At 61.1% G+C, this 55,321-nt stretch carries 56 protein-coding genes (1 of these 56 running past the window's edge); 29 read left to right on the top strand and 27 right to left on the bottom strand.

The window, feature by feature from the left end:
* Window positions 1–14 precede the first annotated feature (14 nt).
* Entirely contained in the window at window positions 15–1,400 is a 1,386-nt protein-coding gene (locus tag AC25BC_RS15985) for an MFS transporter (protein WP_128438238.1), read from the top strand.
* Window positions 1,401–1,527: 127 nt separating this feature from the next.
* On the opposite strand, the gene AC25BC_RS15980 is transcribed toward AC25BC_RS15985, so the two are convergent.
* Window positions 1,528–1,836 (bottom strand): hypothetical protein, encoded by a 309-nt coding sequence (locus AC25BC_RS15980; RefSeq protein WP_113548388.1) that lies wholly within the window; start codon window positions 1,834–1,836, stop codon window positions 1,528–1,530.
* A gap of 320 nt (window positions 1,837–2,156) precedes the next feature.
* On the opposite strand from AC25BC_RS15980, the gene AC25BC_RS15975 reads away from it, so the two are divergent.
* Complete coding sequence (locus tag AC25BC_RS15975) at window positions 2,157–5,552, top strand: response regulator (RefSeq protein ID WP_128438237.1); 3,396 nt, start codon at window positions 2,157–2,159, stop codon at window positions 5,550–5,552.
* Here the strand turns inward: AC25BC_RS15975 and AC25BC_RS15970 are convergent.
* The 3 genes from AC25BC_RS15970 to mnmC2 form a co-directional block, all read right to left on the bottom strand.
* Window positions 5,546–5,854, bottom strand: a complete 309-nt coding sequence (locus AC25BC_RS15970) for a type II toxin-antitoxin system RelE/ParE family toxin (RefSeq protein ID WP_128438236.1) — start codon at window positions 5,852–5,854, stop codon at window positions 5,546–5,548. The genes AC25BC_RS15975 and AC25BC_RS15970 overlap by 7 nt on opposite strands.
* Complete coding sequence (locus tag AC25BC_RS15965; protein ID WP_012758560.1) at window positions 5,851–6,099, bottom strand: type II toxin-antitoxin system ParD family antitoxin; 249 nt, start codon at window positions 6,097–6,099, stop codon at window positions 5,851–5,853. The genes AC25BC_RS15970 and AC25BC_RS15965 overlap by 4 nt, the downstream gene beginning before the upstream one ends.
* An 81-nt stretch (window positions 6,100–6,180) precedes the next feature.
* Window positions 6,181–6,897 (bottom strand): tRNA (5-methylaminomethyl-2-thiouridine)(34)-methyltransferase MnmC2, encoded by a 717-nt coding sequence (gene mnmC2, locus AC25BC_RS15960; RefSeq protein WP_113548390.1) that lies wholly within the window; start codon window positions 6,895–6,897, stop codon window positions 6,181–6,183.
* Here mnmC2 and AC25BC_RS15955 point away from each other — a divergent pair.
* The 8 genes from AC25BC_RS15955 (at window position 6,896) to AC25BC_RS15920 (ending at window position 12,395) form a co-directional block, all read left to right on the top strand.
* Complete coding sequence (locus AC25BC_RS15955; RefSeq protein ID WP_113548391.1) at window positions 6,896–8,074, top strand: NAD(P)/FAD-dependent oxidoreductase; 1,179 nt, start codon at window positions 6,896–6,898, stop codon at window positions 8,072–8,074. The genes mnmC2 and AC25BC_RS15955 overlap by 2 nt on opposite strands.
* A 114-nt stretch (window positions 8,075–8,188) precedes the next feature.
* A complete protein-coding gene (locus AC25BC_RS15950; protein WP_113548392.1) occupies window positions 8,189–8,896 on the top strand; it encodes a DUF1045 domain-containing protein in 708 nt (235 codons plus the stop codon).
* A gap of 115 nt (window positions 8,897–9,011) precedes the next feature.
* A complete protein-coding gene (gene puuE / locus AC25BC_RS15945) occupies window positions 9,012–9,935 on the top strand; it encodes an allantoinase PuuE (RefSeq protein WP_012758556.1) in 924 nt (307 codons plus the stop codon).
* Window positions 9,935–10,435: a 2-oxo-4-hydroxy-4-carboxy-5-ureidoimidazoline decarboxylase gene (uraD, locus tag AC25BC_RS15940; protein ID WP_113548393.1), complete on the top strand. Its 501-nt coding sequence runs from the start codon at window positions 9,935–9,937 to the stop codon at window positions 10,433–10,435. The genes puuE and uraD overlap by 1 nt, the downstream gene beginning before the upstream one ends.
* A complete protein-coding gene (locus AC25BC_RS15935) occupies window positions 10,432–10,794 on the top strand; it encodes a HepT-like ribonuclease domain-containing protein (RefSeq protein WP_113548394.1) in 363 nt (120 codons plus the stop codon). The genes uraD and AC25BC_RS15935 overlap by 4 nt, the downstream gene beginning before the upstream one ends.
* On the top strand, window positions 10,778–11,299 hold the full coding sequence (locus AC25BC_RS15930; protein ID WP_206641086.1) for an ureidoglycolate lyase: 522 nt from the start codon (window positions 10,778–10,780) through the stop codon (window positions 11,297–11,299). The genes AC25BC_RS15935 and AC25BC_RS15930 overlap by 17 nt, the downstream gene beginning before the upstream one ends.
* Window positions 11,296–11,652, top strand: a complete 357-nt coding sequence (gene uraH / locus AC25BC_RS15925) for a hydroxyisourate hydrolase (protein WP_003541961.1) — start codon at window positions 11,296–11,298, stop codon at window positions 11,650–11,652. Before AC25BC_RS15930 ends, uraH begins: the two co-directional genes overlap by 4 nt.
* Window positions 11,653–11,654: 2 nt before the next feature.
* Complete coding sequence (locus AC25BC_RS15920) at window positions 11,655–12,395, top strand: metallophosphoesterase family protein (RefSeq protein ID WP_128438235.1); 741 nt, start codon at window positions 11,655–11,657, stop codon at window positions 12,393–12,395.
* Between the two features lie 134 nt (window positions 12,396–12,529).
* Here the strand turns inward: AC25BC_RS15920 and AC25BC_RS15915 are convergent, their stop codons facing one another.
* The 6 genes from AC25BC_RS15915 to puuD form a co-directional block, all read right to left on the bottom strand.
* On the bottom strand, window positions 12,530–14,287 hold the full coding sequence (locus AC25BC_RS15915; RefSeq protein ID WP_017994884.1) for a flotillin family protein: 1,758 nt from the start codon (window positions 14,285–14,287) through the stop codon (window positions 12,530–12,532).
* Window positions 14,284–14,931, bottom strand: a complete 648-nt coding sequence (locus AC25BC_RS15910; protein WP_012758551.1) for an OB-fold-containig protein — start codon at window positions 14,929–14,931, stop codon at window positions 14,284–14,286. The genes AC25BC_RS15915 and AC25BC_RS15910 overlap by 4 nt, the downstream gene beginning before the upstream one ends.
* 4 nt (window positions 14,932–14,935) lie before the next feature.
* The gene (locus AC25BC_RS15905) at window positions 14,936–16,093 is read right to left on the bottom strand and encodes a PspA/IM30 family protein (protein ID WP_041935564.1); all 1,158 of its coding nucleotides are present in this window, start codon (window positions 16,091–16,093) and stop codon (window positions 14,936–14,938) included.
* Window positions 16,094–16,223: 130 nt separating this feature from the next.
* A complete protein-coding gene (locus AC25BC_RS15900; protein WP_012758549.1) occupies window positions 16,224–17,366 on the bottom strand; it encodes an alpha-hydroxy acid oxidase in 1,143 nt (380 codons plus the stop codon).
* A 121-nt stretch (window positions 17,367–17,487) separates the two neighbouring features.
* Entirely contained in the window at window positions 17,488–18,798 is a 1,311-nt protein-coding gene (guaD, locus tag AC25BC_RS15895; RefSeq protein WP_017994882.1) for a guanine deaminase, read from the bottom strand.
* On the bottom strand, window positions 18,795–20,033 hold the full coding sequence (gene puuD, locus AC25BC_RS15890) for a urate hydroxylase PuuD (RefSeq protein WP_012758547.1): 1,239 nt from the start codon (window positions 20,031–20,033) through the stop codon (window positions 18,795–18,797). Before puuD ends, guaD begins: the two co-directional genes overlap by 4 nt.
* A gap of 115 nt (window positions 20,034–20,148) precedes the next feature.
* Between puuD and AC25BC_RS15885 the strand changes: the two genes are divergently transcribed.
* Both AC25BC_RS15885 and AC25BC_RS15880 read left to right on the top strand, forming a co-directional pair.
* Entirely contained in the window at window positions 20,149–20,835 is a 687-nt protein-coding gene (locus tag AC25BC_RS15885; protein WP_128438234.1) for a Type 1 glutamine amidotransferase-like domain-containing protein, read from the top strand.
* Between the two features lie 163 nt (window positions 20,836–20,998).
* Window positions 20,999–21,331: a hypothetical protein gene (locus AC25BC_RS15880; RefSeq protein ID WP_003565666.1), complete on the top strand. Its 333-nt coding sequence runs from the start codon at window positions 20,999–21,001 to the stop codon at window positions 21,329–21,331.
* An 81-nt stretch (window positions 21,332–21,412) separates the two neighbouring features.
* On the opposite strand, the gene AC25BC_RS15875 is transcribed toward AC25BC_RS15880, so the two are convergent.
* Window positions 21,413–22,309, bottom strand: a complete 897-nt coding sequence (locus AC25BC_RS15875; protein ID WP_128438233.1) for a LysR substrate-binding domain-containing protein — start codon at window positions 22,307–22,309, stop codon at window positions 21,413–21,415.
* 101 nt (window positions 22,310–22,410) lie between these two features.
* On the opposite strand from AC25BC_RS15875, the gene AC25BC_RS15870 reads away from it, so the two are divergent.
* Window positions 22,411–22,602, top strand: coding sequence for a hypothetical protein (locus AC25BC_RS15870; RefSeq protein WP_012758544.1), 192 nt, complete (start codon window positions 22,411–22,413; stop codon window positions 22,600–22,602).
* On the opposite strand, the gene xdhC is transcribed toward AC25BC_RS15870, so the two are convergent.
* The 4 genes from xdhC to AC25BC_RS15850 form a co-directional block, all read right to left on the bottom strand.
* The gene (gene xdhC, locus AC25BC_RS15865) at window positions 22,578–23,393 is read right to left on the bottom strand and encodes a xanthine dehydrogenase accessory protein XdhC (protein ID WP_128438232.1); all 816 of its coding nucleotides are present in this window, start codon (window positions 23,391–23,393) and stop codon (window positions 22,578–22,580) included. The two genes, AC25BC_RS15870 and xdhC, sit on opposite strands and share 25 nt — an antisense overlap.
* Window positions 23,394–23,695: 302 nt before the next feature.
* The gene (gene xdhB, locus AC25BC_RS15860; protein WP_128438231.1) at window positions 23,696–26,035 is read right to left on the bottom strand and encodes a xanthine dehydrogenase molybdopterin binding subunit; all 2,340 of its coding nucleotides are present in this window, start codon (window positions 26,033–26,035) and stop codon (window positions 23,696–23,698) included.
* A gap of 184 nt (window positions 26,036–26,219) precedes the next feature.
* Complete coding sequence (gene xdhA, locus AC25BC_RS15855) at window positions 26,220–27,686, bottom strand: xanthine dehydrogenase small subunit (RefSeq protein ID WP_012758540.1); 1,467 nt, start codon at window positions 27,684–27,686, stop codon at window positions 26,220–26,222.
* Window positions 27,687–27,713: 27 nt separating this feature from the next.
* Complete coding sequence (locus AC25BC_RS15850; RefSeq protein ID WP_012758539.1) at window positions 27,714–28,490, bottom strand: 3-hydroxybutyrate dehydrogenase; 777 nt, start codon at window positions 28,488–28,490, stop codon at window positions 27,714–27,716.
* A gap of 157 nt (window positions 28,491–28,647) precedes the next feature.
* On the opposite strand from AC25BC_RS15850, the gene glpK reads away from it, so the two are divergent.
* On the top strand, window positions 28,648–30,141 hold the full coding sequence (glpK, locus tag AC25BC_RS15845; RefSeq protein WP_012758538.1) for a glycerol kinase GlpK: 1,494 nt from the start codon (window positions 28,648–28,650) through the stop codon (window positions 30,139–30,141).
* Between the two features lie 49 nt (window positions 30,142–30,190).
* Here glpK and AC25BC_RS15840 read toward each other — a convergent pair whose 3' ends face one another.
* Window positions 30,191–31,144, bottom strand: a complete 954-nt coding sequence (locus AC25BC_RS15840) for a hypothetical protein (RefSeq protein ID WP_128438230.1) — start codon at window positions 31,142–31,144, stop codon at window positions 30,191–30,193.
* Window positions 31,145–31,279: 135 nt separating this feature from the next.
* Entirely contained in the window at window positions 31,280–32,266 is a 987-nt protein-coding gene (locus AC25BC_RS15835) for a GlxA family transcriptional regulator (RefSeq protein WP_012758537.1), read from the bottom strand.
* A 110-nt stretch (window positions 32,267–32,376) separates the two neighbouring features.
* Between AC25BC_RS15835 and AC25BC_RS15830 the strand changes: the two genes are divergently transcribed.
* From AC25BC_RS15830 to map, 7 genes are all read left to right on the top strand, one after another.
* The gene (locus AC25BC_RS15830; RefSeq protein ID WP_012758536.1) at window positions 32,377–33,018 is read left to right on the top strand and encodes an HD domain-containing protein; all 642 of its coding nucleotides are present in this window, start codon (window positions 32,377–32,379) and stop codon (window positions 33,016–33,018) included.
* Between the two features lie 134 nt (window positions 33,019–33,152).
* Window positions 33,153–33,527 carry a YciI family protein gene (locus AC25BC_RS15825; RefSeq protein WP_011653034.1) on the top strand — a complete coding sequence of 125 codons (375 nt, stop codon included), beginning with the start codon at window positions 33,153–33,155 and terminating at the stop codon, window positions 33,525–33,527.
* Window positions 33,524–34,783 (top strand): RNA polymerase sigma factor, encoded by a 1,260-nt coding sequence (locus AC25BC_RS15820; RefSeq protein WP_012758535.1) that lies wholly within the window; start codon window positions 33,524–33,526, stop codon window positions 34,781–34,783. The genes AC25BC_RS15825 and AC25BC_RS15820 overlap by 4 nt, the downstream gene beginning before the upstream one ends.
* 100 nt (window positions 34,784–34,883) lie before the next feature.
* Window positions 34,884–35,351 carry an SRPBCC family protein gene (locus AC25BC_RS15815; RefSeq protein WP_012758534.1) on the top strand — a complete coding sequence of 156 codons (468 nt, stop codon included), beginning with the start codon at window positions 34,884–34,886 and terminating at the stop codon, window positions 35,349–35,351.
* Window positions 35,352–35,511: 160 nt separating this feature from the next.
* Complete coding sequence (locus tag AC25BC_RS15810; protein WP_012758533.1) at window positions 35,512–35,802, top strand: GIY-YIG nuclease family protein; 291 nt, start codon at window positions 35,512–35,514, stop codon at window positions 35,800–35,802.
* 373 nt (window positions 35,803–36,175) lie between these two features.
* A complete protein-coding gene (locus AC25BC_RS15805; RefSeq protein ID WP_041935686.1) occupies window positions 36,176–37,237 on the top strand; it encodes an LLM class flavin-dependent oxidoreductase in 1,062 nt (353 codons plus the stop codon).
* Window positions 37,238–37,382: 145 nt separating this feature from the next.
* A complete protein-coding gene (gene map, locus AC25BC_RS15800) occupies window positions 37,383–38,141 on the top strand; it encodes a type I methionyl aminopeptidase (protein WP_128438229.1) in 759 nt (252 codons plus the stop codon).
* 264 nt (window positions 38,142–38,405) lie between these two features.
* Here map and AC25BC_RS15795 read toward each other — a convergent pair whose 3' ends face one another.
* Window positions 38,406–38,981, bottom strand: coding sequence for a PadR family transcriptional regulator (locus AC25BC_RS15795; RefSeq protein ID WP_012758530.1), 576 nt, complete (start codon window positions 38,979–38,981; stop codon window positions 38,406–38,408).
* 168 nt (window positions 38,982–39,149) lie between these two features.
* On the opposite strand from AC25BC_RS15795, the gene AC25BC_RS15790 reads away from it, so the two are divergent.
* Window positions 39,150–40,334 carry a YbfB/YjiJ family MFS transporter gene (locus tag AC25BC_RS15790; protein WP_012758529.1) on the top strand — a complete coding sequence of 395 codons (1,185 nt, stop codon included), beginning with the start codon at window positions 39,150–39,152 and terminating at the stop codon, window positions 40,332–40,334.
* Between the two features lie 124 nt (window positions 40,335–40,458).
* The gene (sbmA, locus tag AC25BC_RS15785; protein WP_012758528.1) at window positions 40,459–41,724 is read left to right on the top strand and encodes a peptide antibiotic transporter SbmA; all 1,266 of its coding nucleotides are present in this window, start codon (window positions 40,459–40,461) and stop codon (window positions 41,722–41,724) included.
* Window positions 41,725–41,995: 271 nt separating this feature from the next.
* Here sbmA and AC25BC_RS15780 read toward each other — a convergent pair whose 3' ends face one another.
* Complete coding sequence (locus AC25BC_RS15780) at window positions 41,996–42,982, bottom strand: polysaccharide deacetylase family protein (RefSeq protein ID WP_012758527.1); 987 nt, start codon at window positions 42,980–42,982, stop codon at window positions 41,996–41,998.
* Window positions 42,983–43,102: 120 nt separating this feature from the next.
* On the opposite strand from AC25BC_RS15780, the gene AC25BC_RS15775 reads away from it, so the two are divergent.
* From AC25BC_RS15775 to der, 3 genes are all read left to right on the top strand, one after another.
* Entirely contained in the window at window positions 43,103–43,687 is a 585-nt protein-coding gene (locus tag AC25BC_RS15775; RefSeq protein WP_012758526.1) for an NnrU family protein, read from the top strand.
* A 306-nt stretch (window positions 43,688–43,993) separates the two neighbouring features.
* Window positions 43,994–44,677 (top strand): tetratricopeptide repeat protein, encoded by a 684-nt coding sequence (locus AC25BC_RS15770; RefSeq protein WP_012758525.1) that lies wholly within the window; start codon window positions 43,994–43,996, stop codon window positions 44,675–44,677.
* Between the two features lie 18 nt (window positions 44,678–44,695).
* Complete coding sequence (der, locus tag AC25BC_RS15765; RefSeq protein WP_012758524.1) at window positions 44,696–46,120, top strand: ribosome biogenesis GTPase Der; 1,425 nt, start codon at window positions 44,696–44,698, stop codon at window positions 46,118–46,120.
* Window positions 46,121–46,416: 296 nt separating this feature from the next.
* Here der and AC25BC_RS15760 read toward each other — a convergent pair whose 3' ends face one another.
* Entirely contained in the window at window positions 46,417–46,854 is a 438-nt protein-coding gene (locus AC25BC_RS15760; protein ID WP_012758523.1) for a MarR family winged helix-turn-helix transcriptional regulator, read from the bottom strand.
* A 161-nt stretch (window positions 46,855–47,015) separates the two neighbouring features.
* On the opposite strand from AC25BC_RS15760, the gene AC25BC_RS15755 reads away from it, so the two are divergent.
* A complete protein-coding gene (locus tag AC25BC_RS15755) occupies window positions 47,016–48,029 on the top strand; it encodes an alpha/beta hydrolase (RefSeq protein WP_012758522.1) in 1,014 nt (337 codons plus the stop codon).
* 6 nt (window positions 48,030–48,035) lie between these two features.
* On the opposite strand, the gene AC25BC_RS15750 is transcribed toward AC25BC_RS15755, so the two are convergent.
* Both AC25BC_RS15750 and AC25BC_RS15745 read right to left on the bottom strand, forming a co-directional pair.
* Window positions 48,036–49,217 carry a glycosyltransferase family 4 protein gene (locus tag AC25BC_RS15750; RefSeq protein ID WP_012758521.1) on the bottom strand — a complete coding sequence of 394 codons (1,182 nt, stop codon included), beginning with the start codon at window positions 49,215–49,217 and terminating at the stop codon, window positions 48,036–48,038.
* Between the two features lie 239 nt (window positions 49,218–49,456).
* A complete protein-coding gene (locus AC25BC_RS15745; RefSeq protein ID WP_012758520.1) occupies window positions 49,457–50,497 on the bottom strand; it encodes a glutamine synthetase beta-grasp domain-containing protein in 1,041 nt (346 codons plus the stop codon).
* A 24-nt stretch (window positions 50,498–50,521) separates the two neighbouring features.
* Here AC25BC_RS15745 and AC25BC_RS15740 point away from each other — a divergent pair, with 24 nt between their 5' ends.
* Together AC25BC_RS15740 and gstI are read left to right on the top strand one after the other, a co-directional pair.
* Window positions 50,522–50,740 carry a hypothetical protein gene (locus AC25BC_RS15740; protein WP_128407438.1) on the top strand — a complete coding sequence of 73 codons (219 nt, stop codon included), beginning with the start codon at window positions 50,522–50,524 and terminating at the stop codon, window positions 50,738–50,740.
* Window positions 50,741–50,929: 189 nt separating this feature from the next.
* On the top strand, window positions 50,930–51,121 hold the full coding sequence (gstI, locus tag AC25BC_RS15735) for a glutamine synthetase translation inhibitor GstI (RefSeq protein WP_017994859.1): 192 nt from the start codon (window positions 50,930–50,932) through the stop codon (window positions 51,119–51,121).
* 127 nt (window positions 51,122–51,248) lie between these two features.
* Here the strand turns inward: gstI and AC25BC_RS15730 are convergent, their stop codons facing one another.
* From AC25BC_RS15730 to AC25BC_RS15710, 5 genes are all read right to left on the bottom strand, one after another.
* A complete protein-coding gene (locus AC25BC_RS15730; protein ID WP_012758518.1) occupies window positions 51,249–52,169 on the bottom strand; it encodes a sugar kinase in 921 nt (306 codons plus the stop codon).
* Window positions 52,170–52,321: 152 nt separating this feature from the next.
* Entirely contained in the window at window positions 52,322–52,663 is a 342-nt protein-coding gene (locus AC25BC_RS15725; protein WP_012758517.1) for a hypothetical protein, read from the bottom strand.
* Between the two features lie 166 nt (window positions 52,664–52,829).
* The gene (locus AC25BC_RS15720; RefSeq protein WP_012758516.1) at window positions 52,830–53,816 is read right to left on the bottom strand and encodes an ABC transporter ATP-binding protein; all 987 of its coding nucleotides are present in this window, start codon (window positions 53,814–53,816) and stop codon (window positions 52,830–52,832) included.
* Complete coding sequence (locus AC25BC_RS15715) at window positions 53,809–54,801, bottom strand: ABC transporter ATP-binding protein (RefSeq protein ID WP_012758515.1); 993 nt, start codon at window positions 54,799–54,801, stop codon at window positions 53,809–53,811. Before AC25BC_RS15715 ends, AC25BC_RS15720 begins: the two co-directional genes overlap by 8 nt.
* Window positions 54,802–55,321, bottom strand: the 3' portion of a protein-coding gene (locus AC25BC_RS15710; protein ID WP_003561446.1) for an ABC transporter permease. 398 nt of this gene lie beyond the right edge of the window; the window shows 520 of its 918 coding nt (coding positions 399–918); the start codon falls outside the window, past its right edge — the gene reads right to left on this strand; the stop codon is at window positions 54,802–54,804.

The following is a 55,321-nucleotide window of genomic DNA, read 5'->3' as shown; positions in this document are numbered from 1 at the left end:
AGAAGGAGGAACCAATGAATGTCATGCAGCCTATACCGGCTGAGACGGCGAATGCCGCTGATCCTCAGGCCGAAATCAGCGCTCGTCTGGAGCGTCTTCCCATCACCCGCGAGGTATTCTGGGCGCGCAACATCGTCGGCGCCGCAACGTTCTTCGACGGCTACACGGTCATCGCCATCGCTTATGCCATGCCCGTCCTGGTCCGCGAGTGGGGCCTGACCCCCTCACAGACCGGCATGATCCTGTCGATGGGTTATCTGGGACAGTTGATCGGTGCGATCCTGTTTGGCTGGCTCGCCGAGAAGGTCGGTCGGCTGAAAGTTCTTCTGTTCACCATCCTGCTGTTCGTCAGCATGGATGTCGCATGCCTGTTTGCTGCCGGGGCCGGCATGATGATGGCCTTCCGTTTCGTCCAGGGGATCGGCACCGGCGGCGAGGTCCCGGTCGCCAGCGCCTACATCAACGAGTTGATCGGATCGAAGGGGCGGGGCAAGTTCTTCCTCCTCTATGAGGTCATGTTCCTGATGGGCCTCGTCGGCGCCGGGCTGATCGGCTATTTCATGGTACCGGTTTACGGCTGGAAGGCGATGTTCGTCGTCGGCCTCGTTCCCGCAATCATCATGGTTCCTCTGCGCTGGTTCCTGAAGGAATCACCGCGTTGGCTAGCTGCCAACGGCCGCTACGGCGAAGCAAACGCTATCGTCACCCGCATGGAAGAAAGTGCTCGTGCAGCCGGCAAGGAACTGCCCGAACCGAAGCTCATCCAGGCGCCGGTCCGCCGCAAGTCGGACTGGCGCGAACTCTTCCAGGGCGTCTACTTGAAGCGGACGCTTTCCATCTGGGCCATGTGGTTCACGGCCTATACGGTTGCCAACGGTACGATCACCTGGCTGCCAACCCTGTATCGACAGGTCTTCAACCTCCCGCTTCAAACCAGCATCTTTTATGGTTTCCTGACATCGGTCGGAGGCGTAATCGCCGCCGTCATCTGCGCGCTGCTCATCGACAAGGTGGGACGCAAGCGCTGGTACACGGGAGCGCTGCTTCTCGCTCCCGTCCCGCTGCTGGCTCTCGCATGGCTCGGCGCGACCTCTCCCATCCAGGTTTTGGTCCTAGCCGGTCTCGCTTATGCGATCGTCCAGACTGTCACATTCTCCCTTTACCTGTACTCGGCAGAGATCTACCCGACGCGCCTCAGGGCATTGGGAACAGGAACCGGCAGTGCCTGGCTTCGCCTGGGATCATCGGCCGGCCCGATCCTTGTCGGCACGGTGATGTCTTCCATGGGCATCCAGTATGTCTTTGCGAGCTTCGCAGCCATTCTGATTGTCGGTGCAATCGTCACGATGTTGTTTGCGGTCGAAACCAAGGACCGCGTGTTGGAGGAGCTTTCTCCGTAACGGTTGAAAATGCGATCTGCTCAGCTTTGATCTGGCGGATGGAAATCCGCCAGTTTCATTTGGTCGCCGTTGAGGGCACTGGGTCGGCGCCGCCGGGAGGGTCAAGCGGCGCCGGATGCGGTTTTCGCTATCGCTGGCAGACTTTGACGCGATGGGGATTGCCCCAATCGTCGTGCAACCATTCGAAGTGGCAATAGTCCGGCCGGTAATAGGTACGGTAAACGGGGTAAGGGCGGTAAGCGGGATAGGCCGGATAGACCGGGTAGGCGGGACGGGCTGCCTCCGACAGCAGGGCGCCACCGACGACGCCGGCGGCAAGGCCGCCCCAGAAGGCATCGCGTGGACGGGCATCGGCGGTGGTGGCGGTGGCGAGCGAGGCGCCGGCAAAGGTCAGCGTGATCAAGCCCGTCGCCATGGTCTTATGAAGAACGGACATAGTATTTTCCTTTCATGGGCATGGCTTCCATAAAGCCATGCCGGAGACTCGGCCCGGATCGCGGCGGCGCAATGGCCGCGCAAGCGGTTTTGGCATTAAATTTTCGTCATGATTTCAGCGGATCCCGACATCGAAAGGAATTATGGCGGGCGTCCTTTCAGTCTCGTGCAAGCCGGGGCTGGTAATCTCGAATTGTCTTCAGCTTGGTGAGCCTGGCTCCTAAAATTCCGCTGTCGAAATTTATGGTTAAAACCTTGTTAAAAGCCTTGGCGTTATAGTTTTTCTAGTCGATATTTCATTCATTGCGGGAGCGATATTTTTTGAAATCAGCCGGGGAACTTCTTGAGTTGGCTTGCCGCCGGATCGCTGATCTGGATACCCCGGCCTATGTCAAGAACAGCGAGCTGCGTTATGTCGCCGTCAACGAGGCCTATGCCCGTTTTCTGGGCCGCGAGATTTCCGATTTCATCGGCAGGCGCAGCCGCGAGCTCCTCGATCGCCCCGAGGAAGAGGATCGTGAGGATAAGGAACGCCGAACGCTGGTGTTCGGCACCGAGGAAAACGCCATCTGCTTCGATGCGGCGGGCCTCAGTCATGAACGCATCCAGATCGAAAGCTTCTCGCCATCGCTGGATCGGGCCTACGTGCTCGGCATTTTTGAAGTGCGCGAACCGACGCGCCGGGCGATCGGCGATCCAGGGATCGCTAGCGATCCTGGCATGACGGGCGACGCCGGCGTCGCTGCCGATTTCGCTCGTGTGCGCGAGGCACTGGAACAGCTCGACTATCCGATTGGCATCTTTGCGGGGGATGGCCGCCCCCTGGTCGTCAATGCCGCCTATCGCAACGACGCAAAGCCTGCGGCTGTCAGCGACGCGGCCTGGCACGAGAGCGTCAATGAACTCGACCTGCTGCGCACCATTCTGGAGGACCTGCCGGTGGCAGCCTTCGTGCGCGACGAGAAGCATCGCCTCGTCTATGCCAACCAGTATTACGAGACCTTCAGCGGCCATAGCCGTTCCCGGGTGTTGGGGCTGACCGAACATGAAATGTTCGGGCTGGACGGCGGCGAGGCGATCTATCAGGAAAACCTGCTGGCGCTGGAAGGCGGCACGTCTAAGGAAATCGAAAGCCTGTTGCCGAGCAAGGACGGCCACATCTATTCCGTCCTTTCGCGCGTCAATCGCGTCGTGACAGCGGACGGACGGCCCTATGTCGTCGGCTCTTTTTCGGACATCTCGCCACTCAAGGACCGAGAGAAGGCGCTGATCGAAGCGCAGAAACACAAAGAGGTGCTGCACCGGGATATCGAGAATATCCTGCGCTCGCTGCCGGTCGGCGTGCTGATCCTCGATAACGACCACCGGATCCTCTACGTCAACGACGAGTTCTACGGCATCTGGGAGCTGCCACTCGACGATCCCTTCGACGGCCGCCCGTTCATCGACGTCATCCGCCGCAATTATGAGCTCGGTCGTTACGACGGCACTCAGACGCCCGAGGAGATCTACGATTTCCGCAAGCATCTGTTCGAGACCGAGGAGCCCGAGCCGATTGAGCTCGGCTGGGCGGGCGGCAAATCCGTCATCTTCGATAGCCGCCGTATCTCGAACGACCGGATCCTGCTGACCTATGCCGACATCACGGCCGTGCGTGAGCGGGAAAAGGAGATCCACGAGGCCCGTGCCGCGCTGGAGCGGCTCGGCGAAATGATGCGCGATGCGACCCATGCCATGCCGCAGGGCCTAGCCGTTGTTCAGGACGGCATCATCAAGATGTCCAACGAGGCGCTTTCTGACATCTTGCAGATTCCGGCCACCTATCTCGAGCCCGGCGAGGGCTGGATCGGCATGTTCGAATTTTGCGCGGCGCGTGGCGATTTCCACGATGCCGCCGGCGAAATCCTGCAGGGTTGGCGTGACAATATCGCGGCCAGGCTGCCGATTTCCACCGTCTTCCATGTCGGCGGCGAGCGCTGGGTGAACATGGATGCGACGGTCAGCAAGGGGCAGCACTGGGTGGCGCTTTTTACTGACGTCACCGAACTCAAGAGCCGCGAGGAGGAGTTGCGCCAGCTGCTGTCGCGCGCCGAGGCTGCCGACCGCGCCAAATCCGAATTCCTTGCCAATATGAGCCATGAGATCCGCACGCCGATGAACGGCGTGCTTGGGATGGCGGAGCTGCTTGCCAAGACTAATCTCGACACCCGCCAGAAGACCTTCGTCGACATCATCGTCAAGTCGGGCAACGCGCTGCTGACGATCATCAACGACATCCTCGATTTTTCGAAGATCGACGCCGGGCAGATGAAACTGCGCAAAGCTGCTTTCGATATCACCGAAGCGGTAGAGGACGTGGCGACGCTCTTGTCCTCGCACGCTGCCGAGAAGAACATCGAGCTCCTGGTGCGGGCTGCACCCGATCTGCCCGCCGCCGTAATCGGCGACGCCGGGCGTTTCCGCCAGATCGTTACCAATCTTGTCGGCAACGCCGTCAAGTTCACCGAGCGGGGCCATGTCTTCGTCGATGTCGGCTTCCAGCCGGCCGCCGGCGGCGATATCATGGCGAGCATCCGCATCGAGGATACCGGGATCGGCATCCCGCCGGAGAAGCTTGAATCGGTCTTCGACAAATTCTCGCAGGTGGACGCCTCATCGACCCGGCGACATGAAGGAACCGGCCTCGGTCTTGCGATCACCGCCGGGCTCGTCGACCTTTTCGGCGGTTATCTCAACGTCGAAAGTGAATGGGGCAAGGGCTCTGTCTTCACCATCAACCTGCCGTTTGCGGTGGCGGCCGCCCGCCTTGAGCCGAAGCCGTTGCCGATCAACGTGCAGGGTGCGCGTATCCTCGTCGTCGATGACAATGAAGTAAACCGGCGAATCCTCACCGAGCAGCTTTCGCTCTGGGGCTTTGACGGCGTGGCCGCCGAAGGCGGCGGCACCGGGCTTGCGATCCTGGAGGCGGCGGCCGATCTCGGCGTTACCGTCGACGCTGTCGTGCTCGACTATCACATGCCTGATATGAACGGCGCCGATGTCGCGCGCCAGCTGCGCGCCGATCCCCGCTTCGTCGAATTGCCGATCATCTTCCTGACGTCGATGGATATTTCGGGCACAGAAAAGGAATTCGCAGCACTGAATGGCCACGCGCATCTGATGAAGCCGGCGCGCGCCAACGTGCTGCGCAACACCGTCGTCGAGGTGGTGCGCGCCAGCCGCGTCAAGCAGGTCTCCGAGGCCGAGATCGCCCGGCTGCAGACGGAAGCGATCGTGCCGGCGCCAGCGCCCGTGCCGCAGAAACGCGCCGCTGAATTCGTCGACGTGCTCGTTGCCGAGGACAACGAGGTCAACCAGATCGTCTTCACGCAGATCCTGCAGGGAACAGGCCTCTCCTTCCTCGTCGTCGAGAATGGCGAGGAGGCGGTCGCCGCCTGGGAGCGGTATACGCCGCGCATCATCATGATGGACGTCTCGATGCCCGTCATGAACGGCCATCAGGCGACCCAGACGATCCGCGAAAGGGAAAAGGGGCACGGCCACCGGGTGCCGATCATCGGCGTCACCGCCCATGCGCTCGAAAGTGACCGCGAGCTCTGCCTCGATGCCGGCATGGACGACTACATGTCGAAGCCGATTAGCCCCGAACTGCTCGAGGAAAAAATCCGCCAGTGGCTGGGAACGAGCGAGCAGCAGCCGGAGCGCACAAGCTACTGATCTGAACCTTCGGGAAACAGGATGCTCTCGAAATCCTGAGCGCCGTTGAGGATATGCAGGATCTCGATACGATCCTCGCCGACACGATAAAAGATCAAATAGCTGCCGTAAGGACGGCGGCGAACGGCGGTATGTTCGTAGCGTGGAACCAATGAAAAACCGTTTGGCATTTGCGCCAGACGCTCACACCGTGCCAGCAGTTCGTGAATGAAGCTTGCCGCCCGCTGCGGATCGACCTCAACGATATAGTCGCCAATACGTTCGAGATCCGCCTCCGCCTGCGCGGTAATGAGGACGATCACGAACGATCGTCATATTTGCCTGAAAGGCGCGCGGCGACATCGCTGATGGGCTTGAAGCGGCCTGATTCCGCGTCGGCGATCCCCTGGCCGATCGCCAGATCGAGCGCCATCAGCCGTTTTTCCCGCTCCTCGACAAGCCGAACACCTTCCCGCAGAACTTCGCTGCGAGAGTTGTAACGACCCGATTTCACGAGTTCGTTCACATAGTTTTCGAGTTGCTGTCCAAGATTCGCGCTGCTGGCCATATTGGTTCCTCTCGGGCGATTATCGCACGAGGTGATAACTGTTAGCAATGCAGCCGCTTGAATCGATCGTACTTGCCGAGATTACTTGACGCCGCAGAGCATTTCGCGCTTGCCAGCAAAGCCCTTGCGGCGCTCGACGGCGAAGCCCGCGGCGATGAGATTGCGGCGCACGAAGCCGGCCGCTGCATAGGTGGCGAAAGTGCCGCCGGCTGCGCTTTTCTCACAGACGAGCCGCATCAGTTCCTGCGACCACATATCGCTATTGCGCGACGGGGCGAAGCCGTCGAGATACCAGGCGTCGAAGTCGTCTTCGGCTGCCGCGACGCCGTCCAAGGCATAGCCGCATACGACGCTGAGCGTCGTCTGGGCATCGAGATCGAGGCGCACGATACCGGCCGGTATTTCCGGCCAGGCCGCCGTCAGCACCTGACGTTCGGCGTCGATCTCCGGCCAGTGCGATAGCGCCCGGCCGATTTCTTCACCGCGCATCGGGTGCAGTTCGAAGGAGGTAAAATGTAGCTGCTGGCCGTCTGCACGGTGGAGCTTCCATTGCCGCCAGGTCTCAGCGAAGTTCAGACCGGTGCCGAAGCCGAGTTCTCCGATCCGGAATCTCTGCCGCCCGTTCCAGCGCTCTGGCAGGCCATTGCCGGCGAGAAAAACATGGCCGCATTCCAACCGCCCATCGGTCTGGCAATAAAAATGATCGCCAAAGGCGGTGGAATAGGGCATATCGCCGTCGCGCCATTCGAGCGGCTGCGGCGCGCCCGCGCCAATCTGATCGGGGTTCACGTCTGTCATGGAAAAAGCCGATAATCCTCAGCCGGTCTCAGGTCAATCGTCCTCAGAATTGCTGATCGTCGGCGGCGGTATCATGGGACTCTGGGCGGCCGTCCATGCCGAGCGCCGGGGCATCCGTGCCGTTATTGCCGACGCCGGCAGGTTGGGCGAAGGTGCAAGCGGCGGCGTGCTCGGCGCGCTGATGCCACACATGCCGGACCAGTGGTCGGAGAAGAAGCAGTTCCAGTTCGATGCGCTGGTCTCGCTCGAAGCCGAGATCGCCGCGCTCGAATTCGAGACCGGGCTTTCCGCCGGTTATAGCAGGTCCGGACGGCTGATCCCGCTGCCGAAGCCGCATCTCAACACAATAGCGCGCGGCCGTTTCGAGGACGCTGAACAGCATTGGTGGGTGGGCGACCGCCGCTTCCACTGGCATGTCCTCGACAGGCCGCCGATCGACGGCTGGATCGAAGCGTCTGCCGGTGAGAGCGGCTTCGTGCACGACACGCTCGCCGCCCGCGTTGCGCCGCGTTTGCTGATCGCAGCGCTTATCGCCTTCCTGCGGCGGGCAAAGCATGTTCGTATCCTGGAGCATGCGACGGTTGCCGGCCTCGATCCCGATCGCGGTACGGCCGAAATCGAGGGCGAAACCATTGTTTTCAGTCACTGCATCCTGGCTGCCGGCCATCAGTCCTTTCCGCTGTTGCAGGGACTGACGCCGGGGCTGAAACAGCCGCTCGGCCAGCCGGTCAAGGGGCAGGCGGCACTGTTGAACGCCGATATCGACCCGGCGCTGCCGACGATCTTCCTGGACGGGCTCTATGTCGTCGCGCATGAAGGCGGGCATGTGGCAATCGGCAGCACCAGTGAGAACCGTTTTGACCATCCTACATCCACCGACGTCCAGCTCGACGCGCTGATCGAGGCGGCGCGCGGTATCGTGCCGATGCTTCGCGACGCTCCCGTTGTCGAGCGCTGGGCCGGGCTTCGCCCGAAGGCGATCGACCGTGATCCAATGATCGGCCGCCATCCCGACCACCGGCGCCTGATCGCGCTGACCGGCGGCTTCAAGGTCAGCTTCGGCCTGGCCCACCGGCTGGCAGAGGCGGCGATATGTATCGCAGGCGATACAGACTGCGGATTTTTGCTGCCGGAAAGCTTCGCAATTTCAAGCCATATTGCGGCGGCTTCACGTTAAACGTGAATTAGGCGCCGCTACGTTTCGTTATTCTGTCATGCAAATCACCTATCTGCTTGCGCATCGACAGCGCCGGATCAAAACGGCGCTCACTTCCTTGATGGAGGAAATTGCATGCGCTATGCCATTTGCTTCACGCCTCCGGCGGGCGACTCGTTGTCGCTCGTGGCCGCCAATTGGCTTGGCCGAAACGTGTTTTCGGGCGATATGATGGAGCCTCCGGCCGTTCGTGGTCTCGGCATTCACGAGATCGCCTTCCATACCGCCGTGCCTCGCCGCTACGGCTTTCACGGTATTTTGAAGGCGCCCTTTCATCTGTCCCACGACATGGCCGAATCGCAACTCCTGCGCGATCTGATGCGTTTTTCCGGGACCTTCGTTCCCTTCCAAATTCCGCGTATCGAAGTCGCCCGGCTCGGCAATTTCTACAGCCTGCTCCCGAGCGCTCCCTGCGAGCAGATCCAGTATCTCGCCTCGGCGATCGTGCAGGAATTCGATCGTTTTCGCGCACCGCTCAGCGAGGCCGAGATCGAACGCAGCGATCCGGACGGGCTGTCGGCGACACAATTTTCCAATCTGCATCGCTGGGGCAATCCCTATGTGATGGAGGAGTTCCGCTTCCATATGCCGGTGACAGGCCCCGTCAACGCGATCGACATGCCGCGCATCGAGCCAGCGTTGCGGACGATCTTCGAGCCTGTCCTCTGCGAACCTGTTACGGTTTCGAACGTGGCGCTGATGATCGAAGAGGGCACTGGCGGTCCTTTCCGCGTTCATTCGCTGCATCCGATGGGCAAGGTCAGCGCGCGCAAAATCGCTTGAATCTGCTGGTGAGCTAAACGCTTGTATCGTAAAGGCAAAATCCGGCTGAGCAGTTTCCGTCTCGACATTCCGGCTGCGGATGCTACCGTTCCCCGTCTTTTCAGAAGGTGATTTGATGGTATCCGAGACTTATCCGCGCAATCTCGTTGGTTACGGGCGTCTGACGCCCGATCCGAAATGGCCGGACGAGGCACGCGTCGCCGTGCAGTTCGTTATCAATTACGAGGAAGGCGGCGAAAGCTCGATCCTCGACGGCGACCCGGCTTCCGAAAACCTACTGTCGGAGATCGTCGGTGCGGCCGCCTGGCCAGGGCAGCGCAACCTCAACATGGAATCGATCTACGAGTATGGTTCGCGTGCCGGCTTCTGGCGGCTCTGGCGAATGTTCACCGATCTAAAGGTGCAGGCCACCGTCTACGGCGTGACGCTGGCGATGGCCCGCAACCCCGAGGCCGTCGCTGCGATGAAGGAGGCCGGCTGGGAGATCGCCAGCCACGGCTACCGCTGGCTGGAATACAAGGATTTTCCAGAAGAATTGGAGCGCAAGCATATCCTCGAAGCCGTGCGCCTGCACACCGAGCTTACCGGCGAGCGGCCCTACGGCATGTATCAGGGCAAGCCTTCCGACAATACGCTTCGGCTGGTGCAGGAGGAGGGTGGCTTTCTCTATTCCTCCGATTCCTATGCCGATGACCTGCCTTACTGGGTGAAAGGCGTCGACGGGAAACCCTTCCTGATCATCCCCTATACGCTCGAAACCAACGATATGCGTTTTGCGACGCCGCAGGGCTTCAATGCCGGCGATCAGTTCTTCACCTATTTGAAGGATGCCTTCGATACGCTTTATGAGGAAGGCAAGGCGGGCAGCCCGAAGATGATGTCGGTCGGTTTGCATTGCCGGCTCGTTGGACGTCCCGGCCGGGCGGCGGCGCTGAAGCGCTTCATCGAATATGTCCTGAAGCACGACAAGGTCTGGATTCCGCGCCGTATCGAGATCGCCGAGCACTGGCACAAGCACCATCAGCCGGAAGCGCTCTGATGATGTCGCGAGAGGATTTTGTCTCCCGCTTCGGCGGCGTCTTTGAACATTCGCCTTTCATCGCCGAGCGCGCCTATGACGCCGGCCACGTGACGGAGCCGCTGACGGCGGCCGGTGTGCATGCGTCGCTAACCGCTGTCTTTCGGGTGGCAAGCCCGCAGGAGCGTCTCGGCGTGCTCAGCGCCCATCCTGACCTTGCCGGGCGCCTCGCGATAGCAGGCGAACTCACTGAAGACAGCCGGAAGGAGCAGTCCGGCGCCGGTCTCGACCGCCTGAGCGCGGCCGAACATGCCCGCTTCACCGAACTCAATTCGGCCTATGTCGAAAAATTCGGCTTTCCCTTCATCATTGCCGTCAAGGGGCTCGGTAAGGACGACATCTTGGCGGCTTTCGAAACACGGATCAGCAATGGCAAGGACGAAGAATTTGCGGCCGCGACGGCGCAAGTCGAGCGGATCGCGCTGCTGCGTCTGACGTCGATGCTGCCGGAGGCTGAATGAACGAGCGGCGCGCGATCGACTATCTCAATGAGATGTATGAGGCTGCATCCGAAGCGCTGTCTTTCGTCGGCGGAATGGATGGGGCGGCGTTTGCCGGGGACAAGCTCACTTTCAAGGCGGTCACCTTTTGCCACTTCACCATCGGTGCCGCGGCGTCCCGTCTGCTCGTGACTCATCCAGAATTTGCGAGCGAGCATCCCGATCTGCCGTGGACGAAAATCTGCGGCACGGGCAACCGTATCCTCGACGGCATCTTCGATCTTGATCCTTCCGACATCTGGGAGGCGACCTATCGCACGCTGCCGGAACTTCTTTCTGCGATCGATGCCATCCGTCACTGGCATGCCGAAGGTGAGTAAGCGATTGCCTCCACATCTCGACATCCGTCCGCTTACGAGATCCGCCTTTGCTCCCTTCGGGGAGGTGATCGAAGCCGATCCCGCCTCGATGCGGTTCATCAATGGCGGTACGACGGAGCGGTTTCATGCGCTGGCCGCCACTGAGGCGACGGGCGAAGGCGCACGCGTCATCATCAACCTCTTTCGCGGCCAGCCACGAAGCTTTCCTTATGACGTCGCGATGATGGAGCGCCATCCGCTCGGCACCCAGAGTTTCTCGCCGGTCTCGGGCCGTCCTTTTCTCGTCGTCGTCTCCGAGGATGAGAACGGTCGCCCGGGCAGGCCGCAAGTGTTTCTGGCGCGCGGCGATCAGGGCGTGAACTATCGCCGCAACGTCTGGCATCATCCGTTGATGGCGCTCGGCCAAGCCTCAGATTTCCTGGTCGTCGACCGTGATGGGCCGGGCAATAATCTGGAAGAATACTTCTTCGAAACCCCTTATATCATCAGAGAGCCAGCCCCATGACCGGACTGACCACGCATGTTCTCGATACCGCTCTCGGCAAGCCGGCCGAAGGTTTGAGGATCGATCTTTTCCAGCTCGACGGCGAGATTCGCAGGCATCTGAAGACGGTGGAGACCAATGCCGACGGCCGGGTCGACGGCGGCCCCATCCTCATTGGCGAAAATTTTCGGGCCGGCACCTATGAACTGGTCTTCCATGCCGGCGATTATCTGAGGGCCAGCGGCACGCCGCTGCCGCATCCCGCTTTCCTCGATCTCGTGCCGATCCGCTTCGGCATTGCCGACGTCACGGCGCATTACCATGTGCCGTTACTGATTTCGCCCTATGGCTATTCTACCTACCGAGGGAGCTAGAGATGCGTTTTGCAGCGATCGCCGACATTCACGGCAACCATCTGGCGCTCGAGGCGGTGCTTGCTGATATTCGCGCACAGGGGATCGAGGAGATCGTCAATCTCGGCGATTTCTTCAGTGGGCCACTGGAGGCCGGCCGGACAGCAGATCTTCTGATGTCGCTCGGCCTGACCTCGGTTCGCGGCAATCACGACCGCTACCTGATCGAACAGGACCCGGCGGCGATGCATATTTCGGATGCGGCCGCCTACAGTCAATTGTCGCCGTCTCATCTTAGTTGGATCCGAAGCCTGCCGTTCGATACCGTCTATCGCGGCGAGGTCTATCTCTGCCACGCAACGCCGAAGGACGACAATCTCTACTGGCTGGAATCGGTGTCGCCGGAGGGCGTCGTCTTCCTGAAGTCGATCGGAGCGATCGAGGCGCTGGCCGAAGGCACTGACCTGCCGCTGATCCTCTGTGGCCACAGCCACATTCCCCGCGCTGTGCGCCTCTCCGATGGCCGCCTGATCGTCAATCCGGGCAGCGTCGGCTGCCCGGCCTATGACGACGAACTGCCTTATTACCACAAGGTGGAGGCTGGCCATCCGCTGGCGAGCTACGCCATTCTGGAAAAGACGGCAGCCGGATGGACATGGCAGTTCCGAACCGTCGCCTATGACCAGGTAGCGATGTCGGCACTGGCCGCCGAAAGGGGCCGTGCCGACTGGGCAGGCGCGCTGGCAACGGGTTGGGTGAGATAGAGCACGATGCCGAAAGTGTGTGCGGTTTTCGGGCGACATCGTGCTCTAACTATTTAATTTAGAACAGGATTTGGATTTTGGGCCGGACCGGCCTAAAATCATCCTGTTCCAGTCCAGACCCGCTTGCGCGGCGGTCAGTCCTTCTTTGGTCCCGGCTTCGGCGCCGGAGGAATGATCGTTTGTGTCGGAGTTGCGGTCGGTGTTGTCGGCCTTGCCGGGGCTGCGGCGGGCGTTGCCGGTCTTGCCGGTTTTGCGCCATCGAGATTTCCAAGAAGGGATGAGATGGCATCGTCACCTTCGAAGCCGGCTTCCTTCAGCAATTTGTCGAGGATCGGTTTATTCGCCTGATAGGAGAGGAGCTGGCTGGCCAGTCCTTCGCCGAGCCCGATGCCGTTTCCGCCGGTCGCTCCGTTTCCGCGGCCGAGCATGCCGCCGGTATCGAATATCCTGATGTCGGAGATCTTCTCGATCGGCTTGACCGCTTCGGCGAGCGCCTGCGGAATGATGCGGATCCGTTCGCGGGTGATCTCGAACTCGATGATAGCAGAGCTCAACTTGTTGCGCGCGTCGTTGAGCAATGCCTCGCTCTCGGCCGCGGCCTTGCCGGTTTCGAGAATGCCCTTGGCCTTGATGATCGCCGCATCCGCCTCGGCGGTCGCGAGCGTCTTGATGGCCTCGGCCTGGTCGCTTGCCGCCTGTTTTTCGGCTTCGGCGCCGACGGTGACGGCGGTCGCTTCCGTCTCGGCTTTCTTGCGTGCGTCGATGACGGCAATCTGCTTTTCGCGTTCGGCAATCTCGATCGCCTTGGCGGTGCCGACTTTTTCCTCCGCCGCTATCGCCAGCGCGCGGGCCGTTTCCGCAGCCGCCTTCGCCTCGGATTCTTCACGGCTCTTGTTGGCAACGGCGATGGAGCTTTCCTGTGCCACGATCTGGAGGTCGCGCTTGGCTTCGGTTTCGCGTTGCTGGACGGCGCGGGCGGCGTCGATGTTGGCGCTTTCGCGAGCCTGTTTGGCAGATGCCTCGCGTTCGGCGATCGCCTGTTCGGAAGCGATGCGGGCTTCCTCCTCGGCGCGTTTTGCGGCCTGCTCCTGCTGCGCGGTTTCGGCGCGTGTCGCCGCGGATTTGTTGGCGATGTCCCGTTCCTGGCTGAGTTCGGCTTCCCGCTTGGTCCGCTCGATGGTCAGCGATTGCTGGCGGGCCTCGAGATCCTTCTGGGCGATGGCGACTTCGGTGTCGCGAACGATCTCGTTCCGCTCCTTCTTGCGTCCCTCGGTGATGCGGGTCAATGCCGCAAGGCCTTGCGCGTCGAAGAAGTTGTTGGCGTTGAAATGCTTGATATCGGTCTGGTCGAGGCGTGTCAGCGACACGGATTCGAGTTCGAGGCCGTTCGACTGGAGATCGGCGCCGACAGCTTCCTGCACGGCCTTGACGAAATCCATGCGCTGTTCCTGCAGCGCGTCGAGATTCATCGTCGCGGCCACCGAGCGAAGGCCGTCGACGAATTTCGCCTCGATCAGGATGCGGAGAGCCTCGGCGTCGTTGGTGCGGTTGCCGAGTGTCTGAGCTGCAAGCGCAATCGAGGAGGCATCGGGTTTCACGCGCACATAGAACTCGGCGCCGATATCGACGCGCATGCGGTCCTTGGTGATCAGTGCATCGCCTTCACCGCGGCGAACCTCGAGCCGCAGCGTCTTCAGGTTGACCCGGGCGGTCGAATGGAAGATCGGCAGAACGACCGAACCGCCGTCGAGCACGACCTTCTGGCCGCCGAGACCGGTGCGCACATAGGCCTCATCGCGGCTGGAGCGCGTGTAAAGAGAGGCGAGGACAAAACCGATGCCGAAGATCAGAACAATCCCAATGCCGGCTGGTAGAATAACGTCGTACATCATTGCTGCTCCCTCAAAGATTGATTGTCCGCATCGGTGGGGTCGACCGGCGCGGGAATGGCGATAAACACATTTGCCTTGTGATCGACGAGAAGAACCAAAGCGCCGATCGCGAGTGGACCTTCGCCCTTGGCGGCTCGGGCTCGAAGCACATGCCAGTTTCCATGCTGATCCTTGACGCGGACGCGGCCCGGCAATCCCTGATCGAGCGGGCCGATCGACACCTCGGCTGTCCGGCCGAGCAAGGCGTCGAGATCGACCGCATAGGTTTCGTCGTGCGGTACGATCCGCGCCACGGTTCTGCTCGACGCCCTGACCATGGGGATGGTTGCGAGCGCGGCAGGTATGACGGCTATCAAGCTTGGCAGCGGCGCCCAGAAGGCGTTGGCGACGGCCTGCAACGCAAAGCCCGTCATCGCGAAGAAGCCGAGCGTCAGCATCATGAGAATCAGTAGCGGAACACCGCCGAGATTGAGCCAGGAGAGATAAGCCAGAATGCCGTCATGGCCATGAACCTCTGGCTTTCCTAGGAATTCCGTCATCGAAAAACCCATGACCATCGCGAGCATCTCGATCGCGGTCAGGCCGACAAGGATCGCTGCGGCGATGGCGAAGGGCGCACATTCAGGGGCGAAAAGGAGTGCCATCGTGTTATTGGTTATCCGCCTTGAAGCGTGCGAGCCGGGCTTCGATTGCCTGTTCGCGGTGCAGCCGGTCGAGTTCGTCCAATTCGGAACTGTGGCCATGCTCGCCAGCGGGAACTCCGGTCAGCCGCGAGACCGCCGCAGCAGCGCGCGCAGCATCTGCACCCGGTGCGGGCTGGCTGTGACCGGCCGCTGCCTGTTCGGGATGCCGTGCGAGACTGCGTTTGAAATCAGCAAGGCGGGCGTCCGCCTCGCGGCGCGTGGCGAGCACGGCCTGCAAGGCTTTCTGGCCTTCGTCCACCTGTTCCCTAGCATCGGCCAGTGCCTTATCGAGCGCTGCGATCTGGGATTCGAGATCGATCTGGCGGGCAACGCCGGCCTTTGCCAGGTCATCCCGCTGAGACGAGACGGCGATGCGGATCTTTTGGTCGAGCGCGTTCAGGTCTTCGACGATTTCGTCTTTGCGGCTCTGGATGCGGTATTCCTCCGCACGCGCCTTGCCGAGATCGGTGCGGGCCTCATCCGCCGCTGCGTCGATCTCGCGGATCGCCTGTTCGATGACGGCAATCTTGTTGACACCTTCCGCCTTGTCGATCGCCGCATTCGCGATGCCCGCGATCAGACGGCCCATGCGTGAGAGAATGCCTTCGTTCGTCATGTTTTCCTCCATCCGAGCGGAATTCGGCGTAACGCCAATGTGAATCTCGTAGCGATCCTGGCCTGCAACGAGATAGGCTGGAAAAATACTCTCCCATCCCCGTGAATAACCCGCGACATCGAAGGGCACGGCAACACGTCCGTGCACCGTGGCGATCGTCAAGTCCGAGGGACCTTTGATGGCGAAGAGCTTGTCGTCGAGCGGCAGATGCAGCGGATCGGCGGTGACGCCGCGATTGGCGGCGAAATCGCGAAGGCCGAGCGTGACCAACCTTGCCGGCAGGCCCGTCTGGTCGCGGACGGTTTCATAGGCAAGGTCATGCAGCACGACGAGATTTGCGCCGGTCCTGTCGGAGACGAGGCCGGTCAGGATTTCGATCATCCTGAGATAGGCGGCAATGGTGTCGTCCAGCGCCTGCCGGGCACTGTCGTCAGGTGTCAGCGTGTAGCGCAGCAGCGATGGATGCGGTGTCTTGCCTGTGGTAGCCATGGGTAAAACATAAAGCACCGCTTTTGTGCTTTCAAGAGGTCGCGCTAAAAATACAACCTAAGCTTAACGTGCGGTTAGAAGGACTGAGGCAGCGTCCAGTATCGAGATATTTGGGGAGCCGTTGCTACATACGTCGCTATTGGCAGCTTTATTGCCGGCCGTCGATGATTGAAGAATTCACATCGTTGATGTCGCGCTTGCCGCAGAGCGCCATGGTGATGTCCATCTCCTTGCGGATGATGCCGAGTGCCAGCGATACGCCTTCCTTGCCCATGGCGCCGAGACCATAAAGGAAGGGGCGGCCGATATAGGTACCTTTGGCGCCGAGTGCCACGGCCTTCAGCACGTCCTGGCCGGAGCGGATGCCGCCGTCGAGATGGATCTCGATACGGTCGCCGACGGCATCGACGATCTTCGGCAGCATGCTGATCGAGGAGGGGGCGCCGTCAAGCTGGCGCCCGCCATGATTGGAGACGACGATCGCATCGGCGCCGGTGTCGGCGGCTGCCTTCGCATCCTCCGGATCGAGTATGCCCTTGATGATCAGCGGGCCGCCCCATTGTTCCTTGATCCAGGCGACATCCGCCCAGGACAGCCGCGGATCGAACTGCTCGTGCGTCCATGCGGAGAGCGAGGCGATATTGGTGACATTTTTCGCATGGCCAACGATATTGCCGAAGTTGCGGCGCTTGGTCTGCAGCATGTCCAGGCACCAGAAGGGCCGGGTCGCCATCTGCCAGACGTGTTTCGGGGTGAATTTCGGCGGCGCCGACAGGCCGTTGCGCAGATCCTTATGCCGCTGGCCGAGGATCTGCAGATCGGCGGTCAACACCAGTGCCGAGCATCCGGCGGCCTTGGCGCGGTTGATGAGGTTGACGACGAAATCCTTGTCCCTCATCACGTAGAGTTGGAACCAGAAGGGGCGCGTCGTCGCTGACGCCACGTCCTCGATCGAGCAGATGCTCATCGTCGAAAGCGTGAAGGGAACGCCGAACTCCTCGGCGGCGCGTGCCGCCAGCATCTCGCCATCGGCATGTTGCATGCCGGTCAGGCCGGTTGGCGCCAGCGCCACCGGCATCGACACTTTCTGGCCGATCATCGTCGTCGCCAGTGTGCGGTTGGTCATGTCGACCATCACTCGCTGGCGCAGCTTGATCTGGCTGAAATCGCTCTCGTTGGCTGCATAGGTCGATTCCGTCCAGGCACCCGAATCCGCATAGTCGAAAAACATCTTCGGCACACGGCGCCGTGCGAGTTTTTTCAGGTCAGCGATGGTGAGCGGAGCGGCCATGAATCGAACCTTCACATCTGAATGCGGCCATCGGCCATAACATGAATTTGGCAGGAGCGTTACGGGAAACTGGCCGTGCCGGGCTGCTTTCACGGTCCGAATTCGAGAGTAACAGGGCGTGTCATTGAAGCTCCTTCTTCAACGCAATGCCGGCCACATAGGTCTCGGCGATCGCCCGGTCGTCGCCCATCGTCTGCAGCAGGAAGAGTTCTTCGGACAGCGTCTTCACCACTTCCATCTTCAGCGCCATGGCCGGTGTCGCTGTTGCATCGAGAACGACGAGATCGGCCTCGGTGCCGGGTTCCAGTGTGCCGATCCGGTCCGCCAGCGACAGGGCTTCGGCATTGCCACGCGTCATCAGGTAATAGCTTTCCAGCGGGTTCAGCCGTTCGCCGAGCAACTGCTGGATTTTGTAGGCTTCGTCCATCGTCCGCAGCATCGAATAGCTGGAACCGCCGCCGATATCGGTCGCTACCCCGATGCGAACAGGCTTTTCCCGCCGCGCCAGCGCCTTCAGTGGAAACAGGCCGGAGCCGAGGAAAAGGTTCGAGGTCGGGCAGTGGACGGCGACGGCGCCCGCCTCGCTCATGGCATCGGCTTCGCGCTCGGACAGGTGGATGGCGTGGCCGAAGAGGCTTTTCGGCCCGAGCAGGCCGTAGTGGGCGTAGATGTCGGTATAGTCGAGCGCGTCGGGATAGAGCTCGCAAGTGAATTTGATCTCGTCGTGGTTTTCCGAAAGATGCGTCTGGATGTGCAGGTCAGGAAATTCACGGGCAAGCGCTGATGTCGCTTCCATCTGCGCCGGTGTCGAGGTGATGGCGAAGCGCGGAGTGATGGCGACGTGGTTGCGGCCCTTGCAGTGCCAGTCCGATATCACCTGGCGGGTCTCGTCATAGCCCATCTCGGGCGTGTCGAGCAGGCCCTGCGGGGCATTGCGGTCCATCATCACCTTGCCGCCGACCATGCGCATGTTGCGCCTCAGCGCCTCGGCAAAGAAGGCGTCGGCCGAGGTCTTGTGCACGGAGCAATAGGCGACCGCCGTCGTCGTGCCGTGGCGGATCAGTTCGTCATAGAAATGCGTGGCGATCCTTTCAGCATGGGCGCTTTCGACGAAACGGCACTCCTCGGGAAAGGTATATGTATTCAGCCATTCGAGCAGGTTGGCGGCGTAGGAGGCAATCACCTGCATCTGCGGAAAATGCAGGTGCATGTCGATGAAGCCCGGCATGATCAGATGCGGGCGGTGGTCGATCTCGGCCGTGTCCGCGGATGCTTTTGCCTTGACGTCGGCATAGGGGCCGACCGCCGCGATCAGCCCATCTTCGACCAGCAGGCCGCCATCCTCTTCGTAAAGATAGCTTTGGCTGTCGGCGAGGCTCAGCGGCGCGCGATGGAAGGAAAGCAGGCGGCCGCGCAGGAGTGTCGTCGTCATTGTTGCTTGCCTTCGACTGCGCTCTCGAACCAGGCGACCAGCAGCTTGCGCTCGTCCGGCGTGATATCGGTGATGTTGCCGGGCGGCATGGCATGGCTGCGGCCCGCCTGTATATAGATCTCGCGGGCATGGGCGGCGATTTCCGCGTCGTTTTCGAGCATCACGCCCTTGGGCGGCCGCGCGATACCCTCATAGACCGGCTCGGCCGCGTGGCACATGGAACAGCGCGTCGAGACCAGTTGCTTGACGGCGGGGAAATGCGGATCGCCGGCGAATTGCTGGAAGGCGGGCGCGACGGCTGCCGCATCCGTTTCGCCGGTCAGCAGCTTCGGCACGGTCGAAAGCCAGATGATCAGGATGAAGAGAATGACGGTGACGATCCAGGTCCAGGTCGGCCGGCCTTTCCTGGCATGCGTCGTGTTGAACCAGTGGCGGATGGTGACGCCCATCAGAAAGACCAGAGCCGCGATCACCCAGTTGAACTGCGTACCGAAGGAGAGCGGATAATGGTTCGACAGCATGAAGAAGATGACGGGCAGCGTCAGGTAGTTGTTATGCAGCGAACGCTGCTTGGCGACCTGCCCATATTTGGGATCGGGAACCCGTCCGGCGATGAGGTCGGCGACGACGATCTTCTGGTTCGGAATGATGATCATGAAGACGTTGGCCGACATGATTGTCGCGGTGAAGGCGCCGAGATGCAGGAAGGCGGCGCGGCCGGTGAAAAGCTGCGTATAGCCCCAGGCCATGAAGACGAGCACGACATAGAGCACCGCCATCAGCCCCCAGGTATTCCGCCCAAGCGGCGACTTGCAGAGCAGATCGTAGACGACCCAGCCGAGGGCAAGCGACCCTAGCGAGATCAGGATTGCGACGGGCGGGCTGATATCCAGCACATGCCGATCGATCAGGAAGAGGTCGGCGCCGCCGTAATAGACGATGCACAGCATCAGGAAGCCGGAAATCCAGGTGAAATAGCTCTCGTATTTGAACCAGGTCAGGTGCTCCGGCATCTGGGCGGGCGCCACCAGATATTTCTGGATATGATAGAAGCCGCCGCCATGGACCTGCCATTCCTCGCCATAGGCGCCGGGCGGTAGATGCGGGCGTTTCACCAGTCCGAGATCGAGCGCGATGAAATAGAAGGACGATCCGATCCAGGCGATCGCGGTAATGACATGGAACCAACGCGCCGCGAAGGCGAGCCATTCCCATGCTATGGCATATTCATACATCGAGTTCCCCTATCTTCCTCCGACTCGCGACATTGCGGAAATTTTGGCGGGGAGGGAAGAGGAGATTGAACGACTGCACACGCGCAACGACCGGCGCGGCCAAAGGAGCAATGGAATGATCACCGCGCTCTACAGCGATCAAGTCATCGCCGAAAACGCGCCGATGGACCGCCGGCTTGCCGCGCTCATCCTCTCGCGTGGGAACCGCGTCGGCTATATCACGTCCGGTCCGGACCCGCAGCGGGGGTTTTTCGATGAGAAGCGGCGTTATTACATGACGTACGGGCTTCTTCTCGATCCTTTCGTCGATCTCGACACACTCTCCGGCGACGAGGAGATCAACCGGCTGCTTTCCTGCGACGCCATCCATCTTTCCGGCGGTCATACCGGCGATTTTCTGAGAAGGCTGCGACAAAGCGGCATGCTGGACAAGTTGCGCTCATGGGCACTGGACGATGGCATTCTCATCGGAACCAGCGCCGGGGCGATTTTGATGACGCCGACAATCGCCATCGATGCGCTCTTTTCCGGCGGTTCGCCTGATGCGGTGCAGGATGGCGCGGCTCTTGATCTCCTGCCCTTCGAATTCTTCCCGCATCTGAACGACGATCCCGGCTATCTCTCCGCGCTGCTGCGCTACAGCGAGACGACGGCAAGACCCATTCTCGCGTGCCGGGACGGCGAAGGTCTCATCCTCGGCAACGGACTCGTCGAGATCTTCGGCGCTCCGCTGACGATTTCCGGCGGTTTTGCCGAAGCTGCCGATCGCAGCCGCATCGCCGATCTGCTGTCGCGTGCCTAAAAGCTGCCGAGAAGGCTGTGTATTATCCCTGCCTTATACTTGATCTGCTAATTCAGCAGGCCTTGAACTACGACGACTCGATTACAGTTATTTTGCGGGCCGCCGGAATAAAATAAGAACCGTTAGATCATCGGCGGCGCATTCATCGACGGAGAAGATGCCCATGCGCAGCATTCTGACGTGTGTGATGATTGCGTATGCGTCGTTGGCGACGGCTCACGACGCACCTTCGGGGTGGAGTTATGACCCCTATTGTTGCAACGGCGACAGTCATAATGGCGATTGCCAGATGATCCCTTCAAAAAGCGTGGCGGTGACGCCGGGCGGATATCGTGTGACGCTGCTGCCGGGCGACCACCGGCTGGTCACGCATGCTCATGTCTTCCTGCTGCCGATGACGAAGGCGATGCAATCCGGCGACAATGACTACCATCTCTGTCTGTTCCCAAACGAGGACACGCCGCGGTGTTTTTATGCGCCGGAGATGGGATATTGAGGGCGGACCACAGGACCGGACCCGGCTCACGAACCGGGTTTGGCATGTCGTTGTCCGAAAAATAGTTTTAGGCGACATGCATCAATTGCCGGCTGCCATCATCTCCTCGAGGATCCAGTTGCGGAAGGCCTTGATCTTGGGCACGTTGCGACGGTTTTCGGGGTAGACGAGCCAGTAGGCCTTGCCGTCGCTGCGGGTCAGTTCGAAGGGCTGATAGAGCCGGCCGAGCGCGATCTCAGCCGCATAGAAGGCCGGATGCAGAATGGCGACGCCATGGCCGGCGATCGCCGCATCGGCTTCCACCGCCTGGGAGCCGAGCTGGTTGCGCGGGCGCCGATCGAGATCCGTCTCCGTGATGCCGGCTGCCTCGAACCATTGTTTCCACCAGATGTCGCCGGCGTCGAAGAGATCGAACTTCAGGAGATCTCGCGGTTCTTTGATGCCGCCTGCCGTCTCCGCTAGCTTCGGGCTCAGCATCGGCGTGAATTCCAGGCCCATCAGCCGGTGCAGCGCCAGCCCCGGCCAGTTGCCGTCGCCCCAGCGGATGCCGACATCGATCTGCTCGCGGCCGAAGTCGATAATATCCGAACTCGCCTGAAACCGCACAGCGATCGCCGGATGTTTCAAGTGGAAGGAGCCAAGGCGCGGCGCCAGCCACTTCGAGGCGAAGGTATGGGTCGAACTGATGGCGAGCGTGCCTTCGACGCTGTCGCGCGCCGTCGCCATCGCGTCGTGCAGCATGGCGAAAGCTTCGGTTACCTTCGGCGCCAGCCGCTCGCCGGTGTCTGTCAGTGCGATCTGGCGCGGACGACGCAGGAAGAGCGGCTCGCCGACATTCTCCTCCAGCAGTTTGATCTGATAGCTGACGGCGGTCTGCGTCATGCCGAGCTCGTTGCCTGCCTTGGTGAAACTTCCAAGCCGGGCAGCGGTCTCGAAGACGCGCAACGCATTCAGCGGGAATTGTTTCGACAGTTTCATGGATAAGTTCTCTTGATGCAGGCAGACGGTCGTTCGATTGGAATTGCAGCATTTTTTGCCGCAAGCTGCAACTCATACCATCAAACCATCGAGGTGATGTCATGGATTGCTATGCTATCGAACAGAGCCCGCCGCAGCCGACCATCGGAATTTTCCGGCGCATCGGCGGCCGGCTGGCGCGGATCTGGCGCATGCCCAGCCTCGATCTCGATACGGCGCCCGATCGCGTCAAGCGCGATCTCGGTTTCCTCGACGGGCGCGATCCCTATTACGAAGACGAGCGCATGCGGTAGGCGCCAAGCGCCGTCAGGATCTCGGCGGCGGTCATGACGGCGATCACTTCAGGGCGTTTGTCCCTGACCGCCGCGCCGCCGATCGGCAGCGTCAGCCGCTCCATCCAGCCGCGTTCTCCGCCGCCTTCGCGGGAAAGCCAGCTGGCGAAGGTGGCGCGCTTGGTCGCCGAGCCGATCATGCCGGTATAAGCGAGATCCGTTCTTTCCAGCGCTTCGCGGGCGATGAGGAAATCCAGCGCGTGGTCGTGCGTCAGGATGACGACCACGCCGCCGGCCGGAATAGCCTTCACCAGTGCTTCCGGCATCGGCACGAGCCGCGTCTTCGTCTCGGGAGGCAGGTTGGCGAGTTCCTCCTGCCGCGTCTCGACGACCGTCACCGACAGCGGCAGCGGCGCGAGGGCTGTTGCCAGCGCCCGGCCGACATGGCCGGCACCGAAAAGATAGACCTCGGGCAGACACTCGATCTCACTGGTTAGCCTGGCTCCTATTTCGTCAGCTAGCGCCTGCGTCACCCGGCGAAACCGCAATTGCGTGCGCCCACCGCAGCACTGGCCAATATCGGGCCCGAGCGGGATATCCATCTCCGCCACCCCGCCGGTTCCCGCCAACATGTCCCGCGCATTCGCGATCGCCATGAACTCGAACTGGCCGCCGCCGATCGTGCCCCACAATGCGGTTTGCGATACCAGCATGAAGGTACCGGCCTCGCGTGGGGTGGAACCTTGTGTGCCAGTGATGTCGACGAGGATGCAGTCTGGGTGGGTGGCGAGGAAGGGGTGGATGTCGGTCATGGGTGGCTGACCGATGGGTTCAGGCGTGTGTCACCCCCCTCTGTCCTGCCGGACATCTCCCCCACAAGGGGGGAGATCAGTATGAGGCGGCGGCTTCCCGGAACAAAGAAGTCGTCGCGTAGAGTCGGACTTTGGTGATGTAGCGGAAGGGTAGCGAAGCGCAGAGCGTTCCGTCTTGCTGATCTCCCCCCTTGTGGGGGAGATGTCCGGCAGGACAGAGGGGGGTATCGCTCACTCCAAGCTCTCTGCCCGTCCCGATCAACCGTCGGGGGCAACAAATGAGCCGGACGCGTTTCCATCTCCTACACCCGCTTCATCCGCTCGACTGCCATCAGCACCCGCTCCGGCGTCGCCGGGGTGTCGAGCCTCGGGCAGACCTTGTAGTTGGCGACGCTTGCCACCGCCATCGACAGCGCTTCCAGCACCGAGATCGCCAGCATCAAGGGTGGTTCGCCGACGGCCTTGGAGCGGCCGATGGTGGCCTCAGTGTTCTCGGACCATTCGGCAAGGCGCACGTTGAAGATCTTCGGACGGTCGGAGGCGAGCGGGATTTTGTAGGTCGAGGGGGCATGGGTGCGCAGCCGGCCCTTGTCGTCCCACCAGAGTTCTTCCGTCGTCAGCCAGCCCAGTCCCTGCACGAAGGCGCCTTCGACCTGGCCCATATCGATCGCCGGATTCAGCGAGCGGCCGACATCGTGGAGGATGTCGGTGCGGTCGATCAGATATTCGCCCGTTAGCGTGTCGATCGAAACCTCGGTGCAGGAGGCGCCGTAGGCGAAATAATAGAAGGGTGTGCCGCGGCCGGCCTTGCGGTCCCAGTGGATCTTCGGCGTCTTGTAGAAGCCGGCGGCGGAAAGCTGGACGCGGGCGAAATAGGCCTGCTTGATGAAATCGGGGAAGGGGATTTCGATCTCGCCGACGCGCACGCGGTTCGGCAGGAAGACGACATCGACGGCCTCAACATCCCATTTCTCGGCGGCGAAGGCTACCAGCCGTTCCTTGATCTGTCGGGCAGCGTCATAGGCGGCCATGCCGTTGAGGTCCGAGCCGGAGGACGCCGCGGTGGCCGAGGTATTCGGCACTTTGGCGGTGGTCGTCGCCGTGATCTTCACCCTGTCGATATCGACCTGGAAACTGTCGGCCAGCACTTGCGCCACCTTGGTATAGAGGCCCTGGCCCATTTCGGTGCCGCCGTGGTTCAGGTGGATCGAGCCGTCCTGGTAGATGTGGACGAGGGCGCCGGCCTGGTTGAAGGCTGTCATGGTGAAGGAGATGCCGAATTTGACCGGCGTCAGCGCGATGCCTTTTCTGATGTAGCGACTGTCGCGGTTAAAGGCGATGATGGCGTTGCGCCGCGCCCGGTATTCGGTCGTTTCCTCCAGCTCCTCGACGATGCGGGCGATGATATTGTCCTCAACCTCCTGATGGTAGGGGGTGAGTGTGCGCTCCGAACCCGGCTGGCCGTAGAAATTCAGCTTGCGGACATCCAGCGGGTCCTTGCCGACGGCATAAGCGATCTCCTCGATGAAGCGTTCGGCGCCGAGCATGCCCTGCGGCCCGCCGAAACCGCGGAAGGCGGTGTTGGAGACGGTGTGCGTCTTCAGCGGCTTCGAATTCAGATGCACATGCGGATAGAAATAGCTGGAATCTGCATGGAAGAGCGCACGGTCGGTCACCGGTCCCGAGAGGTCGGAGGCGAAACCGCAGCGCGCCGCATAAGTGGCGTGGACCGCATGGATGCGGCCTTCGGCGTCGAAGCCGAGCTCGTAATCGACGAGGAAATCATGGCGCTTGCCGGTTGCACTCATGTCTTCGTCGCGGTCTGGACGGAATTTGATCGCGCGGCCGAGCTTCTTGGCGGCGATCGCCGCAAGGGCCGCGAACTGGTTGCCCTGCGTCTCCTTGCCGCCGAAGCCGCCGCCCATGCGGCGCACATTGACGGTCACGGCGTTCGAAGGAATATCGAGAACGTGGCCGACGATGTGCTGGATCTCGCTCGGATGCTGCGTCGAAGACCAAACGGTGACCTCGTCATCCTCACCGGGGATCGCCACCGCGATATGGCCTTCGAGGTAGAAATGTTCCTGTCCACCGATGCGCATCTGACCTTTCAGACGCATGGCGGCTTTGGCCATTTCCGTGTCAGGCTCGCCGCGCCTCAGCGTCATCGGAGTGATGACGAGCGGGCTGCCATTGGCGAGCGCGCCGTCGATATCGCTCCAATGCGGCAGGTCACGATAGTCGATCTTTGCCAGCCGTGCGGCGCGGCGGGCGGCATCACGCGTCTCGGCGATGACGGCAAAGATCGGCTGGCCGTGGAATTGAACTAAAGTTTCGGCCAGCAGCGGCTCGTCATGGCTGCCGTTGGAGCTGACGTCGTTGACGCCGGGCACGTCCTTGCCGATGAAGACCCAGACCACGCCGGGATAGGCGGCGACCGCGGAAAGGTCGATGCTGAGGATTTCGGCATGCGCCCGGTCGGAGAGGCCGAGGGCGCCATGCAGCAGACCTGCGGGTTCGGGAATATCGTCGATATAATCGGCGGTTCCGGTGACATGCTTATGTGCTGAATCATGCTGCAGCGAGCCGTGCATCGGCCCCGCGATGATGGCCTTGCGGTCTTCGAAGGTGGATTTGTCCATTAGCGGTGTCCTCCTTCGCGAGGATGTGTGGTGCCGCGCGGCCCCCTCATCCGCCCTTCGGGCACCTTCTCCCCGAGGAGAGAAGGGGGAAAAGAGACGGCGCGGCAGTCGCTTCTCCCCAGCGGGGAGAAGGTGGCGGCAGCCGGATGAGGGGGGTGGCTTGCGCTGACATGTATTATCTTCATCACGCCACCTCCTCGAATCGCTTCAGTTCCGCCGGCGCTCCAACCGTCTCAAGATAGAACCGCGTCAACAGGTTCTTCGCCGTCAGCTGGCGGTATTCCGCCGTGGCGCGCCAGTCGGTCAGCGGTTGGTAGTCGGCGTCGAATGCGGACCGGGCTGCCTCGATCGTCGCTTCCGTCCATGGTTTGCCGATCAGTGCTGCCTCCACGATGCGGGCGCGTTTCGGCGTCGCCGCCATGCCGCCGAAGGCGATGCGGATGTCGGTGATCATCTCGGCCGCGTCGAGCGTCAGCAGGAAGGCGCCGAGGACGGCGGTGATGTCCTCGTCGCGGCGCTTGGTGATCTTGTACGCGGCAAAGCGATTGGTTGCTGCCGGGTAGGGCACGAAGACGCTCTCGACGAATTCGCCGGGCTTCCGATCCTGCTTGCCATAGGCGATGAAGAAATCCTCGAGCGGCATTCTGCGCTGGCCTTGCAGGGACCGCAGCGTCAGCGTCGCGCCGAGCGCGATCAGCGGCGGCGGGCTGTCGCCGATCGGCGAGCCGTTGGCGATGTTGCCGCCAATCGTGCCCATGTTGCGCACCTGCTCGCCGCCGACGCGATCGATCAACCGGCCGAGCGCCGGGATTTTCTTTGAGATTGCTTCGAAGGCCCTGGTGTAGCTGACGCCGGCGCCGATAGTGACGCCGTCTTCGTCTTCTCTGACCGACTGCAGTTCGCTGAGGTGGTTGATGAAGACCACCGGGCTCAGCCTGCGCATCTGCTTCGTCACCCAAAGGCCGACATCCGTCGCGCCGGCGACGATGATCGCGTCGGATTCCTGCGAAAGGACCTCGGCCAGTGCCTGCATCGAAGCCGGCACGATCAGCCGGTCTTCGCCATTCGCAATCCTGATCGTGCCGCTCGCCAGCATTGCCCAAAGCCGCGAGACGATTTCAGAACGCGTCCGTTCCAGCGGGTCGAAGAGTGTGCTCGGCCGCATCAGGCTCACCTGCTCGGCGGCCTTGACGATCGGCTCGTAGCCCGTGCAGCGACAGAGATTGCCCTGCAGTGCCTTTTCGATTTCTTGGCGGCTCGGCTTTTCCTTGGCGAGCCAGAGACCGTAAAGAGACATGACGAAACCAGGGGTGCAGAAGCCGCATTGCGAGCCGTGGCAATCGACCAGTGCCTGCTGCACCGGATGCAACGCGCCGTCCCTGCCGGCCAGATGCTCGACCGTTACCACATGGGTGGCGTGCAGCGAGCCCATGAAACGGATGCAGGCATTGACGGATTCATAGGCGAGTTTGCCGTCCGCCAGCCGGCCGACGAGTACGGTGCAGGCGCCGCAATCGCCTTCCGCGCATCCTTCCTTGGTACCCGTCAGGCGTCGCTTCAACCGCAAAAAATCGAGAAGCGTCTCGGTTGGCCCGACATCGGTGAGCGCGATGTCCTCGCCATTCAGAATGAAGCGGATGCTGTCGTTCATGATATTCCCGGTTGTTTTTCCAAATGGTTAAGCCGCTGTCCAGCCACCGTCAATCGAGATGTGCGTTCCGGTCACCTGCCGGGCCGCGTCGCTCGCGAGATAGAGTGATAGTGCGCCGATTTCCTCGGCCTTGACGAATTCATGCGTCGGCTGCGCCTTGAGGATGACCTCGCTCTTTACTTGTTCCTCGGTCATGCCGCGCGCCTTGGCGGTATCAGGTATCTGCTTCTCGACGAGCGGTGTCAGCACGTAGCCGGGGCAGATGGCGTTCACGGTCACGCCGAATTCGGCGAGCTCCAGCGCTGCCGTCTTCGTCAGGCCTAATATACCATGTTTGGCCGCGACATAGGCGGATTTGAAGGGGGAGGCGACGAGCCCGTGGGCCGAGGCGATGTTGATGATGCGACCGTACTTCTTCGCCTTCATCAGCGGGATCGCGGCGCGCATGGTATGAAAGGAGCTCGACAGATTGATCGCAATGATCTGATCCCATTTCTCGATCGGGAAATCCTCGATCTTCTCGACATGCTGGATACCGGCATTGTTGACCAGGACATCGACGCCGCCGAAGGTCTTGGCGGCCGTTTCGATCAGGTCGGCGATCTCGGCGGGCTTCGTCATGTCGGCCGGATGATATAGCGCCCGGCCTTTGGACATTGATTCAAGTCGTTCGACGATCGCCTTGATTTCATCTGCCTTTCCGAAACCGTTGATGACGATGTTGTCGCCCGTTTCGGCGAAGGCAGTGGCGATCGCAAGGCCGATGCCGCTGGTGGAACCGGTGACGACGACTGTTCTGCTCATGCTGTTCTCCCTGAAATCGCGATGCTGCGTTGCAGCGTTGGCTGCGAAGTTATGCCCAAAGCCGGCGGGCTGGCAATTCCGCTTTATTCGCTTTTCTCGCCCGCATCCGTGTCCTATTGATTTGCTTCGACAATTGACATGCTGAGGGAGGGTTTTCATGAGCGGATATGTTCTGGCGATCGATCAGGGAACGACGTCGACGCGGGCGATCGTCTTCGATGGCGACATGCATGTCGCCGGCAAGGGCCAGAAGGAATTTACTCAGATCTATCCGCGCTCCGGCTGGGTCGAGCACGATCCCGAGGAGATCTGGGATTCGGCTGTCTCCACCGTCCACATGGCGCTGCGCGATGCCGGGATCGAGGCCAAAGATGTTGCAGCGCTCGGCATCACCAACCAGCGCGAGACCGTGGTCGTCTGGGAGCGCGAGACGGGCCGGCCGATCCAGAATGCCATCGTTTGGCAGGACCGGCGTACGGCAAGCTATTGCGACAATTTGAAACGACAGGATCTCGAGCGGCTGTTCACCAAGAAGACCGGCCTGATCCTCGATCCCTATTTTTCCGGCACCAAGCTCTCCTGGATGCTGGCTAACGTGAAGGGCGCGCGGGCGCGCGCCGCCAGGGGCGATCTCTGCTTCGGCACGATCGACACCTTCCTGATCTGGCGGCTGACGGGTGGCAAGAGCTTCGTCACCGATGCCACCAACGCCTCGCGCACGCTGATGTACAACATTGCCGAAAACGCGTGGGACGAGGATCTGCTCGATATTCTGAGGGTCCCCGCCGCCATGCTGCCGGAGGTCAAGGATTGCGCCGCCGATTTCGGCACGGTCGATCCTGATATTTTCGGTGCTGCTATCCCGATCCTCGGCGTGGCCGGCGACCAGCAGGCGGCAACCATTGGCCAGGCGTGTTTTGCGCCTGGCATGATGAAATCGACCTACGGCACCGGCTGCTTCGCACTGCTCAACACTGGCGCCGATATGGTGCGTTCCAAAAATCGGCTGCTGACCACCATCGCCTATCGCCTGAACGGCGAGACGACCTATGCGCTGGAGGGTTCGATCTTCATCGCGGGTGCGGCCGTGCAGTGGCTGCGGGACGGGCTCGGCATCATCGGCAAGGCCGGGGATACGAATGAACTCGCCGAGAAGGCCGATCCGACGCAGGAGGTTTATCTCGTGCCCGCCTTCACCGGCCTCGGCGCGCCGCACTGGGATGCGAAGGCGCGCGGTGCGATCTTCGGGCTGACGCGCAACAGCGGCCCGGCAGAACTCTCCCGTGCGGCGCTGGAGGCCGTCTGTTATCAGACCCGCGATCTGCTCGACGCCATGCAGAAGGACTGGAAGAACGGCACCGACGACACCGTGCTACGCGTCGACGGCGGCATGGTCGCCTCCGACTGGACGATGCAGCGTCTTGCCGATCTGCTTGACGCCCCGGTCGATCGCCCGGTGATCCTGGAGACGACGGCGCTGGGTGCAGCCTGGCTCGCAGGCAGCCGGGCGGGGGTGTGGCCGGACCGGGACGGTTTTTCGGCGACGTGGAAACGGGATCGGCGGTTCGAGCCCGAGATGGACGAGAAGGTGCGGGCGACAAAGCTCAAGGGCTGGAAGAATGCTGTCCGGCGAACACTGAGCGAGGGGTAAAGGCGATGAGAACCGCGTCGTAGCCCGCTCGTTTCCGCGAGTTGGTTCGCTATTTCTTCAACCACGGCGTCGCCGTGCTCCAGAAGATCACGTTCGCGCCGAGATAATCCCCAGCAAAGGCGGTGAATTCGGCCTTGGTGAAGGGCTTCTTCGTCACCGGGTTCTTGTAGGTCAGCGTCGGCTCCTGCACGGCCATGCCGACATAGGCGAGCTTGCCCTTGTACTTGTTGAAGAAGGGATAGGAGTTCTTCATCTGCGCCTTGCGGTTCGGCACGATATCGGGGCCGCCGAGGCCAATATTGTTCTTCGCCGCGAAGTCGAAGAGGCGGCCCATGTAATTGTGGTCGTTCTCCCATTCGCAGGGCCAGAAGTTGACGTATTGCACCACCATCGACTTGGCGAAGGCTTTCCTGGCAAAGGCGAGGTTTGCCATCTCGCCCTCGAAATAGGCATCGCAGCTATAGCCTTTCGGCTCATGCTTGGGATCGAGGTCCATCGCCGTCTCCGGCAGGTTGACGCCGTACACCTTGCCGTCGAACTTTTCGGCCAACGCCTTCAGCAGCGCCTGATAACGCTCGCGCACGGCCGGGTTCCATTGCTGCGCCACCCAGCCGAAGCCGACCGGCTTGTTTTCGCCGGGATTGTCAAACTGGGCAGTGAGACCGCCGTCATATTCCGGGTCGTTCAACATGTACCCTGGAATGTTGCGCGCCTTCGGCTCGAAGAAGCGATCCTGGACCTGGATGAAGAGTTTTTTGTTCAGGCTTTCTGCGAGTGCCAAGTCCTTCTCGATCTCCGAAAAATCATATTGGCCCTTGGCCGGTTCCAGGCTCTTCCAGTTGTAGACGACCTGGACGCCTGAGATATCCGGCCGCGAGAGCAGCGCCTTCGAGGCCTCGAGTTCGCCGGAGCTGGTGTAGATGAAATTTTCCGCGGCGGATGCTGCATGATGCAGGGAAACGAAGGCAGCGCAGGCAAACAGCAGGCTTTCAAGCGGTTTCATTTTGCGTCCTGATAGCCGCGAGTTGATCGGTGCGGCGGCAAACACATCCGATGCAAAATGGGCAACTCCGTGACATCTGCTCCAGAACCGGCGGCGTGGTTAATCGCGCGGCGCGGCCTTTGTTACCGGCAGGGTTCAGACATTTTCCAGCGCGCCGAGATGCACCTTGGCGTGGCGCTTGCGATACTCGGCAGGCGTCACACCGATCTGCCTTGCGAAAGCTCGGCGCAGCGTATCGGCATCGGCAAAGCCGCATTCGACGGCGACCTGCTTTGGCGTATGGCCTTCTTCCAGCAGCCGCCGTGCGGCGGAGATGCGCGCCGCTTCCACCCAGGCGGCGGGTGTCATGCCGACCTCGTCGCGGAACAGCCGAGCGAAGTGGCGGGGGCTCAATTCCATTCGCTGCGCCAGCGTCGCGACGCTGTGGTTGACCGCGGGATTGGCGGCGATCCAGCGCTGGACCTCCTGCAGGGCCGAGCGGCCGGCAGGTGCTGCCTCGCCTTTGCGGCTGAACTGCATCTGCCCACCCGGCCGCTTGAAGAACATCACGAGCTGGCCCGCTATCTTCATGGCGATCTCATGGCCAAGATCCTCCTCGACGAGCGCCAGCGCAAGATCGAGCCCGGCTGTGACACCGGCCGCGGTCCACAACTGGCCATCCCTCACATGGATGGCATCCGCCTCCACCGTGATGTCAGGATAGGCTTCGGCCAACCTGTCGGCGACAGCCCAGTGGGTGGTGACGCGGCGGCCGTCGAGCAGGCCGGTCGCGGCAAGCAGGAATGCGCCGCTGCAGACGGAGCCGTATCGCCTTGCCGCCGGCGCTGCCGAGCGCAGCCAGGCGACCATCGCGGCATCCGGTTGAATATCCGCCGCATTCGGACAGCCGGCGACCAGCAGCGTATCCACCGCGCCGATATTGTCGCCGATGACGTAGTCCGCCACCAGCCGAACGCCGGAGGAGCTGCGGATATGGCCATGGCCGACGGCGATCACCACGGGTCGATAGACCTCCCTGCCTGTCTGGACATTGGCTTCGGCAAAGACGTCGAGCGGTCCCGAGACATCAAGAAGCTGGACGCCCGGAACAGCGAGAATGGCAATGGTCTTCGATCTGGTCACGGCGGCGTCCTGTCGATACCGGTTTTGGCAGAAAATGACGTATTACGTCGATTTATGACATATGCACCTGTTCTAATGTGGAAGCAGGTTCAAACGCAAGGAAAAAAGCCATGACCCTGACGATCGACGGCATCAGCATTCCTAACAGCAAGCTGGCGCGCGAGGTGACGGAGGTGGTGCGAGACACTGCCTCGCCGCTGCTCTTCCACCATTCCAGCCGTGTCTATTATTTCGGCGCGCTGGCCGGCAAACAGCGCGGCCTCCGCTTCGATCCGGAGCTACTTTATACTGGCGCGATGTTCCATGACATGGGGCTCACCCACCAGCATAGCAGCGCGGATGAGCGTTTCGAGGTTGATGGCGCCAATGCGGCGCGCGATTTCCTGAAGAGCCGCGGCATTGCCCAGGCCGATATCGACACCGTCTGGACGGCGATCGCGCTGCATACGACGCCGGGCATTCCGCAGCATATGCACCCCGTCGTGGCGCTGGTGACAGTGGGTGTCGAAATGGATGTGCTAGGACTGACCTACAAGGACTACAGCGATCAGCAGCGCGAGGCGGTAGTGCATGCCCATCCGCGCGGCGATCAGTTCAAGGAACAAATCATTCAGACCTTCTATGAAGGCATCAAACACAAGCCGGAGACCACCTTCGGCAACGTCAAGGCCGATGTTCTGGCCGACAAGGATCCGCACTTCCACCGCGGCAATTTCTGCAGCGTCATTCGTTGCTCGCACTGGGCAAGCTGACCCAAAAGGGCGGTGACCCTCTCCGGTCGCCGCCCCTTTATTATCAATAGCGCTTTATTTCCCATCAATAATTTTTTGATGCGGCCTGTCGGGTAAGCGGTTACTCCTTCGTCATTCGAAAAGAGGAGTGAGCAATGCTTTATGCAATCCTTTGTTACGCCCATGAGGAAACCGTCTTCGCCTGGAGCAAGGAGGAAGAAGCTGCCGTCATGGAGAAACTCTACGCCGTGCAGGAGCCCCTTGCCGCATCCGGCAAACTCGGCCCTGTCGGCCGGCTGATGCCGACCACGGCTGCGACCACAGTGCGCAAGGGCAAGGACGAGCCTTTGGTCATTGACGGACCTTTTGCGGAAACGAAAGAGGCGCTTCTCGGCTTCTATGTGGTCGACTTTGAAACGCTCGACGAGGCGATCGCCTTCTCGAAGCAGCTTTCATCCGTCAATCCAGGTTCCACCTCTTACGAAATTCGGCCTTTCTACGTCTTCAGGCCCGGAGATGCTTCATCATGACAGACATTGCCTGGATCGACCTCGCGCTTGCATCGGCCCGCCCTAAGGCGCTCGGCGCGCTGCTGCGCTATTTCCGCAATCTCGATACCGCGGAAGAGGCGTTTCAGGAAGCCTGTCTAAGGGCGATCCGGACATGGCCGGAGAAAGGGCCACCGCGTGATCCCACAGCCTGGCTCATCTTCGTCGGCCGCAACAGCGGCATCGATGCGGTGCGCAAGCGGGCGAAGATCCAGGCTCTGCCGGATGAGGACGTCATCTCCGATACCGAGGATGCCGAAAGCGACATCGTCGAGCGGCTGGACGATTCCAACTATCGCGACGACATTCTGCGGCTGCTGTTCATCTGCTGCCATCCCGATCTACCCGCGACCCAGCAGATCGCGCTGGCGCTGCGCATCGTCTCCGGCCTTTCGGTGCCGCAGATCGCGCGTGCCTTCCTGGTTTCCGAGAGCGCTATGGAACAACGCATCACCCGGGCCAAGGCGCGCGTCGCCAAGGCCGGCGTGCCTTTCGAAACGCCGAGCCCGCAGGAGAGGGCCGAACGGCTCTCGATCGTCAGCACGATGATCTACCTGATCTTCAACGAGGGTTACAGCCAAGCCGATCCCAGGCATGAGGCGGCAGCCTTCAGCGACGAAGCGATCCGGCTAGCTCGGTTGATGCTGCATATCTTCCCGTCGGAACCGGAGTTGATGGGGCTGCTTGCGCTGATGCTCCTGCAGATCTCACGCCGGCCGGCGCGCTTCAACGCCGGAGACGAGATCGTGCTGCTCGAAGATCAGGATCGGTCGCTCTGGAACCGGCCCTTCATCAACGAGGCCTTAGCGCTACTCGACAAGGCGCTACGCCATCGTCAGCCCGCTCCTTATCAGATTCAGGCAGCCATCGCCGCTGTTCACTCCCGCGCAAAACGTGCCGAGGATACAGACTGGGTGGAGATCGATCTGCTCTATCGCGCGCTGGAGCGTCTCCAGCCGTCGCCTGTCATAACGCTCAACCGGGCCGTCGTCGTCTCCAAGCTCCAGGGTGCGCAGGATGCGCTCGACCTCATTGATCCGCTTGGCGAAAAACTCGGCGGCTATTTCTACTATCACGGCTTGCGGGGCGGGCTGCTGAAGCAGCTTGGCTTGACCAGCCAAGCGCGCGAAGCCTTCGACCGCGCCATTGCACTGGCCCATTCGGCGGCAGAGGCAGCCCATATCCGCCGACAGATCGACAAGATGCAGGAAGATGCCACGCAGCCGATCGCAAAATAAATTGCGAAGAAGCCGGCGGGCTGTCGGAACGGCGAACTTCGACACGTCCTTGTAACAACCTGACAGGAAACAGGTTTCATTCAAATGGAGAGATGTCGACATGACCGCCAGCACGCAACATGAACTCGTCCTCGTTCGCGAATTCGATGCGCCGCGCGAGAAGATCTACAAAGCATGGACCGATCCTGATCTGATGAAGCAATGGTTCGTGCCGCGTCCCTGGGGTGTGACCGAAGCGACGCTCGACGTCCGCCCCGGCGGTTCCAGCGTCATCGTCATGCATGACCCCGAGGGCAATCAGTACCCAAACCGCGGCGTCTATCTCGAGATCATCGAGAACGAGAAGATCGTCTTCACCGATGCCTATACCAGCGCCTGGGTGCCTTCCGAGAAACCTTTCTTCACAGGCGTCATCCTGCTCGAAGATCTCGGCAACGGTCGCACGAAATATACGGCCAAGGCGCTGCACTGGCGCGCGGAGGACAAGGAAGCGCACGAGAAGATGGGCTTCCACGAAGGATGGGGCAAGGCAGCGAACCAACTGGCGGAGCTGCTGGCGAAGATGTGAGCGCGGGGGCGAGGCGGCGCGGCCCTTTTCGTCATCTGCCGTGTGAAATCATTCGAGAGATGATTCCGCTCGCCCCTTGAAGTGCTTGATCCGGAATCGAAATTGGTGATCGGCGGTCTCTCCAGGTGCCGTTTGGCGCGACGTGTGCCAATCTTCCGCCATGATGGGCTATGTCTATATTCTCGCATCGAAGCGCAACGGCACGCTCTATGTTGGCGTGACGCGCGATCTGGCAGGGCGTTTGTACGAACACCAGAATGAACTGACGCCGGGCTTTACGTCGAGATATGGCGTCAAGATTTTAGTGTGGTTCGAGGAATACGACCTCCTGACGACCGCGATCACGCGTGAGAAAACGATCAAGAAATGGCCGCGGCAGTGGAAGCTCAATCTCATCGAGAGGGAGAATCCCGAATGGGAGGATATCTCGTTTCATCTTTTGGGTTTGTGAGAAGATGAGTCTCTCGTCGCGCGGACGCGCGACTGCTGGATTCCTGTGACAAGCACAGGAATGAGGGAGTTCTAGGTGTATGTGGAGTTCAACAACAATCGCCTACCCAATATGACGATAATGCTTTGAATGATAACAGATACTAGTGGCAGAGTGCATACCTCTTGCTCCCTCATTCCTGTGCTTGTCACAGGAATCCAGCAGCGCCGTGTCCACGGCGCAAAGACTCTTTGCCGTCTCGCGATGAAGTCCATTAACCGTCCGAAACACAACGCCGCCTATCGAAATTCTCGAACATTCCGTTCCAGAATTTGTATTTGCGCTCTATCCCCGGCATCCTTATCTCAACCGAGAATTCAACAGGATGCCGATGATGGAACTGGGGCTTTACACATTCGCCGACGTCAATCCCAACCCTTCCCGCAGCAAGGGCGCGGAAGCGGCCGAACGGCTGAAGCATCTTATCGAGGAAGTCGAGCTTGCCGATCAGGTGGGGCTCGACGTCTTTGGGCTCGGCGAACATCATCGGCCGGATTATGCGGCGTCGGCTCCCGCGGTCGCGCTGGCGGCCGCCGCCGTTAAGACGAAGAACATCCGGCTGACAAGTGCGGTCACCGTGCTCTCGTCCGATGATCCGGTGCGCGTCTTCCAGCAGTTTTCGACGCTCGATCTGATCTCCAACGGCCGCGCCGAAATCATGGCGGGGCGTGGCTCCTTCATCGAGTCCTTCCCGCTGTTCGGCTATAATCTCGAAGATTACGACCAGCTTTTCGAGGAGAAGCTCGATCTGCTGCTGGCGCTGCGCGACAGCGAGGTTGTGGAGTGGAAGGGTGAACTTCGCGCGCCGATCAACGGGCGCGGCGTCTATCCGCGACCGCTGCAGGATCCGTTGCCGTTGTGGGTTGCGGTCGGCGGTACGCCGCAGTCGGTGGCGCGCGCCGGCGCGCTGGGCCTGCCGGTGGCACTGGCGATCATCGGCGGTGAGCCGCGCCGTTTTGCGCCGCTCTTCGATCTCTACCGCGAGGCGGCGCGCCGGGCAGGGCAGGATCCAGCGAAGCTGAAGACCAGCATCAACGTCCATGGCTTCATCGCCGATACGACGGAGGCGGCGGCCAACCAGTTCTATGGGCCTCAAGCCGAGGTGATGAACCGTATCGGCCGCGAGCGCGGCTGGGGACCGACGAACCGGGCGCATTTCGACATGTCGCGTGGGCCGAACGGCGCGCTCTTCGTCGGTGATCCTGAGGCGGTCGCCGAAAAGATCATCGCCCATCATGCACTCTTCAAGAACGACCGCTTCCTGCTGCAGATGGCGATCGGCCTGATGCCGCATGCCGAGATCATGCGCGGCATCGAGCTTTACGGCACGAAAGTCGCGCCGATCGTCAGAAAGGCGTTGACTGATAGCAGCGAAGAGGCGAAAGCGACGGCTTGACGAGCGCATAACGCCGAAAATCGGAATCGATTTTCGAAACGGAGTATGCGCAGATTTGAAGTGACAGAGCGTCCTTAGGCTTCCTGTTGGAGGCGCGGCGCTCAAGGCGGCCGCTGCCGCCCCTGCGCAAGGCCGGAACAGACGAATGGTTATCGCAAACGACGACGAACTGGTAAAGCTCAAGGAGATCGGTCGCATCTGCGCCAACGCCATACAGGTGATGGCGGCGGCAATGGAACCCGGCATGACGACGCTGGAACTCGACCAGATCGGCCGCAAAGTGCTCGAGGATTCGGGCGCGCGTTCGGCGCCGGAGTTCTGCTACCAGTTTCCCGGCGCCACCTGCATCAGCATCAATGAGGAAGTCGCCCACGGTATTCCCGGCCCGCGCGTCATCCGCGCGGGCGATCTCATCAATATCGACGTCTCGGCGGAAAAGGATGGCTTCTTCGCCGATACCGGCGCCTCCTTCACCATGCCGCCGGTCAAGCCGAAGATCGAGCGGCTCTGCCGCGACGGCAAGCGGGCGCTTTGGATCGGGCTCAACCAGGTCAAATCGGGCGAGCCGCTTGCAAAGATCGGCACAGCCGTCGGCGCTTTTGCGCAGAAGAACCGCTATACGCTGGTCGCCAATCTGGCGAGCCACGGCGTCGGCCGCTCCCTGCATGAGGAGCCGGCCGAGCTCTCGACCTGGCCGGACCCTTCGGAAAAGCGGATGATGACGGAAGGTCTCGTCTTCACCGTCGAGCCGTTTCTCTCACTCGGCGCGACATGGGCCGAAGGCGGCGACGATGCCTGGACGCTCTATGCCGATCCGAAGGCGCCGACCGTGCAATACGAACACACGGTGGTGGCGACGCGCAACGGGCCGGTGATTCTGACCTTGCCGGATGAGCGGGCGTAGGGCGTTAGGGAGCGCCTCGCCGTTCAAGGTTTGCATCTCCACGACGCTTTGTAGGGTGCGCCCACTTCTCCTCCCTCATTCCTGTGCCTGTCACAGGAATCCAGCCACGGCGCGTCTGCGCCGTGAATGAATCAATACCTCAAGGGAAAGAGTCTCCCGCGCCCAAGGACTTGGGCGCTGGGTTCCTGTGACGAGCACAGGAATGAGGGAGGAGAGGTTAGCGCACTCGTCAACTCACCGAGCTTTGGTGGCCAGCCTCGCTCTTTAACCCCGCGTTCCCGGCCTGCCGCCTTGCAGGATTTCGGTGGCAGCGCGTTCGAGGATGCCGGCGATGCGGGCGGCTTCGGGTTTCGACCAGGGATAGCGCATCCGCATGGCCGAGCGCAGCAGCATGCGGGCGGCGCGGATATCACCACCGTCCTGCATGAAATCGCCGTCATCGCCTTCGTCGGCGCCGTGACGGTCGGTTTCGAAGACACGCTTCACATGGGCCATCTTCTCGCCGATGCGTTCCAGCTTGGCGAAGGTATGCAGGATCATGGCGCGGTTTTCCTCGATGCGCCCGCGGCCTGCCTCGGTGATGCGGTAGAGCTTCTTGGCGCCCTCCACCTCGACCTCGGCAAGGCCGGTTTCCTCGAGATAGGTGAGGGCGGGATAGATGACGCCGGGGCTCGGCACGTAGAAGCCGCCGGACCGCTCCTCCAGCAACTTTATCAATTCATAGCCGTGGCGCGGTTGCTCAGCGAGCAGGGCCAAGATGACGAGCTGCAGGTCGCCCGCCGCGAATTTGCGGCCCATACGGAAATCTCCGCCGAACATGCCGCCTTTAAAACCTCTCATGGGTCTTTCCTTTCATCGTTAGATGTATCGTTGACTATGTCGTAAAACATATATCGTAAGATAATTGTTTTCAAGAGGGGGTGAAAATTTCCGACGTTTCGGGAAATTGATCGATCGATCAGAATTACTTGATTGTGATGCCGGTGCTGCAGCGCGATAAACACGGGCATGCTCGCCCGCACCCGAAACTCCCCACCGAACCTTGTCTCTGCCGCCGCTGCCGGCGCCGTTGCCATGGCTGCTGCCATGGGCTTCGGGCGCTTCTCCTACACGCCGATCCTGCCCGGTATGATCAGCGGCGTGCCGCTTTCGGCGGCAGATGCCGGCTTCATCGCATCGGCGAATTTTGTCGGTTATCTCGTCGGCGCCGTGCTTGCCGCCTATGGCTGGGCGGCCGGACGGGAGCGGCTGGTGGCGCTGCTGTCGCTGCTGGCAACCGCGATCCTGCTTGCCGCCATGGCCGCCACTGATTCCGTCGCCGTCTTTGCCATCATTCGCTTCCTGGCCGGTGTCGCCAGCGCCTTTGCGATGGTCTTCACCTCGTCGATCGTGCTCAGCCACGGGGCTGCCGCCGGCAACGACCATGTGCAGGCGGCACATTTCGGTGGGCCGGGGGCGGGTATTGCGCTTTCTTCGGTCATGGTGTTGCTGATCGGACTTGGCTTTCACGACGGGCCGGGCGGTTGGCGGGCCGACTGGATCGGCGGGGCGCTCTACTGCGCGGCAAGCCTCGTCGTCGTCTTCCTGCTATTGCCGTCGGCGCCGGCGCAATCGGCGCAGGCGGGCAGGGAGCCGCCGCTCATCTGGAGCCGGCCGATGGTGCTGCTGACCCTGTCTTACGGCCTGTTCGGTTTCGGCTACGTCATCACCGCGACCTTCCTCGTCACCATCGCACGTCTTTCTGCAACGGGACCCTTCGTCGAATTCCTCTGCTGGTTCATCGCCGGCCTGACGGCTGCGGTGGCGCTGTTTGCCTGGAAGCCGCTGGTCAAGCCGCTCGGGCTTGGGGGCGTCTACGTCGCAGCCCTTCTGGTCGAGGCCGCCGGGGTGCTTGCGACGGTCGCGCTACCGCCTTCTGCCGCACCGCTGATTGGCGGGGCGCTGTTCGGGGCGACGTTCCTGGCGATTACTGCTTTTGGGCTGCAGATCGGCCGCAAGCTTTCGCCTGACAGTCCGCGGCGGATCCTGGCGATGATGACGGCCGCCTTCGGTGTCGGCCAGATCGTCGGGCCTGTTGTTGCCGGCTGGATCGCTGAGCGCACGGGCAGCTTCACCGTGCCCACGATGATCGCCGCCGTGGCACTCGTCGCCTGCGCAGCGCTAGTGATGCCCGTGATCAAGAAAATCGCTTAACCGGTTACAACTCCGTAACAATCGGCTGAACCCATTGCTGCTTCCTTGGAACTGCCTTAGTTTCCGGCACAATCAGTGTTGACGACACTCCCGAGACTCACAGTTCAGGAAAGCAAAGCCTCCCGTGTTTCATTCCTTTTTTCCGCAGCCAAAGACGTTCTTTACTTCGCTCGTCGTTTGGACCCTGATTTCCATTGCCGGCTGGTATCTCTTCGCCGCCAACCTCGGTGCATCGCTCGGCTATGCGCCGGTTCCCGAAGAGCAGCAGCCGATTGACCTTTCGTTTTTCCTGCTGCCCGAAAATGTCTGGTTCTACAGCTATTTCCTTCTGTCGGCGGTGATCTTCTGCGGTGCATGGCATCTGAAGGCGCTGAACCACCCCTGGAAGATTTGGTCGATCTGGGGATCGGCACTGATCATCTTCGTGACCTACTTCGGCGTCCAGATCAGCGTTGTGATCAATAACTGGCGCCGGCCGTTTGGTGACCTTCTGCAGAACGCATTGTCGAAACAGCCCGGCATTTCTGTCGACAATTTCTACAGCCTGATGTGGGTCTTCTGCCAGATCGCATTCCTCAGCATGTTCGTATCGATCATGACCGACTTCTTCACCAGCCACTACATCTTCCGCTGGCGAACGGCGATGAACAATTTCTACATGTCGAAGTGGGAAAAGCTTCGTCACATCGAAGGCGCCTCCCAGCGCGTTCAGGAAGATACGATGCGCTTTTCGAGCACGCTCGAAGGTCTTGGTATCAGCCTCATCAACTCGGTGATGACGCTCGTGGTATTTCTTCCAATCCTTCTGGCGCTGTCGCATTACGTGACCGAGCTGCCGTTCATCGGGCCGGTGGCGAATTCGCTCTTTTGGCTTGCGCTGTTCTGGTCGGCGTTCGGCACGCTTCTGCTGGCGGTCGCCGGCGTCAAGCTGCCGGGGCTGAACTTCCGCAACCAGCGCGTCGAAGCGGCGTATCGCAAGGAGCTTGTCTATGGTGAGGACCATGCGGAACGGGCTGAGCCGCTGACAGTCAGGGAGCTCTTCGGCAACGTTCGCCGCAACTATTACCGCATGTATTTCCACTACATGTATTTCAATGTCGCCCGTTATTTCTATATCCAGGCCGACGCGCTCTTCGTGGTCTTCATGCTGGTGCCGACGATCGTGGCGGGCACTATCACTTACGGTATCTTCCAGCAGATCTCGACCGCCTTCGGACAGGTCAGCAACTCGTTCCAGTATCTCGTCAATTCCTGGACGACGATCATTGAACTGCTCTCGATTCACAAACGCCTCAAGGCCTTCGAGGCGGCAATCGACGACGAACCGCTGCCTGAAATCGACCAGCGCTACCTAGAGCGCGAGACGGGCGTCGTGCACGCCGACGGTTGATGGGCGGGGTATTCTGCGAGCGATCGGAAGGTTCGCGTCTGCGGCACCCCCTCATCCGTCCTGTCGGGCAGCGACCGGGGTCGAGCCACAGGTCTCGACCCGTCCTTCGGACCCCGCTGAGTAGAAGGGGAATCGCAACGTCGCAACGAATCTCTTCTCCCCAGCGGGGAGAAAATGCCGGCAGGTAGATGAGGGGGCGGCACGGCACGTCGTCTCGTTCAAAGGAACCTGGAGACACCTTGCCGTCTCTACAGAATCTCCATAGACGCCGTCAGAGACCTGACGTCTGCAATTTCCCGCGCGCCTCGATCATCGGGATCGCTTCCGAATAGCTGACGCAGGCCACATCCGTTCGGTGGCAGACGTCGCTGACCAGTCGGTCTAGCGCACGCCAGTAGGCGCCGCCGTTCATTTCGACGAAGTGGAAACCGAGCTGTAGCGGGATGCGGTTACCGGCATATTGCTTGTCGAAAGCTTCCTTGAAGGCGGCATAGGCGCGATCCTCGAATTCCACGGAATCGGCCGTATCCTCCTCACCCTTGGAATGGCGGACGAAGAGATTGTAGTCCATGCCGATGATTGGCTTTTCGCTCGGGCCTTCGGGGATCAGCGGCAGGCCGAAGCGAGTGATGCCGTCTTCCTCGACAGGCATGGCAGGCCCTTTGGTGACGAGGCTCGCGTCATAAGTGAAGCCCGCCTTCTTTTCGGCAGCGACCATGTCGGCGCCCGCAGTTGCCGAGAGATAGGGGGCGCGAAAGCCCTTGATGCCGTGATCAACCAGATCCTGCCAGCCGGCAGGCGCCTGAAGGCCGACGCTCTTCCAGGCATTCTCAAGCGTCGCGTGGAAGGTGGCGTATTCGGCCGACCAGTCGGCCTCGCTCCAGAGGCGGCCGTCGAAATGGCCGCAGGCATGGCTCGATATGTCGTGTCCTTCGAGATGGGCGTGCCAGATATTGCCGAGGCGCTCGCGGATCTCGTCGTCGCTCTGGGCGAAGCCCACGTTGGATTTTCCGCGTTTCTGGTGCGGCGCCTGGTAGGCCTTCTTCGCCGCCTCGTTCATCAGGAAAGTGCAGGAGAGAAAATAGGTGAAGTGGGCGCCGTTTTTCGCCGCCATCTCGCGGCTCTTCAGCCAGAGCGCATTGTCGTGCGCGCCGTCGAAGGAAATGATGACGAGCTGTTTCGGCCGGTCGGCGGCCTCTGCGATTGCCGGAGCGAGGAACGAGACAGAAAGGTAGGTAGAGAGGAGAAAGCGAGACATGGGCACCGCGACAGTTTGTTCGCGGTTTCCTCCATCAGAATTGCGGCGAAGCTGCGGTCGCGCTGGCATTTTTTCACGCGAGTCGCTAAGCCAACACAAACGGCACGGAAAGGATCCGCAATGACATTGCTTATCGTCGGCATCATACTTTTCCTCGGGGTGCATCTGGTGCGAGTGCTGTTGCCGGACTTTCGCCGTTCGATGATCGCAAGCCTCGGCGAGAAGGGCTGGCGGGCGGCCTATTCCATTGCCAGCATCGCCACGCTGATCCTGTTGATCTACGGCTTCGGGCAGGCGCGACAGGTGACCGGAATGCTCTACAATCCACCGGTCTGGATGGCGCATATAACAATCACGCTGATGCTGATCGCGATGGTCTGTCTCGTCGCCTCGCTGCTGCCGGCGGGGCATATCGCGGCCAAGACCAAACATCCGATGGTGCTGTCGGTGAAGATCTGGGCGCTGGCGCACCTGCTCGCCAATGGCGAGACGTCGTCGGTTCTGCTGTTTGCCGCCTTTCTCGCCTGGGGCGTCATCTTGCGCATTTCATTGAAACGGCGGCAGCGGGCGGGCGAGATCACGCTCCGGCCGTTCGTCTCGGCCAAATACGACCTCTATGCCATCATCATCGGCATCGTCGTCTGGGCGCTGATCATCTGGAAGCTGCACGAATGGTTGATCGGCGTTTCGCCGCTCGTCATCTGACCCGCGCATAACCCCAAAAATCGATTCCGATTTTTGGAAGGATTATACGCGGATTCAAAGTGTTAGAGCGTCCTTAGCGCGTCCTGTCGGACGTGCGGCGCTTTAGAGCGGTTCAGCTTTCATGGAAGCTCAGAACCGCTCTAACTTTTCGTTTCTACGCAACTCCGGACGGAAAACCGCTTCGCACTTTTCCTGGAATTGCTCTAATCTTTCACATCCCCCTTACAACGGCAGCAAAATGGAGTAGAAGGCCCGACAATATGCGTTTTGCATGGTGTATGGGTTTTTCCGCGGCCGGAGACGAGAATGGCATTCAACGACGACAGCTTCATCCGTGAAGTCAATGAGGAATTGCGGTCTGACCAGATGAAGGGCGTCTGGCGCCGGTTCGGTCGCTATATCATCGTCGTCGCCATCCTGATCGTCGTCGGCACAGCCGGCAAGGTTCTTTACGACTATTGGGACGACAACCGCTCCTCCGGCACCGGCGATCAGTTCCTGGCGGCGATGAAGCTGGCCGACGAGAACAAGAACGACGAGGCGCTGGCCGCGCTCAACAAGCTCGAGAAGGAAGGCCATGGCGCCTATCCGGTGTTGGCGCGCATGCGGGCCGCTACCGTCCAGGTGCAGAAGGGCGATACCGCCGCGGCAATCACCGCCTTCAACGAGATCGGCAAGGACAATGCCGTTCCGGCTGCCGTGCGCGATGCCGCCAAGATGCGCGCCGGCTGGTTGCTCATCGAGAACGGCACTTACGAACAGGTTTCGGCGGCGATCGAGGAAATGGCCGTTCCGGGCAACGCCTTCCGTCATTCGGCGCGCGAGGCACTCGGCCTTGCCGCTTACAAAGCCGGCAACATGGCGCAGGCGCGGCAGTGGTTCCAGTCGATCGTCGACGATACCGACAGCCCGCGCAATGTTGCCAATCGCGCCCATATGATGCTTGATCTGATTACCGCATCCGGCAAGGCGCCCGCCGCTCAGGGCTGATCGCGTTAAGGACAAGATATGAGTTTCACGGTCGCGATCGTCGGTCGTCCGAATGTCGGCAAGTCGACACTTTTCAACCGGCTGGTGGGCAAAAAGCTGGCGCTTGTCGATGACACGCCGGGTGTTACCCGTGACCGCCGGCCGGGCGATGCTCGGCTAATGGGCCTGACTTTCACGATCATCGACACGGCCGGTCTGGAAGAGGCCGACGCGGAAAGCCTGCAGGGGCGGATGCGGGCACAGACGGAAGCGGCAATCGACGAGGCGGATCTTTCGCTTTTCGTCGTCGACGCCAAGAGCGGATTGACGCCTGTCGATACCGACCTTGCCGAAATGCTGCGCCGGCGCGGCAAGCCGGTGGTGCTTGTCGCCAACAAGTCCGAAGCGCGCGGTTCCGACAGCGGCTTCTATGACGCCTACACGCTCGGGCTCGGTGAGCCGACGCCGATTTCGGCCGAACATGGGCAGGGCATGCTCGACTTGCGCGATGCGATCGTTGCGGCAATCGGCGAGGACCGGGCCTATCCCACCAAGGAGGATGTCGCCGTCACCGACGTCGACATTCCGCAGACGGAAGGCGAAGACAGCGACGCGGACGAAGAGCCGGCCTATGACGAGACGAAGCCGCTCAGAGTGGCGATCGTCGGCCGGCCGAATGCCGGCAAGTCGACGCTGATCAATCGCTTCCTCGGCGAGGACCGGCTGCTGACGGGACCGGAAGCGGGCATCACCCGCGATTCCATCTCGGTCGAATGGGACTGGCGCGGCCGCACCATCAAGATGTTCGACACGGCCGGCATGCGCCGCAAGGCACGGGTGATCGAGAAGCTGGAGAAGCTTTCGGTGGCCGATGCGCTGCGCGCCATCCGTTTCGCCGAAACCGTCGTCATCGTCTTCGATGCAACGATCCCCTTCGAAAAGCAGGATCTGCAGATCGTCGACCTCGTGCTGCGCGAAGGCCGTGCCGCCGTGCTCGCCTTCAACAAATGGGACATGATCGAAGATCGGCAGGCGGTGCTTGCGGATCTGCGCGAAAAGACCGACCGGCTGCTGCCGCAGGCGCGCGGCATCCGCGCCGTGCCGATCTCCGGCCAGACCGGCTGGGGGCTCGACAAGCTGATGCAGGCGATCATCGATACTGACAAGGTCTGGAACAAGCGTATCTCGACGGCGCGGCTCAACCGCTGGCTGGAGACGCAGCAGATCCAGCATCCGCCACCGGCCGTTTCCGGCCGCCGCATCAAGCTGAAATATATGACGCAGGTCAAGGCCCGCCCGCCGGCCTTCATGATCTCCTGCACCCGGTCGGATGCGCTGCCGGAATCTTATACACGCTATCTGATCAACGGGTTGCGCGCGGATTTCGACATGCCGAGCGTGCCGATTCGCATCCACTTCCGCTCGCCTGAAAATCCGTTCGAAGGCAAGAAGAGGCGGACTTAGGGCTGGGGTTGGCGCTGATTGGTAGCGTTTTGTGGAGTTTGGGTGTGCCGCGTGGCAACCGCCCTCTGCCCTGTCGGGCATCTCCCCCACAAGGGGGAGATCGGCAGGAGGCGAACGCTCAACGCTCTCTATCGGTGTTCTGATCGCCAAACGGTAATTGTTTGGGAAGCCGAACGTCCATCTGATCTCCCCACCTGTGGGGGCCGAAGGACGGGTCGAGACCCGTGGCTCGACCCCCAGGCCCCGGCAGGGCAGAGGGGGTACCACAAGCACTGTGATACCAGTCCGGTTAGCAGCTAAACCACGCTTCGATTCAGCGCTTCACGCAGCGCCACGATCTCGGCCTGGAGGCGAGTGAGGTCGACTGCATCGCGACCGCTGGCAGCGGCGATGCAGCCCGGGATGCCGATCGCCTTTTCCTTCAGGCGAATGCCTTCTTCGCTCAGGCGGATGACGACGACGCGTTCGTCCTCCCGGCTGCGTTCGCGTCTGACATAACCAGCGGTTTCCAGGCGTTTGAGCAGCGGGGTCAGCGTGCTCGATTCGAGGAAGAGTTTTTCACCCAAGCCGCCGACGGTCTGGCCGTCCTGTTCCCAGAGCGAAACCATCGCCAGATATTGCGGATAGGTGAGGCCGAGCGTGTCGAGCAGCGGCTTGTAGACGCGGTTCAGTGCGTGGCTTGCCGTATAGACGGCGAAGCAGATGAAGTTGTTGAGCTTCAGCTGATCCTGCATGGGATATCTCCAAAACTGACAGAATTTATATCGTACGATAAATAATCGTAAGCGCCTTTTATGCATAGCGGGCATGCGAAGATTTAAATTGTCCGATAAAGAATCGTGCGCGATATAAAAGCTGTGTTCACGACGAACATCGAAACCGAGAGGACAAGACAATGTCGACCATCAAGACCACCGTTTCCGCAGCAGCACTGCTCGCAGCCTCCGCCGTTGGCGCGCTTGCCGATCCGGTACTCGAACCGACAACGCAGAAATTCATCGACGGGCTTGCCGGCGGCAAGCCGATCTACACGCTGTCGCCGGCCGATGCCCGCAATGTCCTGGCCGGCGCGCAGAAGGGCGATGTGAAGAGGCTTGCTGCTAGGGGAGAGGACAAGGTCATCAAGGCTGGTCCGACAGGCAGCATCAAGCTGCGCATTGTCCGCCCGGAGCATGCCACGGGCACGCTACCGGTCATTCTTTATTTCCATGGCGGCGGCTGGGTGCTGGGCGATGCGGATACGCATGACCGGCTGGTGCGTGAGATCGCCAACGGCGCCGATGTCGCTGTCGTCTTCGTCGACTACGAGCGCTCGCCGGAAGCCCGTTATCCCGTTGCCATCGAGCAGGCTTATGCTGCGACCAAATATGTCGCCGAGCATGCCAAGGAGTTCAAGGTCGATGCCTCCAGGCTCGCGGTCGCAGGCGATAGCGTCGGCGGCAACATGGCGGCGGTGGTGACGCTGCTTGCCAAGGAACGCGGCGGTCCTGCCATCGACCAGCAGGTGCTGTTCTACCCCGTCACCGACGCCAATTTCGACAATGGGTCCTACAACCAGTTCGCCGATGGGCCGTGGCTGACCAAGGAAGCGATGAAGTGGTTCTGGAACGCCTATCTGCCCGACGAGACCAAGCGCAAGGAGCCGACGGCCTCACCGCTGCAGGCGTCGCTGGAGCAGTTGAACGGCCTGCCGCCGGCGCTGGTCATCGTTGACGAAAACGACGTGCTGCGCGACGAGGGTGAGGCCTATGCCCGCAAGCTCAGCCAGGCCGGCGTTAAGGTCACGTCGATGCGATACAACGGCACGATCCACGATTTCGTGCTGCTGAACGCGATTGCCGAAACGCCTGCCGCGCGCAGCGCGATTGCGGTCGCGAACGACACGCTTCGCAGCGCCCTGCACAAGTAAAATCAATCAGTCTGCAGACGGGAGGGGCCTGGCGGTTTCGCCGGGCTTTCTGCTTCTTGGAAGTGATTTGGCAAACTGCCAGGCCTTCTTCCATTTCGGCGTGATGACGCCATTGGCGGCGCGGATATTGTTGATGAACTGCAGCGTCGCTGCTTCCCAGGAATATTGCATGGCGAGTTCACGCGCCTTGCCGCGCGAGGCGGAGAGGGCGGCAAGGCAGGCGGCCTGCAGGTTCTGGTCGAGCGCCCCGACCTCGCTGTCATCGCCAATGATGTCGAGCGGGCCGGTGACCGGATAGGCTGCGACCGGCACGCCCGATGCCAGTGCTTCGAGGATGGTGTTGCCGAAGGTATCGGTGAGCGAGGGAAAGACAAAGACGTCGGCCTGGGCATAGGTTTTCGCCAGGTCCTCGCCGAACTGCACGCCCGCGAAGAAGACGTCGGAATATTGCTTCTCGAGTTCGGCGCGCGCCGGGCCGTCGCCGACGACGACCTTGGAACCCGGCAGGTCGAGATCGAGGAAGGCCGGCAGGTTCTTTTCCAGCGCCACGCGGCCGACGGTCATGAAGATCGGACGCGCCAAGCCGAACGGGTTTTCCTCGAGCGCCATCGGACGGAACTGCGTGGCGTCGATGCCGCGGCTCCAGGGCATGAGGTTGCGGATGCCCTTTTCCGACAGTTCACGGGCAAGGCTCGGTGTCGCCACCATGCAGCCAGCGCCGCCATTGTGGAACCAGCGGACGAAGGAATAGAGCCAGCTCTTCGGTATCGGCAGGCGCGCGGAGACGTATTCCGGGAAGCGGGTGTGGTAGCTCGTCGAAAACGGCATGCGGTTCCTCAGGCACCAGCGGCGGGCGGTCAGCCCCAGCGGACCTTCGGTGGCAATATGCACGTAGGAGGGATTGTGCTTTTCGATCTCGCGGGCGATGCGGTGGTAATTGGCGATCGATAGGCGGATCTCGGGATAAGTTGGGCAGGGGATGCTGTTGAAGCGCTCCGGCGTCACCATCGAAACCTCGACGCCCATCTTCGCCAGTTCGCGGTTGGTGTTCTCGATCGAGCGAACGACGCCGTTGACCTGCGGGTGCCAGGCATCGGTGACGATCACCAGCCTTTCGGGCAGGTTTCCGGCGGCTGCGGCATTGGCCCAGCTCTCGCAGCTATAAGTGTTTGCCGGACGTTGCAGCATGTCACGATTTCCATCCGCGTCGCAGTGATATGCCAACGCTCAACCCCAAAGCGGGGTTCCGGAACGGCGATTCCCGCTTCTCTATTTTGAGGCATGACCATGATGGAAATATTACAGCCCATATTGCAAGGATTGCAGGGCTTTAGCGGCTCGATACCCGCGAATATGTCAGCGGTCGATCGCGGTTTTCATGCATAAAGAACGATGGCGCCGGTCGTGGACCGGCGCCGTTTGGGAGGTTAAGCGGCAGCGGAAGCCGAGCTTGCTGTCGGAACTTCCGAGATCGTCTTCAGAACCTGCGAAGCGATCTGGTAGGGGCAGCCCTGCGAGTTCGGGCGGCGGTCTTCCAGATAGCCCTTGTAGTCGTTCTTGACGAAGGAGTGCGGCACGCGGACCGAAGCACCACGGTCGGCAACGCCGTAGGAGAACTTGTTCCACGGTGCCGTTTCGTGTTTGCCGGTCAGGCGCTTGTCGTTGTCAGGACCGTAGACGCTGATGTGGTCCATCAGGTTCTTTTCGAACTGCGCCATCAGCGCTTCGAAATAGGCCTTGCCGCCGACTTCGCGCATGTATTTGGTCGAGAAGTTGCAATGCATGCCCGAGCCGTTCCAGTCGGTATCGCCGAGCGGCTTGCAGTGATACTCGATGTCGATGCCGTACTTTTCGGTCAGGCGCTGCAAGAGGTAGCGTGCCATCCAGATCTGGTCGGCGGCCTTCTTGGAGCCCTTGCCGAAAATCTGGAATTCCCACTGGCCCTTGGCCACTTCAGCGTTGATGCCTTCGTGGTTGATGCCGGCAGCGAGGCAGAGGTCGAGATGCTCTTCGACGATTTCGCGGGCAACGTCGCCGACGTTCGAATAGCCGACGCCGGTGTAGTACGGGCCCTGCGGAGCGGGGTAGCCCTGCTCAGGGAAGCCGAGCGGACGGCCGTTCTGGTAGAAGAAATATTCCTGCTCGAAGCCGAACCAGGCGTCTTCGTCGTCAAGGATGGTGGCGCGGGCATTCGATGCGTGCGGCGTGACGCCATCCGGCATCATGACTTCGCACATGACGAGAGCGCCGTTGGTACGGGCCGGGTCGGGATAGATGGCGACCGGCTTCAGCACGCAATCGGAGCTGCGGCCTTCGGCCTGCTGCGTCGAGGAGCCGTCAAAGCCCCAGAGCGGAAGCTGTTCCAGCGTCGGGAATACGTCGAATTCCTTGATCTGCGTCTTGCCACGCAGGTTCGGTACCGGAGTGTACCCATCGAGCCAAATATACTCGAGCTTATATTTTGTCATCGTGACTCTCTCAATGCTACGAAGGTGAGCAAATCCGGAGGTGATCTCGGCGCGCAAGCGCATCCGACCGCCAGGGATGATGCTTTAAAAGCACGTAGCGTGCCAGTTTTGGCGCGGCTCGAAAGAAAAATCGCGAGTCAGCATGTCTGTCGGTTTTTTAGCTTTTGGAAAATCGGGCCGTTTTTAACGCTCACCGGCGGTATTGCCCATCAAAACGCGCTTTTTCCGTCTGGAACCGGATGAAAATTGCGGCGTTAAGCTGAAATGATGAAGTGTTAAACAAATTATCGGAAGCTTTTAGCCGAGACAGCATACCGACCGATTACAATTGTAACATTGCCCTTATTTTATGCAATTTGCATAAACTATGTGCATTGTGCTATGTAGGTGGTCCTGAAATGTTGATGCGCCGAACTGAATGGAGGCGATCTCATGCCCACCGGTTTCCATCGTGAATCCGCGACGATCTACCAGTTTCCCGCTAAGGCGATACGAAACGCCAACCGGTTCGAACGCGCCAAGCTGATGGAGCGCGAGGCAGCAGCCGTCTGCGATGCTGCGCTCGACAGCTGCTGGTACCATGACGAGGCAGTTCGCGAGTCCGATCGACCGACGAAGTCCTGATTTCCCCTGGCAGCGGGGCACACGATGCCGATAAGGCAGGGAGCGCCTACACATGGCGTTCAGACTGCGTCACCATGGGCGGCGTAAAAGCATGTTGCGCTAAGCGAATCTGAAAGACCGCGCCGCTTTAGCCGCGGTCCAATCCAAGCTTTTCCCTTACGACCAATGCACCATGTTCGCTGACGACGCGGGCAGCAACCTTTGCTGCGAAGCGGGTGGCGGCAGGCGCATCGCCTGCTTCGAGATATCGTGCGAGAAAGGCGCCGTTGAAGCTGTCGCCGGCGCTGGTTGTGTCGACCACCTTCTCCACTTTTTCGGCCGGAACGAAGGTTTGCTCGCCGGCAAAATTCATCGTGACACCGTCAGCGCCGTTCTTGACGACGATATCGACGGCACCCAGTGCGCGATAGCGATGGATCGTCGCCTCGATGGAATCATCGCCGAAATGGGCCGCCTCGTCGTCGAAGCTCGGCATGACGAGCACGGAGGAGCGGGCGCCTTCGCTGATCGTCGTGTGCATCACGTCGTAGCTCGACCAGAGGCGCGGGCGGATGTTCGGATCGAAGACGACGAGCTTGCCGGCGGCCTTGGCGCGACGGACTTCTGCAAGCAAAGTCTCGGCATCCTCCTGGGGCAGAATGGCAAGGGTGATGCCGGAGAAATAGATGACGGCAGCGCTCTCCACCGCCTCGCGCAGGCGGTCCGGATCAGCCGCCAGGCTGCGGGCAGCCGAGCTGTCGCGCCAGTAGCTGAAGGAACGTTCGCCGTTCTTCAGATTGATCATATAGAGGCCGGGCGTCCTGCCCTTGATGCGGCGGATGAGGCTCGTGCCGATGCCTGATGTGTCGATGAAGGCCAGCATCTCGTCCGACATGGCGTCGTCACCGAGGGCGGTGAAGTAGTCGACCGACCAGTCGGCGGCAAGGCAGGCGCGGGCATACCAGGCGGTATTGAAGGTATCGCCGGCAAAGCCCTTGCGCAGCAGACCATCGCCTGCCTGCGAGAGTTCCACCATGCATTCACCGATCGATAGAAACCGTCTGCTCACCTTGTCCTCCCGGCATTTGGAGCCCCGCGTGTCCAACAGGACGCGCTAGTCTTCATTCGCTGATACGCGGAGCCGGGCGGAGTGACAAGCGTCGATATCACCAGATATGTAAACCCGCCTTCACGGACGAGGCGAAGGCGGGCTCTTATTATCTATTCGTGGATGGTGTAGCTGCCCATCGCGCAAAGATCCTGCGTATCTTCGGTGGTTTCGAGGTTTGACCCTTCCTCGAATTCGAAGCGCATGTCGTATTTGCAGACGGTGCGGCCGTCGGCGATGGTGATATCCATGGTTTCGTCCGGATCGAGAACGTTCTCGCCGAAGACGTCTTCTTCCCAGTCGTCGACGCCGGTCGGCGAGCTGTAGAAGTGCGTCAGGACGGAGTTCGTTCCGTTGATGAGCTTGAACGTCAGATCTTCGGCATGCGATGAAACCGCGGAGACGGCAATCATGGCCGCGGTAAGTGCGATTACACCTGATATTTTCGATTTCATATATGCGTTCCCCTGGCTTGCGATTAGGCCGAAATGGGATAGCACATGCTTATAAAAGCTTTCTTATTGGGGTCTTTAGACCCAAAATAAGTCTGCTTCGCCCGAAACGGATGGCGCACTGGGTATCCTTATGAGGTGACGGCCGCTTGCGCGACCGTCGTTCCATTCATGGCCTGTCCATATGATAACAGGCGGCCTTCTGGCCGGGGCGGACCTCCTCTGTCGGCGGCATTTCGGTGCGACAGATGTCGGTCGCCTTCCAGCAGCGCGGTGAGAAGACGCAGCCTTTCGGCGGGTTGAGCGGCGAGGGTGGGTCACCCTGCAGGCGGATGCGGGTGCGCAGGCGCGCAAGCTTCGGATCCGGGATCGGCGCAGCGGAGAAGAGCGCCTGCGTATAGGGATGGGCGGGATGATCGAAGACGGTGGCGCAGTCGCCGGCTTCCACCACCCTGCCGAGATAGAGCACCAGCACATCGTCTGAGATCAGGCGCACGACGGAGAGGTCGTGGCTGATGAAGATCAGCGTCAGGCCGAATTCCTTGCGCAGCTTGCGCAGAAGCGTGATGACCTGACCCTGGATCGAGACGTCGAGGGCCGAAACCGGCTCGTCGCAGATGATGAGCTTCGGTTTGGTGACGACCGCGCGGGCGATGCCTATGCGCTGCGCCTGGCCGCCGGAGAATTCGTGCGGATAGCGGTTGATCATTTCCGGCACCAGGCCGACGGCGGTCATGATCTCGCGAACACGCTCGGTGCGCTCGGCCCTTGATAGCTTCGGCTCGAAGACGGTAAGCGGCTCGGCGATGATATCTCCAACAGTCATGCGCGGGTCGAGCGAGGCGATCGGATCCTGGAAGATGATCTGCATGTCGCGGCGGGCGGCGCGCATTTCCTCGTCCGACAGGTCGAGAAGGTTGCGGCCCTGCCAGAGGATACGGCCCTTCTGCGACTTCAACAGCCGCAGGATGGAGCGGCCGAGCGTGGACTTGCCGCAACCGGATTCACCGACGATGCCGAGCGTGCGGCCTTCGCTGAGGTCGAAGCTGACATTGTTGACGGCGGTCAGGAAGATCGGCGGCTTGAAGAGGCCTTTGGCTGGCAGTTCGAATTGGGTCGTCAGGTTCTCGACCCTTAGAAGCGATCGTTCAGCCATGGTTCAGCAGCTCCTCGCGACGCGGGAAGGGGTGGTAACAGGCGGCGCAATGGTGCGGCGCCAGCGTTTCGAGCGGCGGCGGTCGGTCGATGCAATCGTCCTGGACCTGCGAACAGCGCGGCGAGAAATTGCAGCCCTTCGGCAGGTGCTGCAGGTTCGGCGGACGGCCGGGGATGACGACGAGGTCGTCGACATCCTGGTCAGGGCGTGGGATCGAGGCATGCAGTGCTGCGGTATAGGGATGGGCCGGATTGTCGAAGAGTTCATCGACCGGCGCTTCCTCGACGATGCGACCGGCATACATGACGGCGACGCGGTCGGCGAGGCCGGCAACGACGCCGAGATCGTGGGTGATCATGATCAGCGCCGTGTTCATCTCCGCCGTCAGATCGTTGAAGAGGTCGAGGATCTGTGCCTGGATGGTGACGTCGAGGGCCGTTGTCGGTTCGTCGGCGATCAACAGCTTCGGCCGGGTGAGCAGCGCCATGGCGATGACGATGCGCTGTCGCATGCCGCCGGAGAGCTCATGCGGGTAGAGGTGGAAGCGTCGCGTCGGGTCGGGGATGCCAACGCGTTTCAGCATATCGAGTGCGGCGGCGGATGCGGCGCGCGCCGTCAGCCCGCCGTGAACCTCGAGCTGCTCCGTCAGCTGCCGGGAGATCTTCAGCGTTGGATTGAGCGCCGTCATCGGGTCCTGGAAGACCATCGCCATGTCTTTGCCGCGGATCTGGTCGAGCTCGCGCGGTTTCAGCGCCAGCACGTCCTTGCCTTCGAGCAGCGCCTGTCCCGTCGTTTTGCCGTTCTTGGCGAGCAGGCCCATGATGCCGAGGAAGGTCTGACTCTTGCCGGAGCCGGATTCGCCGACGATGGCGATGCGCTCGCCGCGCTTGACCGTCAGGTTCATGTTCGAGACCGCCTTCACTTCTCCATCCGGCGTCTTGAAGGTGATCGAGTAGTCTTTGAGTTCGAGGAGGGTATCCGTCATTTAACGATCCTTCGGGTCGAACGCGTCGCGCAGCCCGTCGCCGATGAAGAGCAGGCTGAGCAGCAGCGCCACAAGAAAGCTCGCCGGGAAGACCAGCAGCCACGGCATGCTTTCCATGGCATCGGTCCCCTCGGCGATCAGCGTGCCGAGCGAGGTCAGCGGTTCCTGCACGCCGAAGCCGAGATAGGAAAGGAAGCTTTCGGTGGCAATGATCTCAGGCACCGTCAGCGCCGCGAAAATCACCACCGGGCCGACGAGGTTCGGGATGATGTGCTTGATGATGATCTTGAACGGCCGCTGTCCGGATGCGCGGGCCGCTTCGATGAATTCGCGATGCTTGATCGACAGCGTCTGGCCACGCACGATGCGGGCCATCGTCAGCCATTCCAGCGCGCCGATGGCGGCAAACAGCAGATAGACGTTGCGGCCGAAGATCACCATCAGCAGGATGACGAAGAGGATATAGGGAAGCGCATACATGATATCGACGAAGCGCATCATGATCGCATCCAGCCTGCCG

The organism is Rhizobium sp. WSM409 (genome assembly GCF_057653825.1).
This window is presented reverse-complemented; position numbering and strand designations above follow the sequence as displayed.

What these genes read in the sequence shown, in the direction of transcription:
- der (WP_012758524.1), top strand. Translation starts at nt 44,696, where the DNA reads ATGAGTTTCACGGTCGCGATCGTCGGTCGTCCGAATGTCGGCAAGTCG.
- AC25BC_RS15950 (WP_113548392.1), top strand. Translation starts at nt 8,189, where the DNA reads ATGCGCTATGCCATTTGCTTCACGCCTCCGGCGGGCGACTCGTTGTCG.
- AC25BC_RS15745 (WP_012758520.1), bottom strand. Translation starts at nt 50,497, where the DNA reads ATGACAAAATATAAGCTCGAGTATATTTGGCTCGATGGGTACACTCCG.
- AC25BC_RS15885 (WP_128438234.1), top strand. Translation starts at nt 20,149, where the DNA reads ATGATCACCGCGCTCTACAGCGATCAAGTCATCGCCGAAAACGCGCCG.
- AC25BC_RS15820 (WP_012758535.1), top strand. Translation starts at nt 33,524, where the DNA reads ATGACAGACATTGCCTGGATCGACCTCGCGCTTGCATCGGCCCGCCCT.
- AC25BC_RS15780 (WP_012758527.1), bottom strand. Translation starts at nt 42,982, where the DNA reads ATGTCTCGCTTTCTCCTCTCTACCTACCTTTCTGTCTCGTTCCTCGCT.
- AC25BC_RS15955 (WP_113548391.1), top strand. Translation starts at nt 6,896, where the DNA reads ATGGAAAAAGCCGATAATCCTCAGCCGGTCTCAGGTCAATCGTCCTCA.
- AC25BC_RS15810 (WP_012758533.1), top strand. Translation starts at nt 35,512, where the DNA reads ATGATGGGCTATGTCTATATTCTCGCATCGAAGCGCAACGGCACGCTC.
- AC25BC_RS15985 (WP_128438238.1), top strand. Translation starts at nt 15, where the DNA reads ATGAATGTCATGCAGCCTATACCGGCTGAGACGGCGAATGCCGCTGAT.
- AC25BC_RS15910 (WP_012758551.1), bottom strand. Translation starts at nt 14,931, where the DNA reads ATGGCACTCCTTTTCGCCCCTGAATGTGCGCCCTTCGCCATCGCCGCA.
- AC25BC_RS15720 (WP_012758516.1), bottom strand. Translation starts at nt 53,816, where the DNA reads ATGGCTGAACGATCGCTTCTAAGGGTCGAGAACCTGACGACCCAATTC.
- uraH (WP_003541961.1), top strand. Translation starts at nt 11,296, where the DNA reads ATGACCGGACTGACCACGCATGTTCTCGATACCGCTCTCGGCAAGCCG.
- AC25BC_RS15815 (WP_012758534.1), top strand. Translation starts at nt 34,884, where the DNA reads ATGACCGCCAGCACGCAACATGAACTCGTCCTCGTTCGCGAATTCGAT.
- AC25BC_RS15980 (WP_113548388.1), bottom strand. Translation starts at nt 1,836, where the DNA reads ATGTCCGTTCTTCATAAGACCATGGCGACGGGCTTGATCACGCTGACC.
- AC25BC_RS15750 (WP_012758521.1), bottom strand. Translation starts at nt 49,217, where the DNA reads ATGCTGCAACGTCCGGCAAACACTTATAGCTGCGAGAGCTGGGCCAAT.
- AC25BC_RS15930 (WP_206641086.1), top strand. Translation starts at nt 10,778, where the DNA reads ATGCCGAAGGTGAGTAAGCGATTGCCTCCACATCTCGACATCCGTCCG.
- AC25BC_RS15915 (WP_017994884.1), bottom strand. Translation starts at nt 14,287, where the DNA reads ATGATGTACGACGTTATTCTACCAGCCGGCATTGGGATTGTTCTGATC.
- AC25BC_RS15840 (WP_128438230.1), bottom strand. Translation starts at nt 31,144, where the DNA reads ATGAAACCGCTTGAAAGCCTGCTGTTTGCCTGCGCTGCCTTCGTTTCC.
- AC25BC_RS15935 (WP_113548394.1), top strand. Translation starts at nt 10,432, where the DNA reads ATGAACGAGCGGCGCGCGATCGACTATCTCAATGAGATGTATGAGGCT.
- glpK (WP_012758538.1), top strand. Translation starts at nt 28,648, where the DNA reads ATGAGCGGATATGTTCTGGCGATCGATCAGGGAACGACGTCGACGCGG.
- AC25BC_RS15770 (WP_012758525.1), top strand. Translation starts at nt 43,994, where the DNA reads ATGGCATTCAACGACGACAGCTTCATCCGTGAAGTCAATGAGGAATTG.
- AC25BC_RS15725 (WP_012758517.1), bottom strand. Translation starts at nt 52,663, where the DNA reads ATGAAATCGAAAATATCAGGTGTAATCGCACTTACCGCGGCCATGATT.
- AC25BC_RS15755 (WP_012758522.1), top strand. Translation starts at nt 47,016, where the DNA reads ATGTCGACCATCAAGACCACCGTTTCCGCAGCAGCACTGCTCGCAGCC.
- AC25BC_RS15790 (WP_012758529.1), top strand. Translation starts at nt 39,150, where the DNA reads ATGCTCGCCCGCACCCGAAACTCCCCACCGAACCTTGTCTCTGCCGCC.
- AC25BC_RS15875 (WP_128438233.1), bottom strand. Translation starts at nt 22,309, where the DNA reads ATGAAACTGTCGAAACAATTCCCGCTGAATGCGTTGCGCGTCTTCGAG.
- AC25BC_RS15880 (WP_003565666.1), top strand. Translation starts at nt 20,999, where the DNA reads ATGCGCAGCATTCTGACGTGTGTGATGATTGCGTATGCGTCGTTGGCG.
- guaD (WP_017994882.1), bottom strand. Translation starts at nt 18,798, where the DNA reads ATGACGACGACACTCCTGCGCGGCCGCCTGCTTTCCTTCCATCGCGCG.
- AC25BC_RS15825 (WP_011653034.1), top strand. Translation starts at nt 33,153, where the DNA reads ATGCTTTATGCAATCCTTTGTTACGCCCATGAGGAAACCGTCTTCGCC.
- AC25BC_RS15760 (WP_012758523.1), bottom strand. Translation starts at nt 46,854, where the DNA reads ATGCAGGATCAGCTGAAGCTCAACAACTTCATCTGCTTCGCCGTCTAT.
- AC25BC_RS15870 (WP_012758544.1), top strand. Translation starts at nt 22,411, where the DNA reads ATGGATTGCTATGCTATCGAACAGAGCCCGCCGCAGCCGACCATCGGA.
- xdhA (WP_012758540.1), bottom strand. Translation starts at nt 27,686, where the DNA reads ATGAACGACAGCATCCGCTTCATTCTGAATGGCGAGGACATCGCGCTC.
- AC25BC_RS15965 (WP_012758560.1), bottom strand. Translation starts at nt 6,099, where the DNA reads ATGGCCAGCAGCGCGAATCTTGGACAGCAACTCGAAAACTATGTGAAC.
- AC25BC_RS15805 (WP_041935686.1), top strand. Translation starts at nt 36,176, where the DNA reads ATGGAACTGGGGCTTTACACATTCGCCGACGTCAATCCCAACCCTTCC.
- AC25BC_RS15775 (WP_012758526.1), top strand. Translation starts at nt 43,103, where the DNA reads ATGACATTGCTTATCGTCGGCATCATACTTTTCCTCGGGGTGCATCTG.
- AC25BC_RS15830 (WP_012758536.1), top strand. Translation starts at nt 32,377, where the DNA reads ATGACCCTGACGATCGACGGCATCAGCATTCCTAACAGCAAGCTGGCG.
- AC25BC_RS15920 (WP_128438235.1), top strand. Translation starts at nt 11,655, where the DNA reads ATGCGTTTTGCAGCGATCGCCGACATTCACGGCAACCATCTGGCGCTC.
- puuD (WP_012758547.1), bottom strand. Translation starts at nt 20,033, where the DNA reads ATGTATGAATATGCCATAGCATGGGAATGGCTCGCCTTCGCGGCGCGT.
- xdhB (WP_128438231.1), bottom strand. Translation starts at nt 26,035, where the DNA reads ATGGACAAATCCACCTTCGAAGACCGCAAGGCCATCATCGCGGGGCCG.
- xdhC (WP_128438232.1), bottom strand. Translation starts at nt 23,393, where the DNA reads ATGACCGACATCCACCCCTTCCTCGCCACCCACCCAGACTGCATCCTC.
- AC25BC_RS15795 (WP_012758530.1), bottom strand. Translation starts at nt 38,981, where the DNA reads ATGAGAGGTTTTAAAGGCGGCATGTTCGGCGGAGATTTCCGTATGGGC.
- AC25BC_RS15850 (WP_012758539.1), bottom strand. Translation starts at nt 28,490, where the DNA reads ATGAGCAGAACAGTCGTCGTCACCGGTTCCACCAGCGGCATCGGCCTT.
- uraD (WP_113548393.1), top strand. Translation starts at nt 9,935, where the DNA reads ATGATGTCGCGAGAGGATTTTGTCTCCCGCTTCGGCGGCGTCTTTGAA.
- gstI (WP_017994859.1), top strand. Translation starts at nt 50,930, where the DNA reads ATGCCCACCGGTTTCCATCGTGAATCCGCGACGATCTACCAGTTTCCC.
- puuE (WP_012758556.1), top strand. Translation starts at nt 9,012, where the DNA reads ATGGTATCCGAGACTTATCCGCGCAATCTCGTTGGTTACGGGCGTCTG.
- map (WP_128438229.1), top strand. Translation starts at nt 37,383, where the DNA reads ATGGTTATCGCAAACGACGACGAACTGGTAAAGCTCAAGGAGATCGGT.
- AC25BC_RS15900 (WP_012758549.1), bottom strand. Translation starts at nt 17,366, where the DNA reads ATGGCCGCTCCGCTCACCATCGCTGACCTGAAAAAACTCGCACGGCGC.
- AC25BC_RS15715 (WP_012758515.1), bottom strand. Translation starts at nt 54,801, where the DNA reads ATGACGGATACCCTCCTCGAACTCAAAGACTACTCGATCACCTTCAAG.
- mnmC2 (WP_113548390.1), bottom strand. Translation starts at nt 6,897, where the DNA reads ATGACAGACGTGAACCCCGATCAGATTGGCGCGGGCGCGCCGCAGCCG.